Raw genomic sequence first — 57,671 nt, 5'->3', positions numbered from 1 at the left:
GCAACACTTTCGCCCATTTTAGGCAATTTTAGTTCAAATCTAGCCATTGTATCTTTTTTTAATCTTCCGCGAAATTACTAAAAAACATGCATTTTTCAATATATTTAACCTTAAAATATTTATAAAAAAACACTTATATTTTATATTATTCACAACAAAAGTAGTTTTTTTTAAAATTTTTAATTATTTTAAAAGAATAGATCCTTGTTAAATTATTGATTCATCAATTAAAAATTAATTTTATTAACATATTAAATCACTTTAATTAAACAAAAATTATTCACTAAAACAGTTACTCTTTTCTTATTCAATTTCTTTATTTTTACTTTTACAATCTATTTTTAATAATTATTTATATTTGTCTACTTCAATTAAACAACTAAATTTTTTACATACTTGGCGCCCCTACCAAGATAAAATACTATTAAACTTTTCAAGACATATAGAAGATAATCATTTTCATATTGTTGCGCCTCCCGGTTCTGGAAAAACTATTTTAGGTATTGAAATTTTAAAAAGAATAGGAAAAAAAACATTGGTCCTTGCACCAACTTTAACGATCAGAAATCAATGGGAAAATAGATTGCAAACATTTTTTACTAAAAATGGCGATTTTAAAAACTTTTCTTTTGATATAAAAAAACCTGCTGACATTACCTTTTCTACTTATCAAGGGTTACACGCTTTTTACAAAACATTTGAATGTAAAGATGATTATTTTTCATTTTTTACTAAAAATAATATTGATGTTATTTTGTTAGATGAAGCGCATCATTTAAAAAAAGAATGGTGGAAATGCTTGTATCAATTAAAAGAGCAACATTTACAAACTGTGATTGCACTTACTGCTACACCACCTTATGATAGTGAAAGTACTGAGATTCAAAAATACTTTGATTTATGTGGTAAAGTTGATGATGAAATTTTTGTTCCCGATTTGGTGAAAGAAAAAAACCTTTGTCCACATCAAGATATCGTTTACTTTTCTAAACCCGAAAACAAAGAAATCAATACAATTGTCAATTTTAGGCTAAAGGTTTCTGATTTTATTACCAATCTATTAAATGATCAGGAATTTATCGACTTTATAAAACAACATCGATTTTATAAAAATACTGAAGAAAACTTAGCTGATATTTATAAATTTTCTACTTTTTTTTCAGCAATCCTTATTTTTTTAAATGAAGCCAAAACACTTATTTCTAAAGAAAAATTAACCTTATTAGGCTTTGAAAAAGATGAAATAGTTGAGTTTCCAAAAATAACACATGCGTGGATTGAAATACTCTTACAACATATTCTTGTTATTGATAGAACGCAGTTAATTAATCATGAAAATTACCTTTATCTTTTAGAAAAAAAACTGAGAAAATTATCCATCTTCAGTAATAATAGAGTTAATTTAATTGGAAGTACTTTTTTATATAAATCACTTAGTAATAGTACAAGTAAATTAAAAAGTATTGTTGCTATAGTACAGCAAGAACAAGTTAATTTAAAAGATACTTTACGTTGTGTTGTACTTGCCGATTATATAAGAAAAGAATACCTTGATGTTACTTCAAATAATATACAAACCATCAAAAAAATGGGCGTTGTTCCTATTTTTCATCACCTAAAAAAAACAATTGATGCTAAAGAATACTTAGCTGTATTGTCTGGTAGTTTAGTTATTATACATTGTAATTGTATTGCAAAATTAGATTTAATTGATTCGATAACAAACTACACGCAAATCCCTTTAAAATCAGATGCTGAATATATAATATTGCAATCTAAATCATCTTCAAACAGCGGTTTAGTTAAAACTATTACTCAATTATTTCAATTAGGACATATTAAAATTTTAATTGGCACAAAATCGTTATTAGGTGAGGGATGGGATGCACCAGCTATTAATAGTTTAATTTTAGCTTCAGTAGTAGGTTCATTTGTTAGTTCTAACCAAATGCGAGGCAGAGCTATTAGAATTGATACCAAAGCTCTTAACAAAACAGCACTTATTTGGCATTTAGCTTGCATTGATACTTCTGATATTTATGGAGGTAAAGATTTAGCTGTTTTAAAAAAACGTTTTGATGCTTTTATAGGAATAAATAACAGTGAAAAAAATATTATTTCTAACGGAATTGAACGTTTAGCATTACCAAATACAATTTTTGAAGAAGATATCAATACTTTAAATAAAACAGCTTTATCAATTTCAAAAGATAGGTTGCAAATAAGTAATAAGTGGAAAAATGCCGTTCGTTATAATAAAGACGTTGCGCAAGAATTAAAAATATATCATCAAAAAGACAATGTTTTTTTAAAACAAAAAACAGCTTATTTTAAAGACTTTGTTAAATTTTCAATTTTAGAAGTTTTAATTAGTCTTACATTGTTTTTTCCGCAATTCATTATCAAAAACATCAATATAGTATTATCTAAAGGGATTTATTATTTTATATATTCTTTGTTAACTACTTTAGGATTAACCTTTGGTTTTAAAATATATAAAACCTTAAAAATGTATTTTCACTATGGTCTTATTCATAAAAAAATCGATAAAATAGCGCAGGTCGTTTTAAGCTCATTGTATGAAATAAACGAAATAACTACTCTAAAAAGTGAAATTAACATCAAAATAAAATCATTAACTATGGGTGATGTTAGTTGTGTAATTACTGGTGCTAGCAAATATGAAAGCAACTTATTTATAAACACACTTGATGAAATATTACAGCCTATTGATAACCCTAAATATTTAATTATAAAAACCAATTGGTTTCGTAACAAATTAAAAACACAGAATTTTTATCCCGTCCCTACTATTTTTAGTGCTCGTAAAAAACAAGTCTTAGTGTATCAAAAACATTGGAATAAAAACCTTGGTAAATCGCTACTTATTTACACTAGGAATACTCGTGGTAGAAAACTTCTTTTACGTGCTAAATTATTTCATGTTCGTAATATTCGAAATGAAATGACCAAAAAAAATATTATTTGGAAATAGTTTAAGAAAATTACAGCCAATTTTTAGGTTGTTTTAAAACCTCTAATAACTTAAATTCTTCTGACCCTTCTTTTGGCTCTTGATTATAAACCCATTGAACAACCGGAGGCAAACTCATTAAAATACTTTCTATACGACCGTTGGTTTTTAAGCCAAATAAGGTACCTCTATCATGTACCAAATTAAACTCAACGTAACGACCTCTTCGTACCTCTTGCCAGTCTTTATGCTCTTTTTTATATGTTAGATCTTTTCTTTTTTCTACAATTGGCACATAAGAGTTTAAAAAACTATTACCAACTTCTGTTACAAAATCATACCTATCTTGCATTGAAAAATTCGAGGTTTCTTTTAAATAATCAAAAAACAAACCTCCAATACCTCTAGCTTCATTTCTGTGAGCATTCCAAAAATAATTATCACAGGTTTCTTTAAACTTTGGATAAAAATCAGCATTATGTTTATCACAAGCTGTTTTACATACCGTATGAAAATGCATTGCATCTTCATTAAACAAATAATAAGGAGTTAAATCTTGACCTCCGCCAAACCATTGAGTAACAATATTACCATTACCATCATACATTTCAAAATAACGCCAGTTTGCGTGCACTGTGGGTACAAACGGGTTTTTAGGATGCAATACTAAACTTAATCCGCAGGCAAAAAAATCGCCACTTTCAACACCAAATTGTTTACGTAACGCTTCTGGTAATTCGCCAAATACTTTTGATATATTGACACCTCCTTTTTCAAAAATAGCACCATTTTCAATCACACGAGTTCTTCCACCACCACCTTCGGCACGTTTCCAATTATCTTCTTTAAACTTTGCAATACCGTCAATCTCTTCTAACTTTTTTGTTATAGTGTCTTGTAATTGCTGAATGTAGTTATAAAACTGATCTTTCATTTGTTTAATTCTTGTTAGGCAAAAATACTTATTCTATATGTTTTTTTGCTCTATATTCTTAATAGTTTCGGTAGTGGCTGCTGTTACCGATAAAGGTAAAACTAGCACAACCCCTATTATGGGTACTAACAAAAACAGCATAAATATAATTCCGTTTCCAATAGCTAAACCTTTATTATTTTTTACAAAATTAATACTTTGTTTATATTTAAAGTGACGCTCTAATGTATAATCCATATTACCAAAACCCGCATAATATGATTGTATTATAAATAATAAAAATGTTGAAAAGAAGCCTATAACAGGTATTATACTTATTAATAAAATAGGAATTGTAAAAAAAAGCTCTCTAAACAAATTCCTTACATTTATTCTAACTCCTCTTATTAATTGTTCTTTAAAAGTTGTTTTTTGATGATACTCTTTTTTCCCTATTAAAAATTCTTCAATTTTTTCTGAGACAGGACTCATAAAAGGAGCTGATAAAGCCATTATAATATGCTTATATAAAAGTAAACCAATCGCGATTATTAATAACCCACTAAAAAATGTACTAATTACACTAAAGGTTTGTTTTCCTTGCTCCCATCTCCAAAAACTCGCAAGGTAGTTACCGATATTATCTGATAACGAAAACGACAAAACCCCTATTAAAACAGCTGTCAATACACTTATTATCATTGGAATAATAAAGTATTTCCATAATTTAAGTTTTGTTATTAATTGAAATGCTCCGAAATAAGCTCGTATTGATTTTAGTATGTCTTTTATCATTTTTATCAAGTAAAAAACCTCTTTCTAATTAGAAAGAGGTTTAATATATAAATATTTAAAATTACTGAATAACTGGTTTGATAAACTTATCTAACTCTTCTTCATTAATTTTATTTACCTCATCCCATCCCATACTTTTTGTTGGCGATAAGGCACCTCTTTTAAAGTTTAAAATTCTTTTATTTTCGGTTATTAAATATGTTGATGGATAATCTAACTTATGAATAAAGCCAGAAGTTCTTATTGTTGATCTATTTTTTGTTTGTTCTTTAGAGGCTACTAAAAATATTCTTTTATCTAATTTCTTTGCCATCCTTTTGGCACCCTTTTCAGTATCCCAAAACAACATAATAAACTTTACTTTACCGTCATATTTTTCAACCATTTTATTTAATGCTGGTATTTCTCCCCAACAAGGTGCACACCATGTTGCTGCAGCTAATAAAACAATAGGAATATCTATAGCATCTGTACTTATTGTTTCGCCATCTATAGATGTAAAATCGTAATTAGAAATATGCTTATCTTTTATACAATTATATACAATATCATCTAACATAGCAGCATCATTACTAGCTACAGATATGCAATCATCAACAATATCTTTGTAATATATTTTCTTTTGTGAAAAACTTTGTATAGTTAAGGTTAAAGTTAATAAAAGGAGTAATTTTCTCATTTTTAATATTTTATGGGGGTTCAGCTTTATACTTTATACTCTTTTACCGCATCTATAAATGCTTTTGCATTTTCGAGCGGAATATTAGGTAAAATTCCGTGCCCTAAGTTAACAATATATTTATCTTTACCAAACTCATTTATCATTTGGTTTACCATTTTTTTAATTTCAGCAGGTGGAGACAACAACCTAGAAGGATCAAAATTACCTTGTAAAGTAATGTTCCCTCCTGTTAAATAACGAGCGTTTCTTGCCGAGCACGTCCAATCTACTCCCAATGCTGATGCGCCTGACTTGGCCATTGTATCTAAAGCGAACCAACATCCTTTACCGAAAGCAATTACTGGAGCCTCATCTTTTAATGCGTCAATGATTTGTTGGATATACTGCCATGAAAATTCTTGATAATCGGTTGGAGATAACATTCCTCCCCATGAATCAAAAACTTGAACAGCATTTACACCTGCTTTAACTTTTACTTTTAAATAAGCAATTGTGGTATCTGTTATCTTCTGAAGCAATTGGTGTGCCAAAACTGGTTTTGTGAAACAAAATTCTTTTGCTTTGTCAAAATTTTTAGATCCTTGCCCTTGTACTACATAACATAAAATTGTCCATGGAGATCCTGCAAAACCTATTAAAGGCACCTCATCATTTAGTTTTTCTTTGGTTGCTTTTATGGCTTCCATTACATAACCTAATTCTTCATTAACATCAGGTACTATTACTGTATCTAATCCTTTTTGGTCTCTAATTGGGTTTGGTAAATAAGGTCCAAAGTCTGGTTTCATTTGTACCTCAATATTCATAGCTTGCGGAATTACCAGAATATCAGAAAATAAAATAGCTGCATCCATACCATATCTTCTAATAGGTTGTACGGTAATTTCTGATGCTAACTCTGGAGTTCTACAACGCGTAAAAAAATCATACTTTTTTCTGATTTCAATAAATTCTGGCAAATATCTTCCTGCTTGACGCATCATCCACACTGGTGGACGCTCAACAGTTTCTCCTTTTAATGCTCTTAAAAATAAGTCGTTTTTTATCATGCTATTTGTTTACAAAGATTATTTCTTTGTTTGTTTTATTTATTTTAACAATATGAATTGGTTGGGTAAGCGACATAGTAACCATGTCTGTTGGTTTTGGTCCTTTTGATAAAACCGTTACCTGTAACTTATCATTATTTTGTATTTTATTTAAAATTTCTACTGAAAATCCGCCTGTTGTTTTTTTAGCATCAATAGCTACTAAAATAGTATTTTTTGAAAAATCAACTGAATTTTTAAACTCTGTAGAAATTGTATTTGTATCATCTATTATAGTTAAAAATTCTTTCCATTTATCAACAGAATTAATCACCAAATTTTCTTTAATAAATCCTTCTGAACCATCACCAGCTAAACTCCCTTTATACAAAGAAGTAATTTCACCTTTTTCTTGGTTACTAGGACAAGAACTTATTAAAATACTAAAAAAAAGGGTGAAAAATAATTTCATATATGTTTGTTTTACATTTTAGATACTGCTTCCATTCCTTTATCAATTGCCTTAGCAATTTTTTGTAGGTCTTTTTCAGTTAATGCTGATGATAAAAACCATGCTTCAAACTGAGATGGCGGTAAGAAAACTCCGTTATGCATCATTTCCCAAAAGAAAGTTGCAAACTTTTTAGTATCGGATGTTTGTGCTTGCTGAAAATTAGTTACTGTAACATTTGTAAAAAATGGATTGATCATTGATCCAAATCTATTTACTGTAATTTCAACGCCATATTTTTTAGATGATTCTAATAAAAACACTTCAATAATTTGAGCAATTTCATTGAACTTTTCATAAGGATTTTGCTTTTTCAACTCTGTTAAAGTTGCTATTCCTCCTGCCATTGCTATCGGGTTACCACTTAAGGTTCCTGCTTGATACATTCCTCCTAACGGAGCTACCATTTCCATAATTTCATTACGAGCACCGTAAGCTCCTACGGGAAAACCTCCTCCTACAACTTTACCTAAACAAGTAATATCTGCTTCTACTCCCAATAACTCTTGTGCTCCTCCAAATTTAGAACGGAAACCTGTCATTACCTCATCAATAATTAACAATGCTCCTTTAGACTCTAAATATGTTTTTAATTCTTTTAAGAAATCATTTTGTGGAATTACCACCCCCATATTACCAGCAATTGGTTCTAAAATAACTCCTGCAATATCATCATGTTCTTCAAAATGTGCTTTTACACTTTCTAAATCGTTATAATTTGCAATTAATGTATTTTTTACTGCACCTTCTGGTACACCTTTACTTCCAGGTAAGCTTAAAGTTGCTAATCCTGAACCTGCTGCTACTAATAATGCATCCTGATGTCCGTGGTAACAACCAGCAAATTTTATAATTTTATCTTTACCTGTATAAGCTCTAGCAAGTCTAATTCCACTTAAAACAGCTTCTGTACCTGAGTTTACAAAACGAACTTTATCCATTCCCGGAAAAGCTTCACAAACTATTTTTGCTAATTTAATTTCGTTTTCAGTTGAAGCTCCAAAAGAATATCCGTTTTTTAATGCTTTGGTAATTGCTTTTTGTACTTTTTTATGACGGTGTCCTAAAATCATTGGTCCGTATGACAATACTAAATCTACATAAGTATTATTATCTACATCGGTAATCTTACTACCTTTTGCTTTTTTTATAAATAATGGATTACCGCCTACCGAAGAAAACGCCCTTACAGGAGAATTTACAGCTCCTACAAGATTAACCAATCCTTTTTTATATAATTTTTTTGATTTTTTGAATTCCATATTTCTATATGCTTTCTGTCATTGCGAATGTAATGAAGCAATCTGCATATTAATAATAAGATTACTTCGTCATTCTTCCTCGCAATGACGTTATTTATTTAATAATACTTTAGCTGCTTCTTTAGCAAAATAGGTAATAATAATATTAGCTCCTGCTCTTTTCATTGATAATAATGTTTCCATCATTACTCTTTCTCCATCAATCCAACCTTTTTCAGCTGCTGCTTTTACCATTGCATATTCACCACTTACATTATAACATGCAATTGGCCTGTCAAAATTATTTTTTAAATCTCTAATAATATCTAAATACGATAAAGCTGGTTTTACTATTAAAACATCAGCTCCTTCTTGATCGTCAAAAGTTGCTCTTCTTATGGCTTCATCTCTATTAGCTGCATCCATTTGATAGGTTCTTCTATCTCCAAAGCTTGGAGTAGAATCTACCGCTTCTCTAAACGGCCCGTAATATGACGATGCATATTTTACCGAATATGCCATAATTGGTAAATCTACAAAACCAGTATTATCTAACGATTCTCTAAGCATAGCTACTATACCATCCATCATACCAGAAGGTGCTAACATATCTGCGCCTGCTTTGGCATGAGAAACTGCTTGTTTTGCTAAATTTACAATAGTTGCATCATTATCTACATCGTTATTATGAATAACTCCACAATGCCCGTGACTTGTATATTCACAAAAACAAACATCAGTAATAACATACAAACTTGGATAGTTTTTTTTGATAAATCGGATTGCTTGTTGCATAATTCCGTTATCATTCCAAGTTTCTGTTCCTATTTCATCTTTTGTTGAAGGAACGCCAAAAAGCATTACTGCCGGAATATTTAACGCTACTATTTCTTCTAATTCTTCAGCAATTAAATCTAAGGAATATCTGAAAATCCCTGGCATGGAAGCAATTTCAGTTTTTATATTTTCTCCTTCTTCAATAAATAAAGGATACACGAAATCGTCAACAGATAATTTGGTTTCTCTTACCAATCTGCGAACTCCTTCTGTTTTTCTAAGTCTTCTTGTTCTAAACATAATTATAACTTGTGATACTAAATTAAATTCAGCGTTACATTATTCTTTTACAAAATGTAAGTTTACTAATTCTATAACACTTTCTACCGTTGGTAAATTAGCCACTTTTACATTTTTAAAGTGTTTACGTGCTTCTTTAGCGGTACTTTCACCAATACAAAAAGCTACTTTATCTGTAGTATTTTTTTCTAAATAACTTTCAACTGTAGATGGACTGTAAAACAAGACTCCATTTACTGTATCAGCTACTTTAGATGGACTATACATTGTTTTGTAGGCTTCAACTTCGTTAACTTTAATACCGTTGACTTTTAAAACATTTGGTAAAGTATCTAATCGTAAGTCGCTACAAAAATAAGTTACTTCTTTTCCTTTAATTTCTTTTGATAGATATGCAGCCAACTTTTCTGCATTTCTTTCAGACTTAACAACGCTTCCTATTTTTTGTTCGATTAACTTTTTAGTTCTACGACCAACACAATATATATTTTTGAATTTTAATTCATCCGCTGTAAAAGAATTTGCTATTGCTTCTACTCCATTTTTACTGGTAATAATAACATTTTCAATTTCTTTTTTTATTACCTTAGGTGCAATTCTATTAAAACGTACTTTAATAAAATCACTATCTTCAACTCCTATTGAGCTTGGTAATAGTTTCTTTTGAATTTCTGATAGTTTTTTAGTTGAGTAAATAGAAAAATCTTTTTCAATTACTTCATCTTCTGCCATTAATTCTTTTCCGCCTCTATTAATTACATAATCAGCACAATCTTTTGCTAAATAACGGTGGCGCCCCATTTTAGCATTTTTAGTAACTGATATTTTCTTTTTACCGTCTTTACTTAACAATAAACCTTTAAAGTTTATCTCTTCGGTTTTAGGGTCAACGTAAGCTAAAGCTCCTATTGGCGCAGTACACCCTCCTTCTAAAAGGTTTAAAAATTCACGCTCAATACCTACACAAACTTGTGTTTCGTAGTGATTTAATTGCTCACAAGCATCTTTAGAAAAGTTATCATCAGCCAAAGCTGTAATCATAATTGCTCCTTGTGCTGGTGCCGGAATCATCCATGGTAAGTTAATTGCTCCTGCTGGTCGTTTACCTATTCGTTCTAATCCTGCGGCTGCAAAAACAGCACCGTTCCATTCGTTATCTTCTAACTTTTGCAAACGTGTATTTACGTTTCCTCTTAAATCAACAACTTTGTGTGTTGGATAACGATTTAACCATTGTGCACGTCTACGTAAACTACCGGTAGCGATAACTCCGTTTGGTTGCCCAAAAAATTCTTCGTTATCTTTTAACACTAAAATATCGTTGTAATTTGCTCGTTTTAAAACGGCTGCTTGTATAATTCCTTCTGGTAAAACTGTAGGAACATCTTTTAAAGAATGTACTGCGATATCAATATCTCCATTTAACATGGCGATATCTAAATTTTTGGTAAATATTCCTGTTATTCCTAATTCATACAAAGGTTTGTCTAAAACAAGGTCTCCTGTAGATTTTATCGGAACTATTTCGCACTCATACTCTAACTCTTCTAATTCTTTACGAACTTTGTTTGCTTGCCACATAGCCAATTGGCTATCACGTGTACCTATTCTAATTGTCTTCTGCATGGATAGTTTCTAAATTTGCGCCAAACACTTTTGCCATTACTTCAATACTATTGTTTACTGATGTTTCTTCGGCTTTTAAGTGTTTTACAAACTGTGTAGTTATTTTTTGAATGAATCTTGATGTGATTACTTCTGCTTGAGATTCATCAAAATCTTTTATTTTTTTCTTATGAAAGGCTATTTCGTGTTGTTGAATTGTTTGTAACGATTCTTTTAACGCTGTAATAGCTGGGGTAAATTTCCTATGATTTAACCACTCATTAAACTCTTCTTTATGTGTTTCAATGATACTTTCGGCTGTTGGAATTTCTTGTTGGCGAATAGCCAATGTTTCATCAGTAATTTTTGATAACTCATCAACATTTACTAAAGTAACATTTTTTAAATCTGCTACTTCTTTTGAAACGTTTGCCGGCATTGATAAATCTAAAATTAAAAGCTCTCTATTTGTTAAAATATGTTCTCTTTTAATTGTTGCTTCTGATGCTCCTGTTGAAACAATTAAAACATCGGCATTAGCAATTTCTTTATTTAAATTTTCAAATTTTGCTTTTGATATTGAAGGATGCTCTTTAACAAAAACGGTGGTTTTTTCTTCTGTTCTATTAATTAAACTTACCGTTTTGTTTTGTGTATATTCTGCTAAATTTTTACAGGTATGTTTTCCCATTTTACCTAAACCAAAAACTAATATGTTTTTAGAATTATAATCTGGTAAGTTTTTAATAATATACTGTACTGCAGCATATGAAACTGAAGTGGTTCCTGAGCTTAACCTTGTTTCGTTTTTTACACGCTTGCTTGCCTGCATTACATGGTTTAACAAACGCTCAAAATAAGCATTGGTGGTACCTAACTCTTTTGCTAATTTAAATGCTTGGCGTAACTGACCAACAATTTCATAATCGCCTAAAATTTGACTATCTAAACCTGTTCCCATTCTAAACAAATGGTTAATAGCTTCTTTATTTTTATAGACATTTGAAACTTCGGCAAATTCTTCAACAGCTCCGTTTGAATATTTACAAAGCAAACTAATTAATTGAAATGGATGTTCAGCAAAACCTGTAATTTCAGTTCTATTACAAGTAGACAACACAAAAATACCATCTGCTCCATTTTTTTTTGCTTCTTCTAAAAGTTTTACTTGGTTTTCTTTAGAAATACTAAACTTTCCTCTTATAGTTGCATCTGCTTTTTTATAGCTAACCCCTATATTATATAAATTCTTACTATGTTTATCTGCTACCATTAAGTCTTCATCAATAAAGTCGGTCAAAAATAAAAAGATTAAATAAATAAAAATGTCGCTTAAAGAACTTTTAATGTCGCTATCTGTTTTTTATAAAAAAAAGACCTCTAAAACACAGATAAAGTGTATTTTTGCAGTAAAATCAACTATAAAAGATATTTCAATTTAGAACTATTCTAAATAAAATATTTTTAATTACATTTTGATATATGTCAAAAAACATCGCAGAAAGTACATTTAGAGAAATACTATTAGAAAAAGGTTTTTTTGTTTTGAAATTTCAAAACAACACTACTAAAACTGAGCTTTTTAAAAAAGACATAGATAACTCATACATTCAACTACATTATTGCGTAAAAGGAAATTGTAAATTTCATTTTAATAATAACGTGTACACATTTAATGTACTAGATAAACATTCAATATTTTTATACAACCCTCAGCAAAATCTTCCTATTAACTTAGAAATACTTCCTAAAACATCCTTGGTTTCAATAATTATTTCTATCGAAAAATTTCATTCTCTTTTTTCAAAAGAAGCAAGTTATATTCCTTTTTTAAGTGATGATAATAAAAATAAAAAATATTACGACAATACTCCCATCAACTCAAACTCATTAATGGTTTTACAACAAATATTAACTGCTAAAAACCATAGTTCGATGAGAGATTTGTACATAAAAGGAAAAACGTACGAATTATTAAGTTTACATTTTGATACTGGCGAAAATACCGACAGTGAATACTGCCCATTTTTAGTAGATGATAGAGAAGTGCTAAAAATAAGACAAGCGAAGGATATTATTATTTCAAAAATGAGTGAACCTCCAACCTTACAAGAATTAGCAAATGAAGTTGGCTTAAATTTAAAAAAATTAAAAGAAGGTTTTAAACAAATATATGGCGATACTGTTTACAGTTTTTTGTTTGATTATAAAATGGAACATGCTCGTAAACTTTTAGAAAGTAATCAATTTAACGTAAACGAAGTTGGCTTACAAGTTGGCTACAGCACGTCTAGTCATTTTATTGCAGCCTTTAAAAAGAAATTTGGCACCACACCAAAACAATACGTAATATCTTTACAAGCCAACTAAAAAACTATGAAGCAACTTACTCATTACGATATAGAAAATAAGCAACAACAATTCCCTATAACAATTGTTTGTGATGCTATTCGTACTCCTGAAAATATTGGTATGTGTTTTCGTATTTCAGAAAGTTTTGGTGTAAATAAAATATTTTTACACGAAAGTTCTCCATCTATTGAAAATAGAAATGTAAAACGTACCGCTCGAAACACAGATACTCAAGTTAAACATGAAATATATACTGATTTCAATTTACTAATTAATAAATTAAAAGAAGAAGGGAATACTATTATAGGTATTGAAATTGCTGATGAAAGTATAAGAATTCAAGATTTTGATTTTACTTCAAAAGAAAAAATAGTTTTACTTTTGGGTAGTGAAAGAAATGGTATTGAAAACATAAACCTAGTAGACGCTACTGTTGCTATACCTATGTACGGCCGTAACTCATCAATGAATGTAATACATAGTTTAAGTATTGCTTTATATGAAACAACAAATCAATTAAATAAAAAATAATACTATAAACATTGTAGAGTAATTTTAAGATAAAATCACTTTACTCGTAATAGATATATAAATAGAAAGAATGAAAGGAGCTTTATTAGTAAACTTAGGATCTCCTGAAAGTACAGATCCAAAAGATGTTAAAAAATATTTAGGTGAATTTTTAATGGATGAACGCGTAATTGATGTTCCTTATTGGTTTCGTTCATTTTTAGTTAAAGGAATCATATTAAACACAAGACCTAAAAAATCTGCCGCTGCCTATAAAAAAATATGGTGGAAAGACGGCTCTCCGTTAATCGTTTTATCAGAAAGATTACAAAACAAAGTTCAGCAAAAAACCGATTTACCTGTTGCTTTAGCCATGCGCTATGGTAGTATGACCATAAAAAAAGGACTACAAGAATTACACGACAAAGGTGTTACCGAAGTAATGTTAGTTCCGCTATACCCTCAGTTTGCTATGGCAACTACTGAAACAATTGTAGTTTTGGCTGATAAATTACAAAAGGAGTTTTTCCCGAATATAAAAATCACTGATGTTCCTGCTTTTTACAAAAAGCCTGAATATATTAAAGTACTAGCAAAAAGTATCAAAAGTTATTTAGCTGATAAAGATTACGATCACATCTTATTTTCTTATCACGGTGTTCCAGAACGTCATATCCGAAAATCTGACATTACTAAATCTCATTGTAATCCTGAAGCAGGAAATTTAACATGCTGTAACACATCTTCAAAAGCGCATGAATATTGTTATCGCCATCAATGTTATCAAACTACAAAAAATGTAATTGCTGAATTAGGCTTAGATGAAAACACCGTTTCAACCTCTTTTCAATCTCGCTTAGGCGTTGATCCTTGGTTACAACCTTATACCGACAGAACAATTGTAAATAAAGCCGAAAAAGAAGGTGTTAAAAAATTAGCCATTGTTACCCCGGCTTTTGTTTCTGATTGCCTAGAAACGCTAGAAGAAATTGCCATGGAAGGAAAAGAAGAGTTTTTAGAAGCAGGTGGAGAAGAATTTCATACAGTTCCATGCATAAACGATAATGACGATTGGGTTGATGTTTTAGCTGGATGGATCAATAAATTTTAGAATAACTTCTCGATACAATTTCGAGAAATATCGAAATCACTCGAGGTGACATACAAATATCATTTAGCGCATTTTTCTAAATAAAAAACGATTGTCAGTTCGAGTATTTTTTTGAGGAATGAAAAAATTTATATTGATAACTTTATTTAATTAAACCTTCGATTTTCCTCAAAACTTTAACAATAAATAAGTTTTAAATAGAAAAAAATGGATTTTTTATACGTAAAAGCATTGCATATTATTTTTGTAGTCACCTGGTTTGCTGGTTTATTTTATATCGGTAGGTTGTTTATTTACCATGTAGAAGCTGAAAAAAAAGACGACCCCGCTAAAACTATTTTACAAACCCAGTACAAATTAATGACAAAACGCTTGTGGTATATTATTACATGGCCATCAGCAATTTTGGCAAGTTTTTTTGCCTTTTGGATGCTTTATAAAAATCCTGTTTATCTAGAAATGCCTTGGATGCATATAAAACTAGCATTTGTTTTAGCTTTATATTTTTACCACGGATTTTGCCACAAAATATATAAAGAATTACAAAACGATAAAATCAACTATTCGCCGACAAAACTGAGAATATTTAACGAAGCACCCACTGTAATTCTGTTTGCCGTAGTATTTTTAGTTGTTTTAAAAAGTGCTATTAATTGGATTTGGGGTGTTGTTGGTATTATTCTTTTTGGAATATTACTAATGATAGGAATTCGTTTTTACAAAAAAGTAAGAGCAAAAAAATCTTGGGATAAGTTTGAAAAAGATTTGATTGAAGAGGATGAAAAACTTGATAATTAATTATACTTTAGTCGCTTAAATTTTTTAATTATAAATCATGAAAAGATTACTTATTTTATCTATTACTATCTTAACCTTAATATCTTGTTCTAGCAATGATGATAATTTAGATCCTTTTATCGGAACTTGGTCATTTTCTGCTGTAGATGGAACAGAAGTTGATGAATGCTCACAAAAAACTACACTTACTATTCTTGAAAACGGAAATTTTATAAACGACCACTACGAACTCATTGATGATAAATGCGAACTAGAAAACACTAACAAAGGTACTTGGATTAATAGAAGTGGAGGAAACTACGGTATAACTCAAGATGGGAGTACAAAAGAGAGTGTTAATAAAGTAACTTTTACAAACAACAACAACACTTTTTCTTTTAACGAAACTGATGATGATGGAACAGTTGAAATAATTACTTACAAAAGAAAATAAACATCACCTCCTTTCTCATTAACATAATAAAAAAAGCGAAGTTTTAAAACTTCGCTTTTTTTTAATTATCCTTTTATCGCCTGCTCAAAAGGAATCCTATTAACAATACTTCTACCCAAAGTAACCTCATCCGCATACTCCAACTCATCCCCCACTGAAATTCCTCGAGCAATAGTTGATGTTGTAATATTATATTTTTCTATCTGTTTAAAAATATAAAAATTGGTTGTATCCCCTTCCATTGTAGAACTTAAAGCAAAAATCAACTCTTTTACCTCACCTTCTTTTACTTTATTCACTAAAGAATCTATTTGTAAGTTTTGTGGCCCAATTCCTTCAATAGGCGATATCTTACCTCCTAATACATGATACACACCTCTAAATTGTGCCGTATTTTCAATCGCCATCACATCTCTAATATCCTCTACCACACAAACTATTTCTATATTTCTATTGGAGTTATTACAAATATCACATAAAACGGTGTCAGAAATATTATGACACTTTGCACACGATTTTACATCGTTCCGTAAACTTGTTAAAGCTTTTGCTAAAAATGTAGTGTTTTCTTTAGGCTGCTTTAATAAATGTAACACCAAACGAAGTGCTGTTCGCTTACCAATCCCTGGTAATCTGCTTACTTCATTTACCGCATTTTCTAATATTTTTGATGAAAAATCCATGACGCGAATTTACAATTTTTCAATTAGCAAACAGCAATACACAACGCATCAATTAGCTTATAAAAAACACTCGTTAATTAATCACTCTTTGAGCTATCGTTCTGCAATTAAAAAAAGTATCTTCGTACTTTAAAATTTAAACAAACATTTAACAATGAATTCAGACATTAAAAACATAGAACCTAAAGCTGTTTGGAAGAATTTTGCACTTTTAAACGCAGTGCCTCGTCCATCAAAAAAAGAAGAAAGAGTTATTCAGTTTATGGTGGATTTTGGTAAAAACCTCAATCTTGAAACCATGGTTGATAAAGTTGGAAACGTTATTATATGTAAACCTGCTTCTGCCGGAATGGAAAATCGTAAAACCATTGTAATGCAGAGCCATTTAGATATGGTACATCAAAAAAATTCCGACACTATTTTTGATTTTGATAAAGAAGGAATTAAAATGTTTGTTGATGGCGACTGGGTAAAAGCAGACGGAACCACTTTAGGGGCAGATAATGGTTTAGGTGTAGCCTCAATCATGGCTGTTTTAGAAGCTACCGATATTGCACACCCTGCTATTGAAGCTTTATTTACTATTGACGAAGAAACTGGTATGACAGGTGCCATGGGATTAGAAGGAGGCATTTTAAAAGGTGAAATTTTATTAAATTTGGACACTGAAGAAGATGATGAAATTGGTATGGGATGTGCTGGTGGTGTAGATGTTACTGCTACAAGAACTTACAAAGAAGAAACTACTCCTGATAATATTACTGCATTTCAAATTGCTGTTACAGGTTTAAGCGGTGGGCATTCTGGAATGGATATTATTAAAGGCTTAGGTAATGCTAACAAAATAATGAACCGTTTATTATTTGATGGCTTTACAAACTTCGGATTACGCGTTACCGAAATAAACGGAGGGAGTTTACGAAATGCGATTCCTCGTGAAAGTTTTGCTAACGTAGTTATTGATACCGCTTCAAAAGAACCATTTTTGTTTGAAATTCAAGAATTAATAAACAGTATTAAAGCTGAATTTTCAACATTAGAACCTAATTTATCAATTGAATTAACAACAATTGATGCTCCTGCAAAAGTAATGGATTTAGGTGTTCAAGAAGGATTAATTAAAGCTATTTACGGCGCTTTAAATGGTGTTTATAGAATGAGCCCTGATATTGAAGGTTTGGTAGAAACCTCAAACAACATTGCTCGTATTATTGTAAAAGACGGTGCCATTAAAATAGGGTGCTTAACACGTTCATCTTCAGAAACTAATAAATGGGATTTAGCAAACTCATTACGTGCCGTATTTGAATTAGCAGGTTTTGAGGTAGAATTTTCGGGTTCTTACCCTGGATGGTTACCAAACGTAAATTCTGAAATTTTAAAAACTGTTTCTAAGTTATATGAAGAATTACATGGCGAAAAAGCAAATGTAGCAGCTTGTCATGCTGGTTTAGAATGTGGAATTTTAGGTCAAAATTACCCTGATATGGACATGGTTTCTTTTGGTCCTAATATTAAAGGAGCACACTCACCTGATGAGCGCGCACAAATTTCATCTACTCAAAAATACTGGAAATTTTTATTAGAGATTTTAAAAAACATCCCTATTAAAAACTAATATTTAGCTTAAAAAAATTTAAAACCACAACTTACAAGTTGTGGTTTTTTTTTCAATCAAGAATAATATTATTCTTTAAACCTACAGTAAATACTTATTAAAAAAAAAGAATCAAAGACCTGCAAAAAAAATAAAAAATAAAAAAAAGTATTAAAAAAAACAATTATAATAAAAAATTAACTATGTTTATAACAAAAATTTTAATTAAAATTCGCTATAAATGAAAAATAAAATACTTTCTGTATTCATTTTCCTTGTAATTAAATTCACCAATATATATTCTCAAAACATAAATTCTTTTTACACTTCATTTGATCAAAAAATTGGAATATCTAATACAGATTTAACATATGGGGTAGTCTATAAAGAAAAACATAGAAACTCGAAAAATAATCACAACTACTTTCTTTCTAATTATTTTTCAGACGGTAATATAACCTACAAAAACGAAACTTTTTATAAGGTTAAAATAAAATATGATTTAATTGATGATTTAATTATACTAAATATCAATAGTAATAAAGAAAACAAAGCCATTCTTCTTGAAAAAGAATTTATATCTAATTTTTACATTAAAAACAAAAATTTCATAAACACTAATGAATTTGGTTTTCTTGAAGAGATATTTACTGATAAATTATTTTCTATTTACAAAAAACATAAAAAAAAGAAAATAGAAAAAATGGGAGTGAATAAAACTTATTATGTTTTTGAAAAAGAAGAAGATGGTGATATACTTTATTACAAAAAAAAATACTATTTAATAAAATCTAAAAAGGATTTTATTAAGTTATTTCCTGAAAATAGAAAAAAAATAAAAACATTTTACAAAAAGAATGATTTTTTACAAAAAAATAAACTTATTAAAAACCTTATGGCTTTACTTTTAGCTAAATCAATATAAGGAATAAATACCGCTATGAAAAACACTCTATTCATTATTCTTTTCTTCAATTTCGCAACCGTTTTACCTCAACAAAACACAGAAAAAATATCTATAACCTTTAATAATCTGAATAAAAAAGAATGCTTAAACCTAATAGAATCAAAAACAGATTATCATTTTTACTACATAGAAGAATGGTTTGACAAGAAGAGAATAGATACTTCTTTTACTAACTCAAAAATATCTGAAATCTTAAATTTTATTTTTAAAGACAGCCCTATAAACTACTTTATTTTAGACAGTTCTAAAATAATACTAACTAATGGGAATTTAATTAAAAAAACTGTTTACGAAACTTCTAAAAACACAAACCGCTCACCTGTTTTTGTCAACTTAAAAAATAATAATAAAAATCTCATAAAAATTGGGAAAGAAAGTAATCTAAAACAAAAAAAATACTTGTTAACTGGTTTTATTAAAAACAACAAAAACGATAGCCCTCTAAATAATGTTACTATTTTAGAGAAATCTAAAAACTTATATACAACAACAGATATAAATGGTTTTTATAGTTTAAAGTTACCTTATGGAAAAAACAAAATAGAAACTCATATTATTGGGTTTAACAGTACTGTTAAAGATTTAATAATTTACAACAATGGAGTTTTAAATTTATCTATTTCCGAAAATTCCGAACACTTAGATGAAGTTATTATCGATGGAAATTTAAATAAAAACATAAAACAAACTATTTCTGGAATTACTCAAATTAAAGCTCAAAACATAAAAAAAATACCTTTAGTTTTAGGAGAAAGAGATCTTTTAAAAGTAGCCGCAACATTACCCGGCATAAAATCTTCGGGTGAAGGATCTGAAGGTGTAAACGTAAGAGGAGGTAAGGTTGATCAAAATTTATTTTTATTAGATAATGCTACGATATACAACCCTACCCATTTCCTGGGACTCTTTTCTGCTATTAATCCATTTACAACCCACAGCCTAAAAATATACAAAGGAAATACACCTACCGAATATGGAGGAAGGTTATCTTCTGTTTTTGATATCACCACAAAAGATCCTAACACAAAAAAATTTAAAGGAGAAGCATCTATAGGGCCTGTTACTGGTAATCTTAATATTGATTTACCTATATTTAAAAATAAATCTGGATTGATACTTGGTGCAAGAAGCACTTATTCTGATTGGATTTTAAACACAGTTGACAATGATAAATTAAATAATAGTAATGTTTCTTTTTTTGATTTAATAGCCAAGTACAAACACAAAATCAACAGCAATAATAACATAAAACTAACAGGATATTACAGTAAAGATAAATACCAAATATCTTCTGACACAATAAATAAGTATAATAATTCTAGCATTTCCTTTAATTGGTTCCATCTATTTAATGACAAGAATAAAGGAAATTTAATTTTATCTAACAGTACATATTCATTTGATATAAATTACGAAAATGATGAAACAACAAAAGGTTATGATCTTAATTATAGAATTAATGAAACGGGACTAAAACTTAAACTAAAATACATACACTCAAAAAAGCACAGCTTTGATTATGGTTTGGAAACTAAATTATATAATATTTCTCCAGGAACTATAGTTCCAAATAATAATAAATCCACCATAACCTCACTTAGTATACCAAACGAAAAAGCTATTGAAAATGGTTTATTCTTATCAGATGAAATAACTTTAAATAAAAAACTTACTATTAATTTAGGTTTGCGTTTTTCACAATACTTGGCATTGGGGAGTTCAAAACAAAGAATCTATAAAGAAAGTACTCCTAAAAACCCTTCAAATTTAATTGAAATTAAAGAATACAACAAGAATGAAATTTTCAAAAAATATCAAGGATTAAGCTATAGATTATCAGGGAGATATTCTTTAACCAATGATCTATCCTTAAAAGCTAGTTTTAACAAATCATTCCAATACATACATAGACTAAATAACAACACCTCGGCTAGTCCTATGGATACTTGGAGGCTTTCAGATACAAATATTAAACCGCAAGAAGGAATACAAACAACATTTGGAATTTTTAAAAATATAAATGGTAATAATTATGAGGTTAGTATTGAAGGATATTATAAAAAATACAAGAACCTACTAGATTATAAAATAGGAGCAAATCTTTTATTAAATGAAACAGTAGAAAAAGAAGTCTTACAAGGAGCAGGAAAGTCCTATGGTGCCGAATTTTTAATTAAAAAAAACAAAGGAAAACTAAATGGCTGGCTAGGTTATAGTTATTCAAAATCCCTTATCCAACTAAAAAGTGATTTTTCAGAAGAGACTGTTAATGGAGGAAAGTTTTTTCCTACAAACTACGACAAACCTCATGACTTTAATATTGTTTTAAATTACAAACTTACTGAAAGATATAGTTTCTCTAGTAATTTCACCTATCAAACAGGAAGACCTATTACCTACCCAACAGGAAAGTATGTACATCAAGGCATTGAGCTATTAACATATAGTAATAGAAATCAATTTAGAATACCAGACTATTACAGGCTAGATATTGGTTTTAACATAGAAGGTAACCATAAAATAAAAAAACTTGGACATAGTTTTTGGAACATATCAGTTTATAATGTTCTAGGGAGAAACAATCCTTATTCAATTTATTTTGAAACTAAAAATGGAAAAGTTAACGGATATAAAAGCTCTATTTTTTCAACACCAATACCTACAATAACATACAACTTTAAATTTTAACTATGAAAAATAAAAATAAATGGTTCTTTATAACAGTAATAGTGATGATTACTAGTTGTGTTGAGCCTTTTGAAATCAAAGATATTGCCCATGAGAGCAAGTTAGTTGTTAATGCTATTATTACTAATGAATTAAAAAACCAAATCATAAAGCTGTCAAGAACAACAAAAATAGATTCGACAGGTATAAGTCCTGAAAAAAATGCTCGCATTTCAATAATTGATGACTCTCAAAACGTCTACCAATTTAAAGAATTAAATGATGGAGAATACCAATCAATTAATCAATTTAATGCGATTCCTGACAAAAGTTATACATTAAAGATAGAAACTCAAAACGGAGAAAATTATAGTTCTACCCCTGAAAAACTAACCGAAACTGTATCTTTAGAAAATATAGAAATAAAAACTTCACAAAATGAAACAGAAGATAAAGAAGTAAAAATAAGCATAAATAACTCCTACACAAATGATACTAATAAATATTACCGCTTTGAATATCATGAGACTTATAAAATTACACCTTTTTCTTGGAATCCTCAAAAAGCAATAGTAGTCTCAAGAGATTTTCCTTTTCAGTTTGATTTAATCCCTAATCCAGATCCTAAATACTGCTATGTTAACAAACAGCCCACAAACATAATAATAGCTGAATCACCTCAATTAACAAATTATGTTATTAAAAGTAAGTCAATACTTGATAGAGCATGGTCTTTAAGATATAGTATACTTATTAAAGAATACGTTTTAAATGAGAAAAGCTATAATTACTATAAGCTAGTAAAAAAATTTTCAAATCCTACTGAAATTTTTTCTCAAATTCAAGTTGGTACCATTCCTAACAATATAAGTTCTAACACAAACCCTGATAACAAAGCAATAGGGTTATTTCAAGTATCAGCTGTTTCTTCAAAAAGAATTTTTATCAACAGGGAAGATTTAACTGACGAAAAATACATTTATCCAGGAGAAGAATATTGTGACATAATTACCCCTGAAAAGATAGATCCTTTTTCTGGCTCCCCTCTAATATCAGCTATAGACAGTAATAACTACTTATTTTCAGGAATAACAGCTAATCCAAGTTCGCCTTATAAATTAATTAGTAAACCATGTGGTGACTGCACCTACTTAGGTGAAACAAGCAAACCATCTTTCTGGATAGACTAACTCGAGACATAATGAAAAAAACAATTTTAATTGCAATACTTATTTCTTTTATAACAACAACAGCTCAATCTCAAGAGCCGCAAAAGCCTTTAACCACAAATAAATTCATTAATGAAAATATATTTGTACATGTAAATTCAAATTTTCTTCTTACTGGTGAAAAATTATACTACAAAATATACTGTTTAACTCAAGAGGATAAAACTTTTTCTACTTTTAGTAAAATTGCTTATTTAGAATTAATAGATTCTAATAACAAAACAGTATTTAAACAAAAAACATCAATTAAAAACGGTGTTGGTTATGGTGATGTTTTTATAAATACTGATATTGAAACAGGAACATATAAATTAATTTCATACACTAATTGGATGAAAAACACTCAAAATTTTTATGAAGATAACCTTTACATCGTAAACCCTTATTCTAAAAATACCGAAATCAATAAAACAAAACAATCATTTTCTATAAATAATCTAGAAAAAGATTCTCTTACACTTCTAAATAAAGAAAAAACAAACACTTATGGTAAAAGAGAAAAAATTACTTTTGATTTTTCTAATTTAATTAAAAACAACTACAATAACTTTTCTGTTTCTGTGAGAAAAAAAACAATTAACAGTCTACCTCTCAAAAAAAATGTAACCTCTTTACCTAAAAAATCTTACAACAAAAAAAACAGTAAATACTTTTATTTACCTGAACTCAGAGGTTCTTTGATAAAAGGTCAAGTTTTTACTCTCGATTCTTTAAATTCGGTATCAAATATTAAACTAACTTTATCTGTAAAAAACGGTAATAAAGTTACTAAAACTGCAATTACAAATAAATTTGGTGAATTTTATTTTAATATTAAAAACTTAAACTCTACCAAAATTATATTACAAATGCTAGATCACAACATCAATAATTATGTTGTAAAAATCAATAATAACAATCTTATTGAAAAAAAATATAAGAACTTTCCTAAAATTAAATTCGATAACAATATTATTGAAACAATTAAACAAAGAAGTTTATTTACACAGATAGAAAACGCATATTATAATGTTAAAAGAGACTCTATAATTAAAATTCAAAAAAAAGATTCACTTTTCAAAAACTTAAAAACTGTTTATAATTTAGACGATTATAAAAGATTTAAAACTGTTAAAGAAACTTTTACTGAAATCACAAAAGATTTATGGGTTACAAGTGACAATAAAATACGTGTAAGAACTCGAAATTATTTAAGTAATAAAAACTATTTATCATCATTATTAATAGTAGATAATCATATTATACCTAATCATAATTACTTTATTGAATACGACACCTACAATATAAAAACAGTGTCAGTAATAACTGAAGATTATTTTTATGGAAATCAATTATATCAAGGTGTTGTAACTATAGATACTTTTAATGGAGATTACACACCTCAATCAAAAAACATAAAAGAGTTTGACATTTTACCTGTACAAAATAAGAAAAAATATTTTTTTCAACAGCATAACAGAACAAACAATAAAAGAATACCTGATTTTAGAACTCAACTATACTGGAATCCTATTTTAAAATCTAATAAAGTAGTATTCTACTCCTCAGATGTTACTGGAGAGTTTGTTATTGAAATTGAAGGTTTTTCTCAAAAAGGAAAACCCATATCATTAAGAAAAACTTTTTTTGTGCATTAATAAAAAACCACAACTTACAAGTTGTGGTTTTTTGTTTACATTTATAAAATGAATTTTTTAGCGCATTTATATTTATCTGGTAGCAATACTAAATTAATGATTGGTAATTTTATAGCCGATCACATTAAAGGGAATAAATTTTCTCACTTTGAAGAAGAAATAAAAAAAGGAATTATTTTACACCGTCAAATAGATACTTTTACCGACACTCATGATATTGTAAGAAAAAGTAAAAGACGATTACACGAACGCTATCGCCATTACGATGGCGTAATTATTGATATTTTTTACGATCATTTTTTAGCTAAAAATTGGAATACTTACTCGGAAATACCCTTAGACACATACGTAAACTCGGTATATAAACTTTTACAAGATAATTTTGATATTCTTCCTGAAAAAACACAACAAATACTTCCCTTTTTAACCAAATACAACTGGCTATACAACTATCAATTTGCAAAAGGGATTCAAGAAGTTTTAAATGGTATGAATAAACGAACCAAAGGAAAATCACAAATGAATTTAGCCTCCGAAGATCTTCTAATCCATTATCTAGAGTTTGAAGAAGATTTTACGTTATTTTTTGAAGATTTGCGTAAATTTTGTACTTCAAAGACCCAATCAATTACTATTTAAATTATGAATTTACAACCATTCCATCTTGCAATTCCTGTTCAAAATTTAGAAAAATGTAGGATTTTCTATAACGATATTCTACAATGTAAAGAAGGTAGAAGTTCTGATCATTGGATTGATTTTAATTTCTTCGGCCATCAGTTAGTTATTCATCAAAAAGAAAACTACACTCCAACTAAATCAATTACAAATCCTGTTGATGGACACGATGTTCCTATCCCTCATTTTGGCGTTGTTTTAAAATGGGATGACTGGATAACACTTTCTGAAAGATTAAAAACATATAATATTAAATTTATCATCGCACCAACTATTCGTTTTAAAGGATTAATTGGCGAACAAGCAACCATGTTTTTTAATGATCCTGAAAATAACGCTTTAGAGTTTAAAGCTTTTAAAGATAGTTCGCAACTGTTTGCTAAATAATGATAATATCAGAAACACATAACGTTCCTACACTAGAAAAATCGATTCGACTACAAGAGTACGGAGTTGGTATTTTTAAAACTATCCCTACAAAATCTGGTTTAAAAAAAGCTATTAAAAAAGAGTTGGTTATAGTAAATGGTAAAGTTGCTACTACTGCCCTATTTATAAATGGTAATGAAGTTATAGAACTTTATCAATTAAACGACAACACAGCTTTTAAACAATTTGAGTTTGACTTAGAAGTTGTTTTTGAAGATGAATACTTAGCCATTATTTATAAACCTTCGGGAATTTTAGTTAGCGGAAACTCTTTTGCTACCATTGACAATGCTTTGCTACAAAACATCACAAAAAGCCCCCAATTTGATGCTGTACGACCAAGACCTGTGCATCGTTTAGACTACCCAACAAGTGGATTGTTATTAATTGGAAAAACAACTTCGAGCATTACTGCATTAAATAAATTATTTGAAAATAAACTAATCAAGAAAATCTATTATGCGATTAGTATTGGTAAAATGAACGAAAAAGGACAAATTAATATTCCTATTGACACCAAAACAGCATCAACATTATACAAAGTTATAAAAACAGTTAACTCTGAACGTTTTGATTATTTAAACTTAGTTGAATTAACACCAAAAACAGGAAGAAAACATCAATTAAGAAAGCATTTATTAGCTATTAATAATCCTATATTAGGTGATAAAGAACATTTTATCGATGGTTTAATTTTAAACGGAAAAGGATTGTATTTACACGCAGCTACTTTAAAATTTGAGCATCCGTTTACGAAACAACAAATTGAAGCAACAAAAGCACTTCCAAAGAAATTCAAAAAAATATTTCCATCTTAAGTATCCATTAAAAAATATATCTTTGCCACTATGCGAATAGATATTATTACCGTTGCCCCAGATTTACTTAAAAGCCCGTTTGAACATTCAATGATGAAACGTGCCATTGACAAAGGATTAGCTGAAATTCATTTTCATAATTTACGTGATTACGGAATTGGATCCTACAAAAAACTAGATGATACTCAATTTGGTGGTGGCGCTGGTATGGTTTTAATGATAGAACCTATTGATAAATGTATCTCTAAATTACAATCAGAAAGAACGTATGATGAGATTATTTATATGACACCTGATGCAAAAACATTAAATCAATCTATTGCAAACACACTTTCGTTAAAAGAAAATATTATTATTTTAACAGGGCATTATAAAGGAGTAGATCAACGCGTAAGAGATAAATTTATCACTAAAGAAATATCTATTGGCGATTATGTTTTAACAGGTGGCGAATTGGCTGCAGCTATTTTATGTGATGCTGTTGTTCGATTAATTCCAGGAGTTTTAGGTGATGAACAATCTGCTTTAACCGATTCTTTTCAGGATGATTTATTATCTCCGCCTGTGTATACCAGACCAGCTGAATATGACGGAATGAAAGTGCCAGAAGTATTATTGTCAGGTAATTTTCCTAAAATTGATGCTTGGCGAAATGAAAAAGCCTATCAGCATACTAAAAATATAAGACCCGATTTATTAGATGAATAACCCAAAAATACAGCACGATTTAATTATTGTTATTCCTTGTTATAATGAGGAAAACCGATTACCTATAAATCAGTTCAAACAGTTTTTAGATACAATTTCTGATGTACTGTTATTTTTTGTAAACGATGGTTCTTCAGATAAAACGGATGATGTTATTGAAAAATTAGCAACGCTATACCCTAAAAAAGTAAAATTACTTTCTTTAAAACAAAATGTAGGAAAAGCTAGTGCTGTTAAAGCTGGTTTTAATTTTTGCGAAAAGAACATCTCTTTTTCAAAAATTGCTTACTTAGATGCTGATTTAGCAACTACTTTAGAGGAATGTCATGTTATAAGTAATAAAATAAACGCTACTATTCAATTTGCATTCGGATCTAGAATTGCAAAAATAGATACTAATATACAACGCAAACAACATCGTTTCTTTATCGGTAGGTTTATTGCCACTTTAATATCTAAACAGTTAGATTTAAAAGTTTATGACACCCAATGCGGCTGTAAAGTTTTTAGTAAACAATTGGCTGCAAACGTTTTTAAAGAAGATTTTATATCAAAATGGTTGTTTGATGTAGAAATTTTTCACCGTTTGATTTATATTTTCAAAAAAGAAAATATAAAAAATATTGCGCGAGAAATCCCTTTAAAATCATGGATTGATGCCGATGATAGTCGTGTAAAAATGACTTATTTCTTTAAACTTTGGTTTGATTTACTTTCTATAAAAAAACGATACAAATCTTAAATAAATGCGTAACCTAATCAACAAAAAAAACTTTTTTGCTATCTCTGTATTGCTTTTAGTTTTATGGAGAGCTTTTTTAAACAGAGCGATTCCTTTAATGGACAAAACAGAAGCTCGTTATGCCGAAATTGCCAGAATAATGGCAGAAACAAACGATTATATAACTCCACAAATAGATTACGGAGTTCCATTTTGGGCTAAACCACCACTTTCTACTTGGTTATCTGCTTTAAGTTTTGATGTTTTCGGAGTTTCTGAGTTTACAGCAAGATTACCTTATTTATTATTAAGTATTTTAATGATTTTCTTAATTGGTAAATATGCTAAAAGAGAAAACTTACCGTTTTTTTTACCTGGGTTTATCGCACTAACCATTCCAGAGTTTTTGATTCATGCCGGAGTTGTATCAACTGATACATCGTTAGCTTTTAGTGTTGCCATAGTAATGCTTTCTTTTTGGGAAGCAATGCATCATCCCGAAAAACCAATCTGGAAGTATTTAATTTTTGTTGGTTTCGGATTAGGATTATTAGCCAAAGGACCTATTATTTTTATTTTAACCTTGCCTCCTATTTTTGTATGGTCGCTGATTTCAAAATCGTTCAAAAAAATATTTAAAACATTTCCTATCTTTCTAGGAATACTAATCATCGCTTTAATTGCAATCCCATGGTATTATTTAGCCGAGCAAAAAACACCAGGATTTATAGATTATTTTATTGTTGGCGAACACTTTAGTAGATTTTTTGACAGTAGCTGGTCTGGTGACAAATATGGTTTTCCAAAACAACAACCTTTAGGCATCATCTGGGTTTTTCTTTTAGTATTTGCACTTCCTTGGGTTCAAATGATTATTGGTAAATTATGGAAAAATAAAGCTACTTTTTTCACTAATAAATGGACGCTATTTTTAAGTGCATGGTTAATTTGGACTCCCTTATTTTTTACAGTTTCTAAAAGTTTAATTCACCCATATATATTACCAGTCTTAATTCCGATTGCTCTTTTAGTTGTTCATTTTTGGAAAGAGACCAAGCAGAAAACAGTGTTAATCGCCATAAGTTTAATTGTTCCAATTGCTACGATTATCGTTTACAGTTTTGCTTTGATTAGTAATAACATAGAAAAACATGCCAATTCGGATAAATATTTTATTCAAAACTCTTGTAAAGAAGATATTCAAATATATCATTATAACACAAAAAGTTATTCTAGTCAATTTTACTCTAAAGGGAAAGTTAAATCGATAAAAGTAACTGAATTAGAAAAAGAGCTATTAAGTAAAACACCTTTTTATTTAATAGTATCTAAAAGAAATTTGAAAAAAGTAGTACCAAGTAATAACGTAACACTCAAATTAATAAACAGTAACGCTAAAAAGAACTTATACCGTGCTAATTAAAAATATTAACTTATAAAATCTTATTTTATATAAATTTTTATTAATTTCGCAGCCACAAAATAACCTCTGACGAGAATCGTGAATGTTATTTAGTAAAACAATATAAACATTATTACAATGGATTTAGTAAAATTTGTTCAAGACGAATTTGTAACAAGAAACGAATTACCAGAATTTGCAGCTGGAGACACAATTACTGTGTATTACGAGATTAGAGAAGGTGAAAAAGTACGTACTCAGTTTTTTAGAGGGGTAGTTATTCAAAAAAGAGGTGTTGGTGCTTCTGAAACTTTTACAATCAGAAAAATGTCTGGTACTATAGGTGTTGAGCGTATCTTCCCTGTAAATTTACCTGCTATTCAAAAGATAGAAGTAAACAAAAGAGGTGTTGTACGTAGAGCACGTATTTACTACTTTAGAGGTCTTACTGGTAAAAAAGCAAGAATTAAAGAAAGAAGAAACTAGTATTCTTTTTCAAAAAATTAAAAGCATCGTAATTAATTACGATGCTTTTTTTATTCACAATTGTTAATAGCACTCGCTAATATCTTGTTGATTATCAAAAGTAAAACACCATTAATTAAATATCATTTTTTATCGTTTAAATAGAATTTATTACTAAGTAGTTTTACAACTCTAAATATAAATTCAAAAAAGTGTTCTTTTAAATGTTAGATGAATCTTTTTTTGATTAAATTATTATTTCTATTAAAATAGTATTATATATTTTTATTAAAAGTACAGGACATTACGAAAGCTAAAACATCAATAATAAATAAATTACTATTTAAAAAAAAGCCATATTATTACAAGAAATTGTATAATATGGCTTTTATTTTAGCAATAAAAACTAAAAACAGCTTCTTTTTTTTATCAAATTCACAATAAACACCACTAATTAATAACATTTTAGCTGCAAAAAACTCATTGGTAATTCTTAAATTTGCCATACTTCAAAATAAATTATTAACGATTATGGTACGTATTTTAATCAATACTGCCTTAAAACAACTAATATATGAGCAAAACTGCTAAAATCATGTACACTAAAACGGATGAAGCACCAGCGTTGGCTACTCGTTCGTTTTTACCTATTGTAAAAGCTTTTACAAAATCGTCTAATATTGAAATAGAAACAAAAGATATTTCTCTTGCAGGACGTATTCTTGCTAATTTTTCTGATTTTTTAACTAAAGAGCAACAAGTAGAAGACGCTTTGGCTTTTTTAGGAGACTTAGCTAAAAAACCAGAAGCAAACATTATTAAACTACCTAACATTTCTGCTTCGGTACCACAATTAAAAGCCGCAATTAAAGAGTTGCAAACTTTAGGGTATGCTTTACCAGATTATCCTGAAGAAGCAAATACTGATGATGAAAAAGCAATTTTAGCTCGTTATAATAAAGTAAAAGGATCGGCTGTTAATCCTGTTTTACGTGAAGGTAACTCTGATCGTAGAGCACCAAAAGCAGTAAAAAATTACGCAAAAAAGAATCCACATTCAATGGGAGATTGGAGCTCTACCTCTGAAACTCACGTTGCAACCATGACAGCTGGAGATTTTGCACATACTGAAAAATCTGTTACTTTAAGTGATGCTACCAATGTAAAAATTGTACACACAGACGCTAACGGAACAACTACTGTTTTAAAAGAAAAGGTTTCTTTATTAAATGGTGAAATTATTGATGCTTCGGTAATGAATAAAAAAGCTTTATTAGCTTTCTTAGCTGAACAAGTTGCAGATACTAAAGAAAAAGGATTGTTATTTTCTTTACACATGAAAGCAACTATGATGAAGGTATCTGACCCAATTATTTTTGGTCATGCTGTACGTGTTTTCTTTAAAGATTTATTTGCGAAACATAGCGATACTTTTAATGAAATTGGTGTTGATGTAAATAACGGATTCGGAAACTTACTAAGTAATCTTGAAGAGTTATCTGCCGATAAAAAAGCAGAAATTTTAACCGATATCGAAACAATATATGCTAATAATCCTGATGTTGCCATGGTTGATTCTGACAAAGGAATAACCAATTTACACGTTCCTTCGGATGTAATTATTGATGCTTCAATGCCAGCAATGATTCGTACTTCTGGGCAAATGTGGAACAAAGCAGGTAAACAACAAGATACCAAAGCAGTAATTCCTGACAGCTCTTACGCTTCTCTTTATCAAACTACGATAGATTTTTGTAAAGAAAACGGAGCTTTTGACCCAACTACTATGGGAACCGTTCCTAATGTAGGTTTAATGGCTCAAAAAGCTGAAGAATACGGATCACACGATAAAACTTTTGAAATTACTTCAAACGGAACAGTTGATGTAATTGATGCAAACGGAACTACTTTACTATCCCACGAAGTGGAAACTGGTGATATTTGGAGAATGTGCCAAACAAAAGATGCTCCAATTGAAGATTGGGTAAAATTAGCTGTTACTAGAGCTAGAGCAACAAAAGCACCTGCTGTATTTTGGTTAGACGAAAACAGAGCACATGATGCTGAAGTAATTAAAAAAGTAGAAAAATATTTACCAAATCACGATACTAATGGTTTAGATATTTTTATAATGTCTGTACCTCAAGCAACTTCTTTTACTTTAGAAAGAGTTAAACAAGGTGAAGAAACTATTTCGGTAACAGGAAATGTACTACGTGATTATTTAACTGATTTATTTCCTATTTTAGAGTTAGGAACATCAGCAAAAATGTTATCAATCGTTCCATTAATGAACGGTGGTGGATTATTTGAAACCGGTGCTGGTGGATCTGCTCCTAAACACGTACAACAATTAGTAGAAGAAAATCACTTGCGTTGGGATTCTTTAGGTGAATTTTTAGCCTTGGCTGTTTCATTAGAGCATTTAGGAGAAACCAACAACAACGCTAAAGCAAAAGTTTTAGCTGAAACATTAGATGATGCAACTGACAAATTGTTAGATAATAAAAAAGGACCTTCAAGAAGAACTGGAGAGTTAGATAACAGAGGATCTCATTTTTATTTAGCAACCTATTGGGCACAAGCCTTAGCTAATCAAGATAAAGATGCTGATTTAAAAGCGCAGTTTACTCCTATTGCAGAAAAAATGACAGCTAACGAAACTACTATTGTCAACGAATTAAACTCAGCACAAGGTAAGGCTGTAAACATTGGTGGTTACTATGAACCAACTGATGAATTAGCTGATGCTATTATGAAATCGAGTAATACATTAAATACTATTTTACAAAGTATTTAATTTTATTATTATAATCATAAAAAGCAGGTAACTAAAATTACCTGCTTTTTTACGTTATAAAATATTATAATTACTAAATTTGAATTATGGATTTTATTAAAACTACCGAGCAGTCATCAAAATACAATCATTTAGAAAAAATGACTGTTACTGATTTATTATCAAACATAAATAACGAGGACAAAACGGTTCCTTTAGCTGTTGAAAAAGCATTGCTACAAATTGAAAAACTTACTACTCAAATAGTAACAAAATTAAAAAAAGGTGGACGATTGTTTTATATCGGTGCTGGTACAAGCGGTCGTTTAGGTATTTTAGATGCTAGTGAATGCCCTCCTACTTTTGGTGTTCCGCATGAATTAGTTGTTGGGCTTATTGCAGGCGGAGATGTAGCTATTAGAAAAGCTGTTGAAAATGCAGAAGATTCAACAAAACAAGGTTGGCTTGATTTACAAAAACACAACATTTCATCCAAAGATGTAGTGGTTGGTATTGCTGCATCAGGCACAACACCTTATGTAATTACTGCTTTAAATGAATGCAATAAAAACGATATTATTACCGGTTGTATTACTTGCAATCAAAAAAGCCCTTTAGCACTAACAGCTCAATTTCCTATCGAAGTAGTCGTTGGACCTGAGTTTGTAACTGGTAGCTCTCGTATGAAAGCCGGAACTGCTCAAAAATTAGTTTTAAACATGCTATCTACCGCTACAATGATTCAACTAGGTAAAGTAAAAGGTAATAAAATGGTTGACATGCAACTATCTAATAATAAGTTGGTAAAAAGAGGAGAAAAAATGTTAGTTTCTGAATTAAACATCGACCAAGTAACTGCAAGTAAATTATTAAAAAAGTACGGAAATGTTCGTGATGTTATAAAAAACCATACCAATGCCTAAACAAATAACTTTTGATAAAATTGTAAAAAAATTTTTAATCCTTTTGGGTTTATTAATTACATCTCCAATAATAGTAAGCATCGGGTTTAAAGCTTTAAAAATTTACACCGAAAACCCTAAAAATTATATTGCCTATGCGATATTAGGTATTGGTATTTTTTTACTCTTATACACTGTTTACTTCGGATTTAAAACAATAAAAGCATTTTTAGATAATTTATTTCAAAAATAATTTGAGAAAAAATAGCACCCTAAAAAAACTTATAAACTGGGAGCATTGGCCTTCTTATATGTTTTACATTCCTAACTTACCCTATGCATTTTATTTGGCTATAAAAGCGAAACACCTGTCTTTTTACACAGCCACAAACCCTTGTATTAAAAATTCTGGAATCGGCACCGAATCTAAGTTCGAAACAACCATGCTCATTCCTGAAAAATATCGCCCTAAAACTATATTAATAAAACCTAATACGGAGTATAATAAAATAATTACAGCTATTAATGAGCAACAAATTCAATTTCCTTTAATAGCAAAACCAGATATTGGTTTTAGAGGCCTGTTAGTACAAAAAGTACATACCGAAACTGAGTTACAAACCTACTTTAAAAAGTATGGAATGATAGCCATCATTATTCAAGAATTTTTAAATTATGAAAATGAATGTGGCGTTTTATATTTTCGGTATCCAGAAAACAAAACTGGAAACATTACCTCTTTAACCCTGAAAAAATTTTTAGCCGTTACTGGCGACGGAAAAAGCACTTTAAAAGAATTAATTTTAAATGATGAAAGGGCAAAATTATATATAGAATTATTTACCGAAATTCATCAAAATAAATTAAATACAGTTCCCTATAAAGATAAAGTTGTAAAACTTACTGCTATAGGAAATCACTCAAAAGGAACTCAATTTATTAACGGAAACCATTTAATTAGTAAAACATTAATTAAAACTTTTGACACACTTAATAAAAAAATTCCTGGTTGGTATTATGGACGAATTGATTTAAAATACAATTCTTTTTCTTCTTTAGAAAATGGTACAGATTTTAAAATTATAGAAATCAATGGTATTTTGGCAGAGCCAACCCACATATACGATGCAAAAAAATTTACTTATTTTCAAGCATTAAAAACAATAAGGACGCACTGGAAAAGTATCTATAAAATAGCAACTGTAAATAATAAAAAACTTAACATTCCTTATAAAAACACAAAACACTTTTCTGTAGAAATTTTACAATTAAAAAAACACCTATCACACATAAAAAAAACATCTTAAAGTTTATTTATAAGTGACTTAAATATAAAAGAGGTGTCCAACTATTATAACGATTATTATTTATAAGTTAAAAAAAATGATTACTTTTGCCGCTTTAATTTCCCATATAGTATGAAAATAAAACTATTATTTATACTTATTTTCTTAATTAAAACCTCTCTTTTCTCTCAAGTAAAGATAGGCGATAATCCTTCTGTGATCCATTCTAGTTCCATTTTAGAATTAGAAAGTACGGACAAAGCCATAGTTATTAGTCGTATGTCAAACACTCAAATGAGTGCAATTGCACCACTAAAGGGTGCGTTAGTATATAATACTGATGAGGATTGTGTTTTTATGTATGATGGAACTTCTTGGAAAAGTTTATGTAAAAATAATTCATCAGGTAGAGGTATTAATGTCACGACAAGTTCAACAGCTCCAACAGGTAATAATTTAGGTGACTTTTGGATTAATGATACCTTAAACACCACAAGTATTTGGGATGGAAATAACTGGATTGCTATTGATAATAACCCTAGAAGAGGTAATGGTATACCTAACAACACAACAATTACTGATGCATTAGCTGGGGACGTATATGTTGATACTACAACAGGGGTAATTTATGCATATGACGGAACAGATTGGGTAAATTCAAATACAGCTCCTAATGCTAATAACGGTCTTTTAATTGATGCTACTAATACCATACAATTAGGCGGAGTATTAATAAAACCTACAACTATACAAACAGATACTACAAATACCTTGGCTATTACTGGCTTAGAAAACGGAGACACTACTCAAGATGCTATTGTTACCGTAAATAATGCTACCGGGCAATTACGAAAAATAGATCCTTCAGATTTATTACGAGAAGAAGTTACTAAAATTATAGCAATTGATAACCAACAAACTTTCTCTGGATTAACAATTTATTCAAACGATAAAATTAACGTATACAGAAACGGTGTTCGTATCGATTTTACGGTAATCAACACAACAACAATAGAAATAGAACCTGATGCAACATGTTATGCAGGTGACGAAATAAGAATAATTCAACTTTATTAATATCAAAAATCCCTATTACAAATTTTTAAATAATCAATTTATGAAAACAATTACAAACAAATTTAAATTCGCATTAGTTGCCGTAGGTATCTTAGCAATCGGTACTGTTAATGCACAAACAACTGATCCTACAACGCTTACAAAGGATACAGACCCTACTAAAACAGTAAAATTAATAGATAATAAAGGTACTATTAAATACTTACAATCTAATAACGGTATTACTCAAATAACATCTACAGCACCAGGTAATAGAACTACTACAACTTGGCAATTAGGTGGTACTTTAACTGCTGACACAGATATTAATACTGGTGCTCAGGAATTTAAAGTAACAATTGATGGTGCTGCTGGTGGTACGTTTGTTATTGATGGAATTCAAGAAGAAACAGGTAGTGCTGCAACCGCTATGGGTGGTACAGGTTATACCTTACTTGTAAGAGATGAGACCACAGGACAGGTTAAAAACTTATTAGCTACTGATTTAATTCAAAGTGGACAAGAAAGATTTGTTGCTACAGATGGTCAAACAGCTTTCGCTTTAACAGGTGTTACTGATTTACCTTCTTTTAGCCAAGTTTATGTATATAGAAATGGTGCAAAATTAATTGCAGGTGCTGCTGCTGGTGTTGGAGTAGATTATACTGCTGCTGCTGGTACAGTTACTTTAGACTTTGCAGATGAAGTAGACCCTAATGATTGGACGGTTTATGCTGGTGATATTATCGAGGTTCACTTTGTAAAATAATATTTAAATATAATTAAAGTATTGGTACTGATAAAATCGGTACCAATACTTTAAAATAATTTTGATTTACTCTCTAAATATATTCAAAATTAAAACACCCCATTAAAAACTAATCTTTATCTAATTTCAAAATTATTAGCAACTACAATTATTAACACATAGTTAAGTCCTTTATAATAAGAATGATACAATATAAAAAACATATATTAATATTAATTTTTGCATTAATTTTATTTTCTAATAAAATTAATGCTCAACAAGTTAGAGTAATTGACAATAAAGGAACCATACAAACAGTTAATAACAATTTAGTAACAACAAGTCCTACTTTTCCTTCTAATCCTGTAGAAGGAGACATATGGTTTGACACAACAAATAGTCTTATAAGAATTTTTGACCCTAGTTTACCTTTACCTATTACAAATCAATGGCCTACCATTACATCTACTGCTGCATCAAGTAATATATATACTACTGATGGTACATTAGATGCTAATCGATTTGTAAATGGAGGAACAAACAACTTAAGATTTTCTAATTTAGGTAGATTTGATATAGATAATGCTAATTACATAAACTTAGAATCAACTGGTTTTTTTGATATTAAGGCAATAAGTGGAATTAACTTACGTAACAGTAATACAATTGTTCACGAAAACCTATCTGTCAAAAAAAGTTATATAGATAGTAGTGGTGATGTTGGTACAAATGGTCAAATACTATCATCTACAGCAACAGGTACTGATTGGATAGACAATGCTGCATTAAGCAATTGGCTTACTACTGGTAACACAGGCACAACAGCTGCTAACTTTCTTGGAACTATTGATGATGTTAAAATGCAAATACGTTCAAACAACCTTCCTATATTAGAATTTGGTAGAAGAGGAACTTTAGGTTTAGATCAATCCTATCCTGATTATACAGATGTAAATCAGCCATTAGTATATCTTAGGGGTAATAATAACATATCAGCACTACAATTTGCTGCATCTGGTGCTAGCTTTTACAAACCAATGTTTTACACAACAAGTAATGGTAGCTTTAGACTTAAAGGTAGTTCTGGAGCAACAGACTTGTTTGAAATTGGATCTGCTGGCCCTAACAATCAAGGACGCTTAGAGTTTACTATTGGTGATGATGGTAACGAACCTATAATATTTAAACGTTATTATTACAGTCCACAAATTTATAGAGAGTTTTTTAGAGTACAAGGAAATACAACTGGAAGAAATGCAAAAACAAGGTTTGGTATTAACATTAATCAACAGGAAATACCTGTTACAAATGATATAAACGCAAACTATAATACTGGTAATTTTGATATCGCTAATTCTACTTTACAAATTAAAGGGTCTGTATCTAAATCTATCTTAACTACAACCAATAACCTAACACTTAATGAAGATCATTACTCTATAATTATTAATGGTAATCACGCAATTACACTACCTAGTGCTTCTACTTGCGAAGGAAGAGAATATATACTTAAAAACATCACTAGTAATAACATTAACATTTCTAATTATCGTAATTTATCAAATATTAATGCAAATTCAATAGGCAGTAACACAATTTTAAAGTTACAAAGTAATGGTTCTATATGGCACCAAATGAACAACTCAAACACAACTAGTTCTGGTGGAGGTTCATCTACATTAACTTATATCGATAAATACAACAATACAAACTCAACAATAAGAATCAATGACTTTAATTTAAATGGTACATTAGTCCCTTTAAATTCTGTTAGAATTTTTAACGGACCTATAAATAACAGAAATAATAACCAGGTACAAATTACAGAAACTGGGCTATATGAAGTTACATATACTGTTTCATTAAGAAAAGAAAATGGAAATGATTTCAATAGCTTAAACAATAACTCTCTAGAAGTAGTTGTCTGTCAAAATAATAACCCAATAGCTAATACAGGTAGTATAATTACTCTTATAGGAAACACAAATCAAAGATATGTAAGTGCTTCAAGAACTGTTTTGTTAAATCTTACAGCCTTTCAAAGTTATGGTATAAAAATCAGAGAAAAAAACATAAATAATTCTGGAGATGTTGTTATTGATGCTAATGCTACTGGCATGACAATTAGAAAAATCAATTAAAATACAATAAACCAATTAATTGTAGAATTTTTTAATTTTCAACAAGTACTATGAAGTTATTTTTTATCTCGTTATATTTTTTATTTACTTCTTTTTTTATATTTTCTCAAACTGCTTTCCAAAATTTTGGTAATGTACAATTACATACTGATGCCAAAATAGGTTTTCATACCGATGTAATAAATGATGGATTGTTAGATAATTATACAGGTTTTGCTGGCTTTTATGCTGATACTGAAACTCGCATTATTTCTGGTGCAAACCGTATTACTTTTTTTGATGTAGAAATTGACGCTGTAAATAATTTAGAACTTAAAAATTCATTAGGCGTAAGAAACGATTTAGATTTTATAAATGGTACCGTAATTACGCCAAGAAATAATCCTAATATTTCATTAGATTTTATAGATTACAACATCTATGCAGGTGAAGATGATATAAGACATGTTGATGGCTATTCATCTGTACAAGGAAACGGAAGTGATAACTTTACTTTTCCTATTGGAGATGGTGTTCTTTTTCGCCCAATGAAAATCGACAATCAAAGCAATTACAACCTTTATAAAGGTGCTTATTTTTATGAAGACCCAAATGCTCCAAGCACTTTTCCTACAAACTTTTTAACCGACCAAAAACAAGTATTACTTGAAAACATTAGTAACACTGAATATTGGGATTTAAACGGAACTAAAGAAACAAGAATTACTTTAACCTGGGATAACAGAAGTGATATTGCTGCCATTGCTGATAAAATTTCGTTGTTAACAGTGGTTGGTTGGAATATTGCAGAAAACCAATGGAAAAATTTAAGTGTTTTAAATGTTACAGGTAATTTAAACAACGGAGAAATTACATCGGCAGTATTTATACCTGATGATTACGAAATAATAACCATAGGTACTATTTTTGATGATGAAATTGTTCCTGAGGACACCAATAATATACTAATTTCTCCTAACGGCGATAGTAAAAATGAGTTTTTAGTTTTCGATGAAATTGCAGAACATGCAAATAACAAATTAGTGATTTATAATCGATGGGGAAATATCGTCTATCAAGCAGAAAATTATAAGAACGATTGGAATGGTACTTCTGAAGGAAGAGCTACTTACAAAAAAGAAACCAAACTTCCTGAAGCTACCTATTTTTATTATTTAGAACTTGGTGATTCTCCAAATAATTATAGAAAATTAAAAAAAGGTTGGGTATATATTCATAGATAATACCTCTACTCTACTAGTACTTTTTTAGGAGTTGTCGGATTATACCCAAAATCAGCATCTGGTAAGTCAATTCCTAGCTGATGTATGATAAAGCCAATACTAGCAAAATGATGTATTGCATGGCTATGCGCTTGTGCTAAAGCACCACCTAGGGTATAATTTGTAGTTACTACCCCGCTGCCTAAATCATCACTAACAGCTACGATCAAGTCAAAATCTGTACTTTTTAAAGTATGTAATTGCCTAAGTATATCGTTAAAATATGCGATTCCAAATTTCGTTTGTTCTTCCGCTAATTGATTTCTTTCTCTATCTGAAAAATTTATCTTTCTTTTATCAAAACCTTTTAAAATACAAGCAAAAACATCTAACACATGGCGCATATTAGCTCCTATGCTCGAATAATATGGTGCTATTGATTTATCACTATACTGAGCATCAGAAATATGAGTTAACAATTTAATTCCTCGTTGTAAGTTTTCATCAATAACATCAATCATTCGTTAATCTGTAAGTTTAAGAGTAAGTCGCATAAATATAAAGTTTTTTACGGGTAAATATAAATTATTTCACTACAAACAACTAAACCATTAAAATACAACTAATTAAATCAATATAAAATATTAAAAAATAATAGATAAATAAGGAAGTTAATTTTTGGCACGTTCTTTGAAAATTATATTTCAAATGCGGTAGCCGAAAAGCAAATAGAGTAAGCATAACCCTAAATTTATCAATTATGAAAAAAGGGATACTTTTATTATTAGCAATAATGTCGTTAGCCACTATAAGCGCTAAAGACAAAAATAAATCAACTAGTAAAATTGGGGTTACAAATCGTTATAACGATGCTGTTACCTTTGTTGAAAGAAATGTAGAATTTCATATTTTTTTAAACGGAGACTTTGATTTTAACACTCATTATAAAAACACTCGTTATACAGATTATTACGGACGACGTGTAAAAACTAATAGAGGCGTACGTATTGAACGAGATTATAAAGGGAGAGTGAGACGTATTGGTAATACTTTTATTAATTATGATGCTAGAGGCAATGTAAAACGAATAGGTAATGTATATATTGATTACAAATTTGGAAGACTAGCTAAAGTTGGTCATTTAAAGGTTAAATATGACCGTTGGAACAACCCAAAATTTTACGGTTCGGTAAAATATAATGATTATTATGAAGATTGTGTTTATGACAATGATATAAATATAGATGTTAACATCGGGCGAGTATTTAACTATAACGATGCTTATTTTTATAAAAGAGATTTTAGAAATAAGTACCGTAAATACAAAGAAGATAATAAATTCTTTTATTACAGAGCTAAACACAATGCTAAAACAGGAAAGCGTGGTAAAGTTATAAAAAGGCGTAAAAATAAAAACTATTATAAAAAAATAACACCTGAACAAAAAGGGAAATCTAGGAGAAATAGATAAATAAAATATACCTAATTTTTAGTCAAGTTAACTGTATGGGTTTTTAAAAAGATATGTATTATTCTTTTAAAAACCTATACAGTTATTTGTTTATTTTTTAGGCATCATTATCCGATTCAAAATCTTTCTTCACTCTTTTACTTCCTTCATACAATTCGTATTTTACAAAACGACAATCTAAATCTGCATTTTTAAGTGGTATACGTTTAGAAGTACGCAAGCCTACATTTTTTAAAGCTTGCATATCAGATGTAATCAACCAAGCTGTAGAACCATGGTAATTATGCTTTAAAGTGTCACCTATCTTTGTATAAAACTCATTTACATCTATATTTAAACGCTCACCATAAGGCGGATTAAATAAAATGGTAGTTTTACCAAATACTTCTTTTTTAGAATTGAAAAAATTAACGTGATGTACACCTATAAACTCATCTAAATTTGCATTTACAATGTTTTGTTTTGCTTTACTAACTGCCGATGGAGCTTTATCAAACCCCATTATTTTAAAATGTGAACTTGTAATTTTTTTTAATAAAGCATCTTGAATTACATAATATAAATCTTCATCATAATCTTTCCAATTTTCAAAAGCAAAATGCTTACGATTAATATTTGCCGGTATATTATTAGCAATCATTGCTGCTTCAATTAATATGGTTCCAGAACCACACATCGGATCAATAAAGTTTTCTTCTCCTTTATATCCTGATAACATTACCAAACCAGCCGCTAAAACCTCATTAATCGGTGCAATATTGGTAGCACTTCTATACCCCCTTTTATGCAATGAATCTCCAGAAGAATCTAACGAAATAGTTAACCATTCTTTATGAATATGAATGTGAATTTTAACATCAGGGTATTTTAAATCTACATTCGGACGCTTTTTATACTTATGCATAAAATAATCAGCAATAGCATCCTTTGATTTTAAACTAATGTAATGTGAATTTGTTGTAAAATTTTTCGAATTAACTACAGCACCAATGGCAAAAGTTCCATCAACATCTATATATTTATCCCATTTAACACGCTGTATTGCTTCGTATAAATCTTCTTCATCAAAAATTTTACTCTTTTTAATTGGTTTTAAAATACGAATAGCTGTACGTAAAGCAATATTTGCCTTATACATAAACCCTGTATCTCCTTTAAAAGATACATTACGTATTCCTTCTTTAACGTCTTGAGCACCAAGTTTTCTTAATTCATCTACTAATACTCCCTCTAAACCTGCCATAGTAATAGCAGTCATTTTAAAATCTTTCTCCATGTAACTGTAAAATTTCATTGCAAAAATACAGTTAATTTTGGGTAGATGTTAATCTTTTCTTGTTTCAATATAAAAAACGTAAGATTTATGTATTTTTGCAGACTTTATAATTATGAAAACAACAGACTGGTTTACTTCGTGGTTCGATACCTCATATTATCATACATTATACAAACATAGAAATGATGCTGATGCTCAGTTTTTTATGCGAAATATAACTTCGTTTTTAAAATTACCTCAAGCTAGTTTTATTGCTGATTTACCTTGTGGTAAAGGTAGGCACTCAGTGTATTTAAACTCTTTAGGTTATAAAGTTACTGGAGGAGATTTAAGTAATAATAGTATTCAACATGCTAAAAAATTTGAAAACGACACATTAAACTTTGAAGTTTGGGACATGCGTGACCCATTAGAAAACAAATATGATGCTATTTTTAACTTATTTACAAGCTTTGGTTATTTTGATGACGACAATGAAGATATTGCTATTTTAAAAAGTATAAAAAACGGCTTGAATGAAAATGGCGTATTTGTTTTAGATTTTTTAAATGTTGAAAAAGTAAAAGCTACTTTAGTTACAGAGGAAGTAAAAACAATAGACGGTATTGAATTTCATATTAAAAGAGAAATTAAAAATGGGTTTATTTTAAAACATATCTCTTTTATTGCTGATGAAAAAAATCATACATATACTGAACAGGTAAAGTTTTTAACTTTAGATAAAATGCAAACGTATTTTAAAGAATCTAATTTAAAAATAAAACATGTTTTTGGTGATTATGGTTTAAATAATTTTGATAAGAACACATCTGATAGATTAATTTTAATTGCTGAATGAGTTATATTTTATTAATAATAGCTGTTTTAATAGGTTCTTTATTTGTTTTAGTTTTAAAACCAAATAATAAGTTTGTACGTTTATTATTAGCCTTTAGTGGGGCTTATTTACTATCAGTTACTATTTTACATTTACTACCCGAAGTTTATACACATGCCCAAAACACAAAACAACTCGGAATATTAATTTTAGTGGGAATTATTATTCAGTCTGTTTTAGAATCATTTTCTAAGGGAGCTGAACATGGGCATATTCATTCACATACTAATAATCCAAAATTTCCTTGGTTATTGTTTGTAAGTTTATGTATCCATGCTTTTTCAGAAGGTTTGCCAATACACCATGCTGGCGACAATCTATTGTGGGCTATTATTGTTCATAAAATTCCGATTGCCATAGTTTTAACCACCTTTTTACTACAAACAGATTATAGTAAAAAGACTATCATTTTATTTTTAAGTATTTTCGCTTTAATGAGTCCCTTAGGCGTATTAATTTCTGATAAAGTTACTTTTTTTAACCAATTTCATACAGAAATAACAGCATTAATTGTTGGAGTATTTCTTCATATCTCAACAATTATTCTTTTTGAAAGTTCTGAAAATCATAAATTTAACTTTAAAAAATTCACTGCTATTCTTTTAGGTATTCTTTTAACTATTTTTACACTCTAAATCTCCTCTCTGTTTACCAAATCGATAGAAAAAGCAGGTAAACAAACCGCTAAATATTCACAAGGTTCGTTAAAAGGGTTTGAATATTGAATTCGAACACCTTTTTCTATTTTAATAGATTCTCCTGCTTCTAAAACAATCACCTCTCCATCAATATTAAATTGTTTTTTTCCTTTTATAATATAGGTGTATTCTTCAAAATCTGGCTTCTGAAAAGGCTCACTCCACCCTATTGGTGCAACCATGTGTGCAATGCTTACTTTTGAGTTTTTATCAGTTGCATTACCAAAATGTTCTTCAATTAATTTTCCATCTGTGGTTGGAACTACAAACGGCTCTTTTTGTATGGTATATTTTTTCATATTATCTAAAATAAAGAAACCGAAACAGTTGTTTCGGTTTCTTGGTTTCTTCTAGTTAAACCAAATAGTCAATGATTTTATTTTTGCTAAATCAGGAATTTGTTCTTTTGTTACTTTCTGAGTACTAAATTCTTTTAACCCTAAATCTTCTTTATCAATAGATACTGTTGCATTTAAATCATCTATAAATAAAGTTGCTGATAAAAAAGACGATTCTACTTTACTAATCGTATTATTTGCATTTATTTCTTGAAATAATGAATTGATATTTAATCCTGTTTTGGTTTTAAAACGTTCATCAAAAATTTCGATACTTTTTATAGTTGACGTAGAATCTAATTGTTCTTTTGGTACAATTGTTAGCAAGTGTTTTCCTCCATTTTCATAAATTAAATATTTATCATCATCCTGAAAATAATTACTTCCTTTTGCCCCTTCACTTAAAATTTTTACAACAGAATCATTTTTAAAAATTCCGTCTATTTCTTGCATGGTTGTTTTAGTTGTTATTGCACCTATTTTACCTTTCGAAATATCATATTTACTGTTTCCGCATTGTATAAATACAACTGATATTAGGGCTATTATTAGAGGTTTAATTAAGTTTTTCATTTTTTATTGTTGGTTTATTTTTATTAAAACGTTTATTTATATTATTTGTTTTACTTTAATACTTTTTTTAGGATACCAAACACACTACGAATAAAAGTAGCACTTGTTAATACTTTTATTATCGGATTTTGTCGGGTACTTCTACTTCTTGTTGAAGAAGATCTTCCACTAATTTTTTCCTTTTCTTTTTGGCGTTCTTCAGCGGTATTTTCTTTATTTATTTTGGCTATTTTTTCGTTTAATAACTCATAGGCACTTTCTCTATCAATAGTGTTATTATATTTAGGTATTAATCTCGAATTATCTAAAACTTGTTTAATTTCTTTCTCCGTTAATACATCCATCCTACTCATAGGAGCTCGCAACATGGTTCTTACTAATGGAGTTGGAATTCCTTTTTCATTTAATACTGAAACTAAAGCCTCTCCTATTCCTAATTGTGTTAAAACCTCTTTGGTATCGTAATATACAGAATCTGGATAATTTTCAGCAGCTAATTTAATCGCTTTTCTATCTTTTGCTGTAAAGGCACGCAAAGCATGTTGAATTTTCATTCCTAATTGTGCCAATACATCTTCTGGTACGTCTTTAGGATTTTGTGTTACAAAGTACAATCCAACACCTTTTGAGCGAATTAATTTTACAATACTTTCTATTTGATTTAACAATGCTTTTGATGCTTCATCAAATACTAAGTGAGCTTCATCAATAAAAATAATTAATTCAGGTTGCTCACTATCACCTTGCTCTGGAAATGTTTCATAAATTTCAGCCAATAATTGTAGCATAAAAGTTGAAAATAATTTTGGCTTATCTTGAATATCAGTTAATCGTAATACTGATATTACCCCCCTTCCATTCTCATCAACGCGTGTTAAATCATCAACTTCAAATGATTTTTCTCCAAAAAACAAATCACCACCTTGCTGCTCTATCGCTATAATTTTTCTAAGGATAGCTCCGGTACTAGCCGTTGAAATTCGCCCGTATTCAGATTGAATTTCTTCTTTTCCTTCATTAGTAATAAATTGAAGAATTTTTTTAAAATCTTTTAAATCTAATAAAGGTAATTTATGATCATCACAATATTTAAACATTATTGCCACAATACCCGATTGTGTTTCGGTTAAATCTAAAATTCGCGATAATAAAACTGGCCCAAATTCAGACACAGTTGCTCTTAAACGTACTCCATCTTGTTCAGAAATTGATAAAATTTCTATTGGAAATTTCGTCGCATTAAAAGGAATACCTATCTTTTCATGGCGTTGATCAATTTTAGCATGTCCTGGACTAGGTTGTGCCAACCCACTTAAATCTCCCTTAACATCCATCAACAATACAGGTATTCCTTTTTCTGACATGTTTTCAGCCAATACCTGCAAAGTTTTTGTTTTACCTGTACCGGTAGCTCCTGCTATTAATCCGTGTCGGTTTAAGGTTTTTAACGGGATATTAACCAACGCATTAGTTACCGTTTCTTCGCCAAGCATCCCAGCTCCTAAAGTGATAAAATCTCCTTTGCTTTTATAACCTTCGTTTATATAATTAAAAAACGTTTCGTTTTTACTCATTATTACGATTCTTTTTATTGATAAAACACGTAAAAGTAACAAAAATCATTCATAAAATTTTAATCTTACCTATCTTTGCACTCTTATGTTGAAAAAAGAAGTACAAGAGTTAATTAATAAAGGAGAAATGCTTCCGTTAATGGAAGAGTTTTATACCATTCAAGGAGAAGGATCTCATACAGGAACGGCTGCTTATTTTATTAGAATTGGTGGTTGTGATGTAGGATGCCATTGGTGTGATGTTAAAGAAAGTTGGGATGCTAATTTACACCCACCAACCAACACAGATGTTATTATTACCAATGCTAAAAAGTGGGCTAAAACCGTTGTTATAACTGGTGGTGAACCTTTAATGTGGAGTTTAGATTATATTACGAATCAACTACAAGATAAAGGTATGAAAACCCATATTGAAACCTCTGGAGCGTATCCATTTTCTGGGAAATGGGATTGGTTTTGTTTATCTCCTAAAAAAACAAAATTACCTACTAAAGAGTGTTATAAGGAAGCAGATGAGTTAAAAATGATTATTCATAATAAAAGTGATTTTGAATTTGCTGAAGAACAAGCGGAAAAAGTTGGTAAAAAATGTCAACTTTTTTTACAACCTGAATGGAGTAAAAAAGAAAAAATGACACCTTTAATTGTAGATTATGTAATGAAAAATCCGAAATGGCGAGTTTCTTTACAAACACACAAATATTTAAATATTCCATAATAAAAAAGCAACCTAGTTAGGTTGCTTTTTTATTATTTATAATTTATCACAAAACTATTGATTCATTTTATTAATTGTTTTTATCAACAATTTTTTTAGCTCAATTGTTTGCTTACTTTTTGAATACTTCTTTTTTAATTCAGGGTAAGGTTCAAGAATTTTTAAAATATTTTTTTTATCTAATTGATATACTAAACCTGTATCTGTATCGAGTACAATCCCTCTAACTTTATTTGATACAGCTGCTCCAATAAGTCCAAAAGCAACAGCTGATGATGGGTCGGAAACTCTATCTTCAAAATAAAGATATTTACCTGTTAATAATGATTTAACAAAATGAGAGTCATAACTATATCGTAAAGCACTCATGTAAATATGCGTCCCATCTGAGATAAATGTTATTCGCTTATTAATTTTTTTGCTATCATTACTTTGTATTTTAAATTTAGGATATTTTTTATTTTTTTTTGCTATAAGCCGATAATTATCTTCTAAAAAAGGATTGTTTGCTACTAATTGAGAAAAACTAGTATAAAGTCCTTTTTTTATTTTTTTAGAAAAATCAAACTTTTTGTTAGTTTCTAATACTATTAATTCTCCTTTTTTATTTTCCCAATCACTTTCAGAAAAAGCTTTTAAACTTTCTTTTATTCCCTTTAAAATACGTGTTCCATGTTTTTTAGTAACATCCATTCCTCCACTTTCAACTTCAGATGCTGTGTACCAAAGTGAATACAATTTACCTTCATTTCTTTTTGCTAACTCAAATCGGAATCTAAAAATTCCTTTTTCAGATAATGCACTAGTTCTTTCTGAAACATTAAATTCATGGATAATTAATGTGAGTGGTTCACTTTCTTTTTCTTTTGTAAGGATGTTATTTATTTTTTCTTTTAAATATATTTGAATACTATCAGGTAAAACCGCTGAAACACGTTTATTAAACAATCCTTTTTGAGCAAATCCTATATTTATTTTAATTAACCGATTATCAATAATTTCTGAAACATAAAATTTACTAACCGCTATATTTTCTTCAACTTTTAACTCTACTATATGAGGTTTACTTTGTGCGTTAATATTTAATGTAAAAATTATTATAAGTAAAAAAGGTAGAAAAATTTTCATATTATTTATAGAAATAAGAATTATTAATTATAGCTAAGTTATAAAACAACTATTATTTAAAAGCAAAAAACTCACCCAAAAGGTGAGTTTTTTTTATAAAAATATCATATTTACTATTCTTTATACACTCCCATATTAGCGTATTTATCCATACGTTGGGCTATTAAATCAGTAGTATTTAAATCTTTAATTTCATCAAAGGCTTTTACAATTTGCTCTTGTACTGCATTAAAAGCTCCTTCTCTGTTAGCATGAGCTCCTCCGTTTGGCTCTTCAATAATTCCGTCGATTAATTTTAATCGTTTCATATCTTCACCTGTAAGCTTTAAAGCTTCGGCAGCTTGCTCTTTGTACTCCCAACTACGCCATAAAATAGAGGAACATGATTCTGGTGAAATTACTGTATACCAAGTATTTTCCATCATATATACTTTATCACCTACTCCAATACCAATAGCACCTCCTGAAGCTCCTTCACCAATAACTATTGATATAATTGGTGTTTTTAAACGTGTCATTTCAAGTATATTACGTGCAATTGCTTCACCTTGTCCACGTTCTTCAGCTTCTAAACCTGGGTATGCTCCTGGGGTATCTACTAACGTTACTACAGGAATACCAAATTTTTCTGCCATTTTCATTAAACGTAACGCTTTACGGTAACCTTCTGGATTCGCCATTCCAAAATTACGATACTGACGTGTTTTGGTATTATAACCTTTTTGTTGACCAATAAACATAAATGATTGATCTCCTATTTTACCTAAACCTCCAATCATAGCCTTATCGTCTTTTACATTACGATCGCCGTGTAACTCCATAAAAGTATCACCACAAATTGCGTTAATATAATCTAAAGTATAAGGTCTGTTTGGATGACGTGATAATTGTACACGTTGCCAAGGGGTTAAGTTTTTGTATATATCTTTTTTTGCTTTTTCTAGCTTTTTTTCAATCTTCTTACAGGTTTCTGTAACGTCAACATCACTTTCTTTTCCTATATCAAAACACTTTACCAATTGATCTTCTAGTTCTTTTATTGGCAATTCAAAATCTAAATATTCCATTATATAGTTTGATTTTATAATTCGTTGTTTGTAAAGGCAAACATACTAAAAAATTGTAAAATTTAGCTTTCTCCCTTTTTTAAAATACTACTTTTTATTTATTTTATTTTTAATTGACCTCATATTTTTTAAAACTCCATTTAGTAAAACGACAAATAAAACAATAAATACTCCGTAGTAAAATTCGGTATTCATCTGTTCTTTTTCTCCAAAAACTATTAAGGCTAAAACTATTGCATAAATAGGCTCTAAATTAATAGTTAGCATTACTGTGTAAGGTGTTAAGTATTTCATAACATGAACAGAAGCTATAAATGCATAAGCTGTACAAAAACTACTTAATATGATTAAATATAACCAATCATTTGTAGTAATTTGAAAAAACTGAAGTGAAAATTTTTGTGTAAAAAATAAATACAATGTTATTCCTATGGCACCAAATAATAATTGATAAAAAGAAATGACATTTGCATCGTATTTTTTTATAAATAACCCATTTAAAACTGCAAATAGTGCCGATAAAAAGGCTGATATTAATGCGTAAACAATTCCTAATACATATTGACTCTGGAAATTAAATATAATATACAAGCCTACAATTACTAACCCTCCTAATAAAATTTCAATTCCTTTTATTTTTCTTTTAAAAAATATAGGCTCAATTAATGAAGCAAAAAAAGCTCCTGTACTCATAGTTACCAAGGCTACTGAAACATTTGACACTTTTATTGCTTTAAAAAAAGTAACCCAGTGTATCGCTATAATTACTCCTGACACTGCAAACTTTAACAGCCCTTTTTTATCTACTTTAAATGATTTTTTACGAATAAAAAAATAGATTGCAATAAATACAACAGCTAATGTCATACGATACCAAACTAACGGAATTGCTTCTATAGATATTAAAGCACCTAATATTGCTGTAAATCCCCAAATAAAAACAATAAAATGTAGGTGTAGATAATTTTTTAATTTACTTCCTTGCATTGATGTATAAATATATTGCATAAGCTCCAAAAACAATATTTGGCACCCAAACGTTTAATAAAGCATTGGCGCCTGCAACGGCTCCTAATACCTCTGCTACTTTTAAAAAGAATACATACACAAACATTACTGATATTCCTAAGGCTAAATTTAATCCTATTCCTCCTCTTCTTTTTTTATGTGCTAAGGCAACAGCTATTAATGTTAAAATATAGCAAGCTACTGGTAAGCTTGTACGTTTATATAGTTCTACTAAGTGAGCGTTTAAGTTTTTAACGCCTCTTTTTTTAGAAATCTCTATAAATTTAATTAATTCAGGTGATTTCATTTCTTGAGCCAGAACATTCTTGTAATTTAAATCGTTAGGAGTAAATGCGAACGTAGTGTCTAAGCTATTTCCTGTAAAAATACTATCTCTTTCTTTAAATATTTTTCTTTCTTTCCAACTAAATAATTTAAATATACTGTCTTTTTCTTTCCATTTTATATTAGTAGCTGTTAGTTGGGATTTTAATTGAATTCCATCATAAACCTCAGTAGAAAAGTTATAACCTGATTTTCTTTTTAAATCAAAACTTTGTAGAAAAATATAAGTACTATCATTTAGCTGTAAACTAAAGTCTCGAACTGACGTATTTGTATATTTTTTTTTACTTAAATACTTTTTTTCAAAAGCTTTTCTTGTTTTGCTACTCGATGGCACAAAAAAATGATTCATTGATAATGCTACTCCACAAACAATCGTAGCTCCTATTAAATAAGGATATAAAAATCGAGTAAATGATATTTGAGATCCATTTATAGCTACAATTTCGGTATTATTTGCTAACTTAGAAGTAAACAATATTACGGCTATAAATAATGCCAGTGGCATAAAAGTATTGGCGTAATAAATAATAAAATTTTTATAATAATCGTTAGCTACTTCGAAGAAGGTTAAGTTCTCATCACGTAAAAACTTATCAATCTTTTCGGCAATATCAATCGCTACCGCAATAGGAATTAATATTAATAAAGTAAACAAAAATGTTACCAAATAACGCTTTAATATGTACCAATCAAGTATTTTCAAAAAAACTAATTATTTTATAAACGATTATCCATTTGTTTTACCATTTTATCTTTCCATTGGGTAAAATCTCCTGCTATAATATGTTTTCTAGCTTCTCTTGTAAGCCATAAATAAAACCCTAAATTATGAATAGATGCAATTTGTTTACCCAACATTTCTTTTGCTGCAAATAAATGGCGTAAATATGCTTTTGAGTACATGGTGTCTACCCAAGTAATTCCCATTTCATCTATTGGCGAAAAATCTTGTTCCCATTTTTTATTTTTAATATTGATAGAACCATGTGCTGTAAATAACATTCCGTTACGTGCGTTACGCGTAGGCATTACACAATCAAACATATCAATACCTAAGGCTATATTTTCTAAAATATTAATTGGGGTACCAACTCCCATTAAATAACGAGGTTTATCTTCTGGTAAAATTGCAGTTACAACCTCTGTCATTCCATACAACTCTTCTGCTGGTTCTCCTACCGAAAGCCCTCCAATAGCGTTTCCTTGAGCGCCTACCGAAGCTATATATTCTGCTGATTGCTTTCTTAAATCTTTATAAGTACTACCTTGTACAATAGGAAAAAATGTTTGTTCATATCCATATTTAAAAGGCAATTTTTCTAAATGATTTACACATCTTTTTAACCAACGATGCGTCATATGCATCGAGCGTTTCGCATAATTATAATCACAAGGATATGGCGTACATTCATCAAATGCCATAATAATATCGGCTCCAATGGTACGTTGCGTTTCCATTACATTTTCTGGGGTAAAGAAATGCATAGAGCCATCAATATGACTTTTAAACTTTACACCTTCTTCGTTTATTTTTCTTCTTCCTGAAAGTGAATATACTTGGTATCCGCCACTATCTGTTAAAATATTACGATCCCAATTCATAAACTTATGCAAACCTCCTGCGGCTTCTAAGGTTTCTAATTTTGGACGCAGGTATAAATGATACGTATTTCCAAGAATAATATCTGGGTTTATCTCATTTTTTAACTCTGATTGATGTACACCTTTTACAGTACCTACGGTACCAACTGGCATAAATATTGGAGTTTCAATTGTTCCGTGATCGGTTGTAATAACACCTGCTCGTGCTTTACTTTTTGGGTCGGTTGTTTTTAAGTCGAATTGCATAAGGGACAAAGATACGCTTATTTAAGAATTGAAAAAGTAAATAAAATCATAATAATTATTAGGTCGGTTTGTGTGAAGAACTTTTTATTTATTTTATTCTTTTACTTTGTATGATGTAACTACTATTTATTTACGTTTACGTCCAAATTTTTGATTAGTATTTCTTTTTGTTTTAGGAGAATTTTTTCTAAATGCAGCACTTTTTTTATTAAAACTGTTTGATTTTTCGGGAGTTTTCTTCTTTGGTTGTTTTGGCTTTTTTTTATCAACAACTACTGATGCTTCTTCTGTTTTAGAAGAACTTGAAATCATTTTATTAATTTCTTTCATTTCATCAGTTGTTAATTCACGCCAATCACCTGTTTTTAATTTCTCTAAAGAAACATTCATAATACGTTCGCGCTTTAACTTGGTTACTTCGTATTCTAAATACTCGCACATTCTACGTATTTGGCGATTTAATCCTTGAGTTAAAATAATTTTAAACGTAAAATCACTTACTTTTTCAACTTTACATTTTTGAGTTACAGTACCTAAAATTGGAATTCCGTTACTCATTTTTGTAATAAAATTGTCTGTTATTTTTTTATCAACCGAAACAATATATTCTTTTTCGTGATTATTTCCGGCACGTAAAATTTTATTTACAATATCGCCATCATTAGTTAAAAATATTAATCCTTCGGATGGTTTATCTAAACGACCAATAGGAAATAATCGTTCTGGATGACCTACAAATTTTACAATATTCTTTTTTTCTTTACTATCTGTCGTACAAACAATTCCTACAGGTTTATTTAAAGCGATGTATAATGTTTTCGGTTTTGATTCCAATAACCGTCCATCAACACGAACTTTATCGCCTTTAAAAACTCGGTTACCTAATTGAGCTACGTTTTTATTAATGGTAACTCGACCTGCTTTAATAAATTTTTCGGCATCTCTACGAGAACAAATTCCTGTACTGCTAATAAACTTATTAAGATTGATTGATGTTTGATTATTATTTTCCATTGTTGCAAAGAAAAAGAAAATCCTCAAGTTTTGGCTTGAGGATTTATAATATATTATTTTGTTTTTTAAAAAATCATCATGTCTTGTGTACAACGTGCTAAACTTGGTCTTCTTTCATAATCAAATCCAAGAGTAATCATGTGGGTTCCGTAATTAAAATCTTGTGTTTTATTCATATTAATACTAAAACCGTATGACATGTATAAATTATCTTTTTTAAGACCTACTAAAGGAGCTATTGCATTGGGTACAAAAAACTGATCATTTAAAAAAGTATAGCTCAAACCTGCCCAAACATAACCATCATTAATTCCTTTTCTTACTTTAACGTTCATATCGGTTCTTGATCTTTTATCTGCTTCATAATATTCAACAAACATAGAAGGTTCAATTTCTACTCTGTTACTAAGTCTTGTAAATACGTATGAACTGTAAAAAGTATATCTTCGTAAAGATTCAGGTTCATTAGTTCTTAAGTTTTCTACTTTTTTATTTAATAAGTTATTTACGTTTGCACTTATACTAAAGCGTTCGTAACGATATAATAAACCTACATCGAAGTTAGAATTTGTTTCTGATATATTGGCTACAGTTTGTCCTGAATTGTTATTAGAAGTATCAATACCAAATTGAGTAAAATTATAACTTATACCAAATGATAGGAAACTATCGTGAAAATTACTTAATGTTAAGTGACTTGCCAATGATAACTTCACTCCTTTTTGAGTTGTATATCCATTTTTATCGTTAAAAACAGTAATACCTCCACCAAAACGGTCGGCAATACGTGCTTCTACCACTAATGATTGTGTATCTGGTGCATCTTCAACTCCTATCCACTGACTTACTCCGTTTAGTCGTATTTGTAAACCGCTTCCAATACCTGCATAACTTGGTGATATTAAAAATGGATTGTCTGCTAAATGACTAATATATTGAGGTAAATTAATTTCTTGGGCTGCTAATTTTACACTACAAATTACGATGCTTATTGTTATTAATATTTTTCTCATTTTTATCTGTATAATGTAAAGTGTCCCATTAATTTCTTCTCTTCTCCTGATAATTCATTATAATAAATAGTATACCAATAATCTCCTGCTGGCATTGGTTTACCATCGTATGTACCGTCCCATCCTTGAACAAAACCTTGGAAGTTTGTTATCTTACGAGCATACCTATCATAAATTAACACTCTAATATTATGGTAAGGTTCTACATCTACCGGATACCAATAATCGTTTATTCCATCTCCATCAGGAGTAAATAAGTTTAATACTGTAATGGTAACATAAACTCCCTCTATTGTTATTGTAACCTCACAACCTCTTGCATCTCTTACCGTAATTGTATACATTTTGGTTTGTAAGATTAAGAACTCATTATCTGTTCCATAATCAACTCCATCAACAGTAAAGTTATATGGTGGTTGTCCAAAGTCTACATTGGCTATTAATTTATTCTTCTGAGTATCATCAATAGTCATTGTTAATGCCTGGATATTATCAATATCAATAGGATCACTAGTTGAACTCTCAGCACAAGATGATCCTGTGTGGGTTGCTGTAACCGTATAACCATTTCCTGATGCAACATCAATAAATTCTCCTGTGTTATTTGTTGTAATTGCGCTACCCGATCCATCATATAACGTATAAGACATATTGTTCTTATACTGATCGGCAACAATTGCTTTGATTATATTTCCTGTCGGACAGGTATATTCAAAATCAACTGTTAATGCTAAATCAACTGGGGTACCCGTGGTTAATCTAATTGGTGCTGGCGCATCACAATTTGTTCCACTATCTCTTACCGTAATATAGTATGCTTCACCACCAATAATACCTTCTGCGGCTCCTAAAACAACTGTATTTGTATTATAAGGCATCGTTAATTCTACATTATTAATACTTACATAATACGGTTGCAATCCTCCTTGCACATCTAAAGTTATAACTGGCGTTGCGTCATTAATACATTCTTGCTCATTTACAGATGTTAACGTTGCGGTAAACTCTGCTGGCTCAGTAATTGTTACAGGTATTGTTGTTGTACATCCTAATTTATCTTTTACTGTAATAACATAAGATCCTGCTGATAAATTACTAAACACATTATTGGTAACAAACTTAATTGGTGGATCTGAACTAATATTATATTCATAACCTGTTAAATTTCCTCCAGTAGCCGATACTGTAATAGTACCATCATTACCTCCATAACAAGTTACATCGGTATGTGTTTCATTTGCTACTAATAGTGCTGGCTCTGCTATTGTTGTTGGGCTTGTTACCTCAGTACATTCAACTCCAAATCTATTAGTACTTCTTACTCTAATATGATAATCACCAATTGCTAAACCTGTAAAAGTATTTGAACTTTGCCAAGGTGCTACTACAGTATTACTAGGGCTTTCTTCTAATTGATATTCATAATTACCAAAACCTCCAGTTACATCTGCCGATAATATTCCGTTACTATTACCATTACAAGTTACAAAAGCTGATATTACGTTTAACGTAGGTGTTAATGCTTCATAATCATCAATACTAACAGCAACATCATCTACACAATTATTAGCATCACGTACGTAGAAAACATGATTTCCTGCACTTACATTTATAAACGTGTTACTAGCTACATAAGTAATACCATCATCACTAAACATATAAGCTCCTGTACCACCTGCGCCTGCTAATTCAACCGTTGCTCCTGAATTTGAACATGTAATATCTGCTGTAATATTTACAGATGCTGTTACTTTTGTAGGATCAACAATAGCTACATCTTCTCTATATTCACAACTATATTTACTATCTCTAACAATAGCTTGATAAGTTGCTCCTGCAGGTAAATTCTCAAAAATATTTGATGATTGCTCAACTTGTGATCCATCTGGGTAGATTAAAATATACGTATAACTTCTTACCGAAGTATCTTGAGTTTGCCCCCCCATTACATTGGTTATCTCAATACTTGCAGTGTATTCACCTTCACATTGATTTTCTACTAAATTTACATCAGCTGACATTGGTGTTGTAGCGTTTAAATCGAAATCAAACGTTGCTAAACAACCAGCAGCATCTCTTACCGTAGCAGTATAACTACCCGCAACTAAACCTGTAATTCTAGGATTAGTGCTAAAGTTTTGAACTGGTGTACCTGGTGTTGCATTGTTTGTTAATTGATACTCATAACCAGAAAAACCATTGCTACCTGTTAAGATAACCTCACCTGTACTTGTATTACAACTAATATATGTAACATCTCCATCCAATGCTAATGCTGCCGTTGGCTCATTTATTGTAAACTCATTGGTATTTATGGTACAGAATGGTGTATCTGTCATTGTTACTGCTACATAATAACTAAATCCTGTTGGGGTAGCTAATAAGCCTCCAATAGTTTCTGTTACATTTCCTACTCCTGTTCCATCTGCTGTTGTTGTTGCAGTTATGTCATTATCATCTGCTACATTACCAGGAGTACCATTATCGTCCATTACAACATAAGTGTAATTTCCTGCATATAATGTACTCGAATCAAAACTAACATCAATACTTCCGCCTGCTGCTCCAAAACACG

General features: G+C 29.7%; 55 protein-coding genes (1 of these 55 running past the window's edge). 30 read left to right on the top strand and 25 right to left on the bottom strand.

From position 1 onward, the window contains the following. Positions 1-47: the 5' end (the start) of a dihydrolipoamide acetyltransferase family protein gene (locus tag BA195_RS09880; protein ID WP_068704989.1), read on the bottom strand. It extends 1,246 nt beyond the left edge of the window; 47 of the gene's 1,293 nt are visible here — the first part of the coding sequence; it begins with the start codon at positions 45-47; its stop codon lies beyond the left edge, outside the window. Positions 48-358: 311 nt separating this feature from the next. Between BA195_RS09880 and BA195_RS09875 the strand changes: the two genes are divergently transcribed. Continuing rightward, on the top strand, positions 359-2,995 hold the full coding sequence (locus BA195_RS09875; RefSeq protein ID WP_068704987.1) for a DEAD/DEAH box helicase family protein: 2,637 nt from the start codon (positions 359-361) through the stop codon (positions 2,993-2,995). Positions 2,996-3,005: 10 nt separating this feature from the next. On the opposite strand, the gene hemF is transcribed toward BA195_RS09875, so the two are convergent. From hemF to hemA, 9 genes are all read right to left on the bottom strand, one after another. Beyond that, on the bottom strand, positions 3,006-3,908 hold the full coding sequence (gene hemF, locus BA195_RS09870) for an oxygen-dependent coproporphyrinogen oxidase (RefSeq protein WP_068704985.1): 903 nt from the start codon (positions 3,906-3,908) through the stop codon (positions 3,006-3,008). Between the two features lie 33 nt (positions 3,909-3,941). Further along, on the bottom strand, positions 3,942-4,682 hold the full coding sequence (locus tag BA195_RS09865) for an EI24 domain-containing protein (RefSeq protein ID WP_068704983.1): 741 nt from the start codon (positions 4,680-4,682) through the stop codon (positions 3,942-3,944). A gap of 61 nt (positions 4,683-4,743) precedes the next feature. Beyond that, positions 4,744-5,361, bottom strand: coding sequence for a TlpA family protein disulfide reductase (locus BA195_RS09860; protein WP_068704981.1), 618 nt, complete (start codon positions 5,359-5,361; stop codon positions 4,744-4,746). A gap of 26 nt (positions 5,362-5,387) precedes the next feature. Then, a complete protein-coding gene (hemE, locus tag BA195_RS09855; protein ID WP_068704979.1) occupies positions 5,388-6,413 on the bottom strand; it encodes a uroporphyrinogen decarboxylase in 1,026 nt (341 codons plus the stop codon). 1 nt (position 6,414) lies between these two features. Continuing rightward, the gene (locus tag BA195_RS09850; RefSeq protein WP_068704976.1) at positions 6,415-6,864 is read right to left on the bottom strand and encodes a protease complex subunit PrcB family protein; all 450 of its coding nucleotides are present in this window, start codon (positions 6,862-6,864) and stop codon (positions 6,415-6,417) included. 11 nt (positions 6,865-6,875) lie between these two features. Next, complete coding sequence (gene hemL / locus BA195_RS09845) at positions 6,876-8,165, bottom strand: glutamate-1-semialdehyde 2,1-aminomutase (protein ID WP_068704974.1); 1,290 nt, start codon at positions 8,163-8,165, stop codon at positions 6,876-6,878. 90 nt (positions 8,166-8,255) lie between these two features. After that, on the bottom strand, positions 8,256-9,221 hold the full coding sequence (hemB, locus tag BA195_RS09840) for a porphobilinogen synthase (RefSeq protein WP_068704972.1): 966 nt from the start codon (positions 9,219-9,221) through the stop codon (positions 8,256-8,258). Positions 9,222-9,260: 39 nt separating this feature from the next. Next, entirely contained in the window at positions 9,261-10,847 is a 1,587-nt protein-coding gene (hemC, locus tag BA195_RS09835) for a hydroxymethylbilane synthase (protein WP_068704970.1), read from the bottom strand. Beyond that, on the bottom strand, positions 10,831-12,099 hold the full coding sequence (gene hemA, locus BA195_RS09830; protein ID WP_068705442.1) for a glutamyl-tRNA reductase: 1,269 nt from the start codon (positions 12,097-12,099) through the stop codon (positions 10,831-10,833). The genes hemC and hemA overlap by 17 nt, the downstream gene beginning before the upstream one ends. A gap of 209 nt (positions 12,100-12,308) precedes the next feature. Here hemA and BA195_RS09825 point away from each other — a divergent pair, with 209 nt between their 5' ends. From BA195_RS09825 to BA195_RS09805, 5 genes are all read left to right on the top strand, one after another. After that, complete coding sequence (locus tag BA195_RS09825) at positions 12,309-13,196, top strand: helix-turn-helix transcriptional regulator (RefSeq protein WP_068704968.1); 888 nt, start codon at positions 12,309-12,311, stop codon at positions 13,194-13,196. Positions 13,197-13,202: 6 nt separating this feature from the next. After that, on the top strand, positions 13,203-13,709 hold the full coding sequence (locus BA195_RS09820; RefSeq protein WP_068704966.1) for a TrmH family RNA methyltransferase: 507 nt from the start codon (positions 13,203-13,205) through the stop codon (positions 13,707-13,709). 70 nt (positions 13,710-13,779) lie between these two features. After that, positions 13,780-14,799, top strand: coding sequence for a ferrochelatase (gene hemH / locus BA195_RS09815; RefSeq protein WP_068704964.1), 1,020 nt, complete (start codon positions 13,780-13,782; stop codon positions 14,797-14,799). Between the two features lie 207 nt (positions 14,800-15,006). Then, positions 15,007-15,597: a CopD family protein gene (locus BA195_RS09810; protein ID WP_068704962.1), complete on the top strand. Its 591-nt coding sequence runs from the start codon at positions 15,007-15,009 to the stop codon at positions 15,595-15,597. A 37-nt stretch (positions 15,598-15,634) separates the two neighbouring features. Further along, entirely contained in the window at positions 15,635-16,030 is a 396-nt protein-coding gene (locus BA195_RS09805) for a lipocalin family protein (protein WP_068704960.1), read from the top strand. A gap of 65 nt (positions 16,031-16,095) precedes the next feature. Here the strand turns inward: BA195_RS09805 and recR are convergent, their stop codons facing one another. Continuing rightward, the gene (gene recR, locus BA195_RS09800; RefSeq protein ID WP_068704958.1) at positions 16,096-16,713 is read right to left on the bottom strand and encodes a recombination mediator RecR; all 618 of its coding nucleotides are present in this window, start codon (positions 16,711-16,713) and stop codon (positions 16,096-16,098) included. Between the two features lie 154 nt (positions 16,714-16,867). Between recR and BA195_RS09795 the strand changes: the two genes are divergently transcribed. The 12 genes from BA195_RS09795 (at position 16,868) to rplS (ending at position 30,052) form a co-directional block, all read left to right on the top strand. Next, on the top strand, positions 16,868-18,331 hold the full coding sequence (locus tag BA195_RS09795) for an aminoacyl-histidine dipeptidase (protein WP_068704956.1): 1,464 nt from the start codon (positions 16,868-16,870) through the stop codon (positions 18,329-18,331). A 220-nt stretch (positions 18,332-18,551) separates the two neighbouring features. Further along, complete coding sequence (locus BA195_RS09790) at positions 18,552-19,235, top strand: hypothetical protein (protein WP_068704954.1); 684 nt, start codon at positions 18,552-18,554, stop codon at positions 19,233-19,235. A gap of 15 nt (positions 19,236-19,250) precedes the next feature. Beyond that, positions 19,251-21,965, top strand: a complete 2,715-nt coding sequence (locus BA195_RS09785) for a TonB-dependent receptor (protein ID WP_068704953.1) — start codon at positions 19,251-19,253, stop codon at positions 21,963-21,965. A 2-nt stretch (positions 21,966-21,967) separates the two neighbouring features. Further along, positions 21,968-23,134, top strand: coding sequence for a DUF4249 domain-containing protein (locus tag BA195_RS09780; protein WP_068704951.1), 1,167 nt, complete (start codon positions 21,968-21,970; stop codon positions 23,132-23,134). A gap of 11 nt (positions 23,135-23,145) precedes the next feature. Beyond that, a complete protein-coding gene (locus tag BA195_RS09775; RefSeq protein ID WP_068704949.1) occupies positions 23,146-24,810 on the top strand; it encodes a hypothetical protein in 1,665 nt (554 codons plus the stop codon). Between the two features lie 48 nt (positions 24,811-24,858). Continuing rightward, positions 24,859-25,449, top strand: a complete 591-nt coding sequence (locus BA195_RS09770) for an acyl carrier protein phosphodiesterase (protein ID WP_068704947.1) — start codon at positions 24,859-24,861, stop codon at positions 25,447-25,449. 3 nt (positions 25,450-25,452) lie between these two features. Beyond that, positions 25,453-25,875, top strand: coding sequence for a VOC family protein (locus BA195_RS09765; RefSeq protein ID WP_068704945.1), 423 nt, complete (start codon positions 25,453-25,455; stop codon positions 25,873-25,875). Further along, entirely contained in the window at positions 25,875-26,735 is an 861-nt protein-coding gene (locus BA195_RS09760; protein ID WP_068704943.1) for an RluA family pseudouridine synthase, read from the top strand. The genes BA195_RS09765 and BA195_RS09760 overlap by 1 nt, the downstream gene beginning before the upstream one ends. A gap of 30 nt (positions 26,736-26,765) precedes the next feature. Further along, the gene (trmD, locus tag BA195_RS09755; protein ID WP_068704941.1) at positions 26,766-27,443 is read left to right on the top strand and encodes a tRNA (guanosine(37)-N1)-methyltransferase TrmD; all 678 of its coding nucleotides are present in this window, start codon (positions 26,766-26,768) and stop codon (positions 27,441-27,443) included. Then, on the top strand, positions 27,436-28,185 hold the full coding sequence (locus tag BA195_RS09750; protein ID WP_068704939.1) for a glycosyltransferase: 750 nt from the start codon (positions 27,436-27,438) through the stop codon (positions 28,183-28,185). Before trmD ends, BA195_RS09750 begins: the two co-directional genes overlap by 8 nt. A 4-nt stretch (positions 28,186-28,189) precedes the next feature. Then, entirely contained in the window at positions 28,190-29,587 is a 1,398-nt protein-coding gene (locus BA195_RS09745) for an ArnT family glycosyltransferase (RefSeq protein WP_068704937.1), read from the top strand. Between the two features lie 117 nt (positions 29,588-29,704). Further along, a complete protein-coding gene (rplS, locus tag BA195_RS09740) occupies positions 29,705-30,052 on the top strand; it encodes a 50S ribosomal protein L19 (RefSeq protein WP_068704935.1) in 348 nt (115 codons plus the stop codon). A 341-nt stretch (positions 30,053-30,393) separates the two neighbouring features. Here the strand turns inward: rplS and BA195_RS14420 are convergent, their stop codons facing one another. Beyond that, on the bottom strand, positions 30,394-30,537 hold the full coding sequence (locus BA195_RS14420) for a hypothetical protein (RefSeq protein ID WP_176714983.1): 144 nt from the start codon (positions 30,535-30,537) through the stop codon (positions 30,394-30,396). Positions 30,538-30,605: 68 nt separating this feature from the next. Between BA195_RS14420 and BA195_RS09735 the strand changes: the two genes are divergently transcribed. The 8 genes from BA195_RS09735 (at position 30,606) to BA195_RS09700 (ending at position 40,166) form a co-directional block, all read left to right on the top strand. Continuing rightward, on the top strand, positions 30,606-32,831 hold the full coding sequence (locus BA195_RS09735) for an NADP-dependent isocitrate dehydrogenase (protein ID WP_068704933.1): 2,226 nt from the start codon (positions 30,606-30,608) through the stop codon (positions 32,829-32,831). Positions 32,832-32,917: 86 nt separating this feature from the next. Continuing rightward, entirely contained in the window at positions 32,918-33,733 is an 816-nt protein-coding gene (murQ, locus tag BA195_RS09730; RefSeq protein ID WP_068704931.1) for an N-acetylmuramic acid 6-phosphate etherase, read from the top strand. Continuing rightward, positions 33,726-33,965: a DUF6095 family protein gene (locus BA195_RS09725; RefSeq protein WP_068704929.1), complete on the top strand. Its 240-nt coding sequence runs from the start codon at positions 33,726-33,728 to the stop codon at positions 33,963-33,965. The genes murQ and BA195_RS09725 overlap by 8 nt, the downstream gene beginning before the upstream one ends. A 1-nt stretch (position 33,966) precedes the next feature. After that, positions 33,967-35,019 carry an ATP-grasp domain-containing protein gene (locus BA195_RS09720; RefSeq protein WP_084443156.1) on the top strand — a complete coding sequence of 351 codons (1,053 nt, stop codon included), beginning with the start codon at positions 33,967-33,969 and terminating at the stop codon, positions 35,017-35,019. A 111-nt stretch (positions 35,020-35,130) separates the two neighbouring features. Then, the gene (locus tag BA195_RS09715; RefSeq protein ID WP_068704927.1) at positions 35,131-36,075 is read left to right on the top strand and encodes a hypothetical protein; all 945 of its coding nucleotides are present in this window, start codon (positions 35,131-35,133) and stop codon (positions 36,073-36,075) included. 40 nt (positions 36,076-36,115) lie between these two features. Continuing rightward, a complete protein-coding gene (locus tag BA195_RS09710; RefSeq protein WP_068704925.1) occupies positions 36,116-36,823 on the top strand; it encodes a hypothetical protein in 708 nt (235 codons plus the stop codon). A 182-nt stretch (positions 36,824-37,005) separates the two neighbouring features. After that, positions 37,006-38,943: a hypothetical protein gene (locus BA195_RS09705; RefSeq protein WP_068704923.1), complete on the top strand. Its 1,938-nt coding sequence runs from the start codon at positions 37,006-37,008 to the stop codon at positions 38,941-38,943. 50 nt (positions 38,944-38,993) lie between these two features. After that, the gene (locus tag BA195_RS09700) at positions 38,994-40,166 is read left to right on the top strand and encodes a T9SS type B sorting domain-containing protein (RefSeq protein ID WP_068704921.1); all 1,173 of its coding nucleotides are present in this window, start codon (positions 38,994-38,996) and stop codon (positions 40,164-40,166) included. Positions 40,167-40,171: 5 nt separating this feature from the next. On the opposite strand, the gene BA195_RS09695 is transcribed toward BA195_RS09700, so the two are convergent. Continuing rightward, positions 40,172-40,666 carry a DinB family protein gene (locus BA195_RS09695; RefSeq protein ID WP_068704919.1) on the bottom strand — a complete coding sequence of 165 codons (495 nt, stop codon included), beginning with the start codon at positions 40,664-40,666 and terminating at the stop codon, positions 40,172-40,174. A 239-nt stretch (positions 40,667-40,905) separates the two neighbouring features. On the opposite strand from BA195_RS09695, the gene BA195_RS09690 reads away from it, so the two are divergent. Continuing rightward, complete coding sequence (locus tag BA195_RS09690) at positions 40,906-41,616, top strand: hypothetical protein (RefSeq protein ID WP_068704917.1); 711 nt, start codon at positions 40,906-40,908, stop codon at positions 41,614-41,616. A gap of 97 nt (positions 41,617-41,713) precedes the next feature. Here the strand turns inward: BA195_RS09690 and BA195_RS09685 are convergent, their stop codons facing one another. Continuing rightward, positions 41,714-42,892, bottom strand: a complete 1,179-nt coding sequence (locus BA195_RS09685; protein WP_068704915.1) for a THUMP domain-containing class I SAM-dependent RNA methyltransferase — start codon at positions 42,890-42,892, stop codon at positions 41,714-41,716. A 112-nt stretch (positions 42,893-43,004) separates the two neighbouring features. On the opposite strand from BA195_RS09685, the gene BA195_RS09680 reads away from it, so the two are divergent. Together BA195_RS09680 and BA195_RS09675 are read left to right on the top strand one after the other, a co-directional pair. Then, positions 43,005-43,730, top strand: coding sequence for a class I SAM-dependent methyltransferase (locus BA195_RS09680; protein WP_068704913.1), 726 nt, complete (start codon positions 43,005-43,007; stop codon positions 43,728-43,730). Beyond that, positions 43,727-44,404: a ZIP family metal transporter gene (locus tag BA195_RS09675; protein ID WP_068704911.1), complete on the top strand. Its 678-nt coding sequence runs from the start codon at positions 43,727-43,729 to the stop codon at positions 44,402-44,404. The genes BA195_RS09680 and BA195_RS09675 overlap by 4 nt, the downstream gene beginning before the upstream one ends. Here the strand turns inward: BA195_RS09675 and BA195_RS09670 are convergent. From BA195_RS09670 to BA195_RS09660, 3 genes are read right to left on the bottom strand one after another with little or no spacing between them, the layout of a single operon-like run. After that, positions 44,401-44,766, bottom strand: coding sequence for a cupin domain-containing protein (locus tag BA195_RS09670; RefSeq protein ID WP_068704910.1), 366 nt, complete (start codon positions 44,764-44,766; stop codon positions 44,401-44,403). The two genes, BA195_RS09675 and BA195_RS09670, sit on opposite strands and share 4 nt — an antisense overlap. Before the next feature lie 51 nt (positions 44,767-44,817). Continuing rightward, positions 44,818-45,378, bottom strand: a complete 561-nt coding sequence (locus tag BA195_RS09665; RefSeq protein ID WP_068704908.1) for a hypothetical protein — start codon at positions 45,376-45,378, stop codon at positions 44,818-44,820. Between the two features lie 50 nt (positions 45,379-45,428). Further along, positions 45,429-46,952, bottom strand: coding sequence for a helicase HerA-like domain-containing protein (locus BA195_RS09660; RefSeq protein ID WP_068704906.1), 1,524 nt, complete (start codon positions 46,950-46,952; stop codon positions 45,429-45,431). Between the two features lie 85 nt (positions 46,953-47,037). Between BA195_RS09660 and BA195_RS09655 the strand changes: the two genes are divergently transcribed. Beyond that, positions 47,038-47,670, top strand: a complete 633-nt coding sequence (locus tag BA195_RS09655) for a 7-carboxy-7-deazaguanine synthase QueE (RefSeq protein ID WP_068704905.1) — start codon at positions 47,038-47,040, stop codon at positions 47,668-47,670. A gap of 54 nt (positions 47,671-47,724) precedes the next feature. Here the strand turns inward: BA195_RS09655 and BA195_RS09650 are convergent, their stop codons facing one another. From BA195_RS09650 to BA195_RS09615, 8 genes are all read right to left on the bottom strand, one after another. Then, on the bottom strand, positions 47,725-48,798 hold the full coding sequence (locus tag BA195_RS09650; RefSeq protein ID WP_068704902.1) for a hypothetical protein: 1,074 nt from the start codon (positions 48,796-48,798) through the stop codon (positions 47,725-47,727). Between the two features lie 113 nt (positions 48,799-48,911). After that, positions 48,912-49,865 carry an acetyl-CoA carboxylase carboxyltransferase subunit alpha gene (locus BA195_RS09645; protein ID WP_068704900.1) on the bottom strand — a complete coding sequence of 318 codons (954 nt, stop codon included), beginning with the start codon at positions 49,863-49,865 and terminating at the stop codon, positions 48,912-48,914. An 87-nt stretch (positions 49,866-49,952) separates the two neighbouring features. Continuing rightward, positions 49,953-50,852, bottom strand: a complete 900-nt coding sequence (locus tag BA195_RS09640; RefSeq protein ID WP_068705438.1) for a DMT family transporter — start codon at positions 50,850-50,852, stop codon at positions 49,953-49,955. Further along, on the bottom strand, positions 50,839-51,924 hold the full coding sequence (locus tag BA195_RS09635; RefSeq protein WP_084443154.1) for an LptF/LptG family permease: 1,086 nt from the start codon (positions 51,922-51,924) through the stop codon (positions 50,839-50,841). The genes BA195_RS09640 and BA195_RS09635 overlap by 14 nt, the downstream gene beginning before the upstream one ends. Before the next feature lie 14 nt (positions 51,925-51,938). Further along, the gene (tgt, locus tag BA195_RS09630) at positions 51,939-53,069 is read right to left on the bottom strand and encodes a tRNA guanosine(34) transglycosylase Tgt (protein ID WP_068704896.1); all 1,131 of its coding nucleotides are present in this window, start codon (positions 53,067-53,069) and stop codon (positions 51,939-51,941) included. 126 nt (positions 53,070-53,195) lie between these two features. Next, the gene (gene rluF / locus BA195_RS09625) at positions 53,196-54,083 is read right to left on the bottom strand and encodes a 23S rRNA pseudouridine(2604) synthase RluF (protein ID WP_068704894.1); all 888 of its coding nucleotides are present in this window, start codon (positions 54,081-54,083) and stop codon (positions 53,196-53,198) included. 65 nt (positions 54,084-54,148) lie between these two features. Further along, entirely contained in the window at positions 54,149-55,096 is a 948-nt protein-coding gene (locus tag BA195_RS09620; RefSeq protein ID WP_068704892.1) for a PorP/SprF family type IX secretion system membrane protein, read from the bottom strand. Positions 55,097-55,098: 2 nt separating this feature from the next. Next, the coding region (locus BA195_RS09615) for a T9SS type B sorting domain-containing protein (protein ID WP_141677687.1) at positions 55,099-57,671 on the bottom strand (2,573 nt) is incomplete at its 5' end.

The organism is Tenacibaculum soleae, assembly GCF_001693415.1.
Lineage (GTDB): Bacteria > Bacteroidota > Bacteroidia > Flavobacteriales > Flavobacteriaceae > Polaribacter > Polaribacter soleae.
Note: the sequence above shows the minus strand (reverse complement) of the source record. Positions and strands in the feature narration are given on the sequence as shown.

Bases quoted from the DNA above. Each gene is read 5' to 3' on its own strand.
- rluF (WP_068704894.1), bottom strand. From the start codon at position 54,083: ATGGAAAATAATAATCAAACATCAATCAATCTTAATAAGTTTATTAGC.
- BA195_RS09650 (WP_068704902.1), bottom strand. From the start codon at position 48,798: ATGAAAATTTTTCTACCTTTTTTACTTATAATAATTTTTACATTAAAT.
- BA195_RS09805 (WP_068704960.1), top strand. From the start codon at position 15,635: ATGAAAAGATTACTTATTTTATCTATTACTATCTTAACCTTAATATCT.
- BA195_RS09745 (WP_068704937.1), top strand. From the start codon at position 28,190: ATGCGTAACCTAATCAACAAAAAAAACTTTTTTGCTATCTCTGTATTG.
- BA195_RS09705 (WP_068704923.1), top strand. From the start codon at position 37,006: ATGATACAATATAAAAAACATATATTAATATTAATTTTTGCATTAATT.
- recR (WP_068704958.1), bottom strand. From the start codon at position 16,713: ATGGATTTTTCATCAAAAATATTAGAAAATGCGGTAAATGAAGTAAGC.
- BA195_RS09825 (WP_068704968.1), top strand. From the start codon at position 12,309: ATGTCAAAAAACATCGCAGAAAGTACATTTAGAGAAATACTATTAGAA.
- BA195_RS14420 (WP_176714983.1), bottom strand. From the start codon at position 30,537: ATGGCAAATTTAAGAATTACCAATGAGTTTTTTGCAGCTAAAATGTTA.
- BA195_RS09695 (WP_068704919.1), bottom strand. From the start codon at position 40,666: ATGATTGATGTTATTGATGAAAACTTACAACGAGGAATTAAATTGTTA.
- BA195_RS09670 (WP_068704910.1), bottom strand. From the start codon at position 44,766: ATGAAAAAATATACCATACAAAAAGAGCCGTTTGTAGTTCCAACCACA.
- BA195_RS09710 (WP_068704925.1), top strand. From the start codon at position 36,116: ATGAAAACAATTACAAACAAATTTAAATTCGCATTAGTTGCCGTAGGT.
- BA195_RS09685 (WP_068704915.1), bottom strand. From the start codon at position 42,892: ATGGAGAAAGATTTTAAAATGACTGCTATTACTATGGCAGGTTTAGAG.
- BA195_RS09765 (WP_068704945.1), top strand. From the start codon at position 25,453: ATGAATTTACAACCATTCCATCTTGCAATTCCTGTTCAAAATTTAGAA.
- BA195_RS09675 (WP_068704911.1), top strand. From the start codon at position 43,727: ATGAGTTATATTTTATTAATAATAGCTGTTTTAATAGGTTCTTTATTT.
- BA195_RS09795 (WP_068704956.1), top strand. From the start codon at position 16,868: ATGAATTCAGACATTAAAAACATAGAACCTAAAGCTGTTTGGAAGAAT.
- BA195_RS09860 (WP_068704981.1), bottom strand. From the start codon at position 5,361: ATGAGAAAATTACTCCTTTTATTAACTTTAACCTTAACTATACAAAGT.
- BA195_RS09780 (WP_068704951.1), top strand. From the start codon at position 21,968: ATGAAAAATAAAAATAAATGGTTCTTTATAACAGTAATAGTGATGATT.
- BA195_RS09865 (WP_068704983.1), bottom strand. From the start codon at position 4,682: ATGATAAAAGACATACTAAAATCAATACGAGCTTATTTCGGAGCATTT.
- hemE (WP_068704979.1), bottom strand. From the start codon at position 6,413: ATGATAAAAAACGACTTATTTTTAAGAGCATTAAAAGGAGAAACTGTT.
- BA195_RS09775 (WP_068704949.1), top strand. From the start codon at position 23,146: ATGAAAAAAACAATTTTAATTGCAATACTTATTTCTTTTATAACAACA.
- BA195_RS09715 (WP_068704927.1), top strand. From the start codon at position 35,131: ATGAAAATAAAACTATTATTTATACTTATTTTCTTAATTAAAACCTCT.
- hemA (WP_068705442.1), bottom strand. From the start codon at position 12,099: ATGGTAGCAGATAAACATAGTAAGAATTTATATAATATAGGGGTTAGC.
- BA195_RS09660 (WP_068704906.1), bottom strand. From the start codon at position 46,952: ATGAGTAAAAACGAAACGTTTTTTAATTATATAAACGAAGGTTATAAA.
- BA195_RS09850 (WP_068704976.1), bottom strand. From the start codon at position 6,864: ATGAAATTATTTTTCACCCTTTTTTTTAGTATTTTAATAAGTTCTTGT.
- BA195_RS09760 (WP_068704943.1), top strand. From the start codon at position 25,875: ATGATAATATCAGAAACACATAACGTTCCTACACTAGAAAAATCGATT.
- BA195_RS09770 (WP_068704947.1), top strand. From the start codon at position 24,859: ATGAATTTTTTAGCGCATTTATATTTATCTGGTAGCAATACTAAATTA.
- BA195_RS09810 (WP_068704962.1), top strand. From the start codon at position 15,007: ATGGATTTTTTATACGTAAAAGCATTGCATATTATTTTTGTAGTCACC.
- trmD (WP_068704941.1), top strand. From the start codon at position 26,766: ATGCGAATAGATATTATTACCGTTGCCCCAGATTTACTTAAAAGCCCG.
- hemF (WP_068704985.1), bottom strand. From the start codon at position 3,908: ATGAAAGATCAGTTTTATAACTACATTCAGCAATTACAAGACACTATA.
- BA195_RS09680 (WP_068704913.1), top strand. From the start codon at position 43,005: ATGAAAACAACAGACTGGTTTACTTCGTGGTTCGATACCTCATATTAT.
- BA195_RS09665 (WP_068704908.1), bottom strand. From the start codon at position 45,378: ATGAAAAACTTAATTAAACCTCTAATAATAGCCCTAATATCAGTTGTA.
- BA195_RS09750 (WP_068704939.1), top strand. From the start codon at position 27,436: ATGAATAACCCAAAAATACAGCACGATTTAATTATTGTTATTCCTTGT.
- BA195_RS09735 (WP_068704933.1), top strand. From the start codon at position 30,606: ATGAGCAAAACTGCTAAAATCATGTACACTAAAACGGATGAAGCACCA.
- BA195_RS09700 (WP_068704921.1), top strand. From the start codon at position 38,994: ATGAAGTTATTTTTTATCTCGTTATATTTTTTATTTACTTCTTTTTTT.
- hemH (WP_068704964.1), top strand. From the start codon at position 13,780: ATGAAAGGAGCTTTATTAGTAAACTTAGGATCTCCTGAAAGTACAGAT.
- BA195_RS09790 (WP_068704954.1), top strand. From the start codon at position 18,552: ATGAAAAATAAAATACTTTCTGTATTCATTTTCCTTGTAATTAAATTC.
- BA195_RS09785 (WP_068704953.1), top strand. From the start codon at position 19,251: ATGAAAAACACTCTATTCATTATTCTTTTCTTCAATTTCGCAACCGTT.
- BA195_RS09620 (WP_068704892.1), bottom strand. From the start codon at position 55,096: ATGAGAAAAATATTAATAACAATAAGCATCGTAATTTGTAGTGTAAAA.
- BA195_RS09820 (WP_068704966.1), top strand. From the start codon at position 13,203: ATGAAGCAACTTACTCATTACGATATAGAAAATAAGCAACAACAATTC.
- BA195_RS09655 (WP_068704905.1), top strand. From the start codon at position 47,038: ATGTTGAAAAAAGAAGTACAAGAGTTAATTAATAAAGGAGAAATGCTT.
- BA195_RS09725 (WP_068704929.1), top strand. From the start codon at position 33,726: ATGCCTAAACAAATAACTTTTGATAAAATTGTAAAAAAATTTTTAATC.
- tgt (WP_068704896.1), bottom strand. From the start codon at position 53,069: ATGCAATTCGACTTAAAAACAACCGACCCAAAAAGTAAAGCACGAGCA.
- BA195_RS09690 (WP_068704917.1), top strand. From the start codon at position 40,906: ATGAAAAAAGGGATACTTTTATTATTAGCAATAATGTCGTTAGCCACT.
- hemC (WP_068704970.1), bottom strand. From the start codon at position 10,847: ATGCAGAAGACAATTAGAATAGGTACACGTGATAGCCAATTGGCTATG.
- BA195_RS09645 (WP_068704900.1), bottom strand. From the start codon at position 49,865: ATGGAATATTTAGATTTTGAATTGCCAATAAAAGAACTAGAAGATCAA.
- hemL (WP_068704974.1), bottom strand. From the start codon at position 8,165: ATGGAATTCAAAAAATCAAAAAAATTATATAAAAAAGGATTGGTTAAT.
- BA195_RS09640 (WP_068705438.1), bottom strand. From the start codon at position 50,852: ATGCAAGGAAGTAAATTAAAAAATTATCTACACCTACATTTTATTGTT.
- rplS (WP_068704935.1), top strand. From the start codon at position 29,705: ATGGATTTAGTAAAATTTGTTCAAGACGAATTTGTAACAAGAAACGAA.
- murQ (WP_068704931.1), top strand. From the start codon at position 32,918: ATGGATTTTATTAAAACTACCGAGCAGTCATCAAAATACAATCATTTA.
- hemB (WP_068704972.1), bottom strand. From the start codon at position 9,221: ATGTTTAGAACAAGAAGACTTAGAAAAACAGAAGGAGTTCGCAGATTG.